This window comes from Streptomyces sp. NPDC038200, from assembly GCF_055600785.1.
This window is the reverse complement of sequence record NZ_JBVJYH010000031.1, coordinates 1-54,537: the sequence shown is the minus strand read 5'-3', so window position 1 is coordinate 54,537 and position 54,537 is coordinate 1. Positions and strand designations below refer to the sequence as shown.

57 protein-coding genes are annotated in these 54,537 nt (G+C 72.8%); 31 read left to right on the top strand and 26 right to left on the bottom strand.

The annotated features are described in order from the left end of the window. Positions 1–221: 221 nt before the first annotated feature. The 4 genes from ACZ7KF_RS38785 to ACZ7KF_RS38770 all read right to left on the bottom strand — a co-directional run bounded on the left by ACZ7KF_RS38785 (position 222) and on the right by ACZ7KF_RS38770 (position 2,980). Positions 222–779, bottom strand: a complete 558-nt coding sequence (locus ACZ7KF_RS38785; protein WP_471086438.1) for a hypothetical protein — start codon at positions 777–779, stop codon at positions 222–224. 122 nt (positions 780–901) lie between these two features. Further along, the gene (locus ACZ7KF_RS38780; protein WP_471086436.1) at positions 902–1,432 is read right to left on the bottom strand and encodes a universal stress protein; all 531 of its coding nucleotides are present in this window, start codon (positions 1,430–1,432) and stop codon (positions 902–904) included. A gap of 481 nt (positions 1,433–1,913) precedes the next feature. Then, the gene (locus ACZ7KF_RS38775; protein ID WP_059248121.1) at positions 1,914–2,120 is read right to left on the bottom strand and encodes a DUF5999 family protein; all 207 of its coding nucleotides are present in this window, start codon (positions 2,118–2,120) and stop codon (positions 1,914–1,916) included. A gap of 275 nt (positions 2,121–2,395) precedes the next feature. Further along, positions 2,396–2,980, bottom strand: coding sequence for a hypothetical protein (locus ACZ7KF_RS38770; RefSeq protein ID WP_471086434.1), 585 nt, complete (start codon positions 2,978–2,980; stop codon positions 2,396–2,398). 570 nt (positions 2,981–3,550) lie between these two features. Here ACZ7KF_RS38770 and ACZ7KF_RS38765 point away from each other — a divergent pair. Both ACZ7KF_RS38765 and ACZ7KF_RS38760 read left to right on the top strand, forming a co-directional pair. Beyond that, positions 3,551–5,068, top strand: a complete 1,518-nt coding sequence (locus ACZ7KF_RS38765; RefSeq protein ID WP_471086431.1) for a glutamate-cysteine ligase family protein — start codon at positions 3,551–3,553, stop codon at positions 5,066–5,068. A 228-nt stretch (positions 5,069–5,296) separates the two neighbouring features. After that, complete coding sequence (locus tag ACZ7KF_RS38760; RefSeq protein ID WP_471086484.1) at positions 5,297–6,037, top strand: CPBP family intramembrane glutamic endopeptidase; 741 nt, start codon at positions 5,297–5,299, stop codon at positions 6,035–6,037. 8 nt (positions 6,038–6,045) lie between these two features. Here ACZ7KF_RS38760 and ACZ7KF_RS38755 read toward each other — a convergent pair whose 3' ends face one another. Together ACZ7KF_RS38755 and ACZ7KF_RS38750 are read right to left on the bottom strand one after the other, a co-directional pair. Further along, the gene (locus tag ACZ7KF_RS38755; RefSeq protein WP_471086428.1) at positions 6,046–6,858 is read right to left on the bottom strand and encodes a PhzF family phenazine biosynthesis protein; all 813 of its coding nucleotides are present in this window, start codon (positions 6,856–6,858) and stop codon (positions 6,046–6,048) included. 45 nt (positions 6,859–6,903) lie between these two features. After that, entirely contained in the window at positions 6,904–7,338 is a 435-nt protein-coding gene (locus ACZ7KF_RS38750) for a hypothetical protein (RefSeq protein ID WP_471086425.1), read from the bottom strand. A gap of 91 nt (positions 7,339–7,429) precedes the next feature. On the opposite strand from ACZ7KF_RS38750, the gene ACZ7KF_RS38745 reads away from it, so the two are divergent. The 3 genes from ACZ7KF_RS38745 to ACZ7KF_RS38735 all read left to right on the top strand — a co-directional run bounded on the left by ACZ7KF_RS38745 (position 7,430) and on the right by ACZ7KF_RS38735 (position 9,181). Next, positions 7,430–7,795: a MerR family transcriptional regulator gene (locus tag ACZ7KF_RS38745; RefSeq protein WP_471086422.1), complete on the top strand. Its 366-nt coding sequence runs from the start codon at positions 7,430–7,432 to the stop codon at positions 7,793–7,795. A 150-nt stretch (positions 7,796–7,945) separates the two neighbouring features. Then, entirely contained in the window at positions 7,946–8,566 is a 621-nt protein-coding gene (locus ACZ7KF_RS38740; RefSeq protein ID WP_471086419.1) for a TetR/AcrR family transcriptional regulator, read from the top strand. Positions 8,567–8,623: 57 nt separating this feature from the next. Continuing rightward, entirely contained in the window at positions 8,624–9,181 is a 558-nt protein-coding gene (locus ACZ7KF_RS38735; RefSeq protein WP_471086416.1) for a GNAT family N-acetyltransferase, read from the top strand. A 96-nt stretch (positions 9,182–9,277) separates the two neighbouring features. On the opposite strand, the gene ACZ7KF_RS38730 is transcribed toward ACZ7KF_RS38735, so the two are convergent. After that, entirely contained in the window at positions 9,278–10,579 is a 1,302-nt protein-coding gene (locus ACZ7KF_RS38730; RefSeq protein WP_471086413.1) for a cytochrome P450, read from the bottom strand. A 620-nt stretch (positions 10,580–11,199) separates the two neighbouring features. On the opposite strand from ACZ7KF_RS38730, the gene ACZ7KF_RS38725 reads away from it, so the two are divergent. Next, positions 11,200–11,826, top strand: a complete 627-nt coding sequence (locus ACZ7KF_RS38725; RefSeq protein WP_471086410.1) for a PadR family transcriptional regulator — start codon at positions 11,200–11,202, stop codon at positions 11,824–11,826. Between the two features lie 75 nt (positions 11,827–11,901). Here ACZ7KF_RS38725 and ACZ7KF_RS38720 read toward each other — a convergent pair whose 3' ends face one another. Continuing rightward, complete coding sequence (locus tag ACZ7KF_RS38720; protein WP_471086407.1) at positions 11,902–12,330, bottom strand: type II toxin-antitoxin system Rv0910 family toxin; 429 nt, start codon at positions 12,328–12,330, stop codon at positions 11,902–11,904. Positions 12,331–12,812: 482 nt separating this feature from the next. Here ACZ7KF_RS38720 and ACZ7KF_RS38715 point away from each other — a divergent pair, with 482 nt between their 5' ends. After that, complete coding sequence (locus tag ACZ7KF_RS38715) at positions 12,813–13,511, top strand: Clp protease N-terminal domain-containing protein (protein ID WP_471086404.1); 699 nt, start codon at positions 12,813–12,815, stop codon at positions 13,509–13,511. Between the two features lie 96 nt (positions 13,512–13,607). Further along, entirely contained in the window at positions 13,608–14,612 is a 1,005-nt protein-coding gene (locus tag ACZ7KF_RS38710) for an EamA family transporter (RefSeq protein ID WP_471086402.1), read from the top strand. Positions 14,613–14,762: 150 nt separating this feature from the next. Here ACZ7KF_RS38710 and ACZ7KF_RS38705 read toward each other — a convergent pair whose 3' ends face one another. Next, on the bottom strand, positions 14,763–15,443 hold the full coding sequence (locus tag ACZ7KF_RS38705; RefSeq protein ID WP_471086399.1) for a pyridoxamine 5'-phosphate oxidase family protein: 681 nt from the start codon (positions 15,441–15,443) through the stop codon (positions 14,763–14,765). A 49-nt stretch (positions 15,444–15,492) separates the two neighbouring features. Between ACZ7KF_RS38705 and ACZ7KF_RS38700 the strand changes: the two genes are divergently transcribed. Continuing rightward, positions 15,493–16,824 (top strand): aminotransferase class I/II-fold pyridoxal phosphate-dependent enzyme, encoded by a 1,332-nt coding sequence (locus ACZ7KF_RS38700; protein WP_471086396.1) that lies wholly within the window; start codon positions 15,493–15,495, stop codon positions 16,822–16,824. A 59-nt stretch (positions 16,825–16,883) separates the two neighbouring features. On the opposite strand, the gene ACZ7KF_RS38695 is transcribed toward ACZ7KF_RS38700, so the two are convergent. Further along, positions 16,884–17,822, bottom strand: a complete 939-nt coding sequence (locus ACZ7KF_RS38695) for a DMT family transporter (protein ID WP_471086393.1) — start codon at positions 17,820–17,822, stop codon at positions 16,884–16,886. Between the two features lie 74 nt (positions 17,823–17,896). Between ACZ7KF_RS38695 and ACZ7KF_RS38690 the strand changes: the two genes are divergently transcribed. After that, complete coding sequence (locus ACZ7KF_RS38690) at positions 17,897–18,796, top strand: LysR family transcriptional regulator (protein WP_471086390.1); 900 nt, start codon at positions 17,897–17,899, stop codon at positions 18,794–18,796. A 26-nt stretch (positions 18,797–18,822) separates the two neighbouring features. On the opposite strand, the gene ACZ7KF_RS38685 is transcribed toward ACZ7KF_RS38690, so the two are convergent. Then, positions 18,823–19,293: a pyridoxamine 5'-phosphate oxidase family protein gene (locus tag ACZ7KF_RS38685; protein ID WP_225827930.1), complete on the bottom strand. Its 471-nt coding sequence runs from the start codon at positions 19,291–19,293 to the stop codon at positions 18,823–18,825. Positions 19,294–19,396: 103 nt separating this feature from the next. Here ACZ7KF_RS38685 and ACZ7KF_RS38680 point away from each other — a divergent pair, with 103 nt between their 5' ends. After that, complete coding sequence (locus ACZ7KF_RS38680; RefSeq protein ID WP_471086386.1) at positions 19,397–20,035, top strand: cysteine hydrolase family protein; 639 nt, start codon at positions 19,397–19,399, stop codon at positions 20,033–20,035. A 6-nt stretch (positions 20,036–20,041) separates the two neighbouring features. Here ACZ7KF_RS38680 and ACZ7KF_RS38675 read toward each other — a convergent pair whose 3' ends face one another. Continuing rightward, positions 20,042–20,515: a Rieske (2Fe-2S) protein gene (locus ACZ7KF_RS38675; protein WP_471086383.1), complete on the bottom strand. Its 474-nt coding sequence runs from the start codon at positions 20,513–20,515 to the stop codon at positions 20,042–20,044. Between the two features lie 174 nt (positions 20,516–20,689). Here ACZ7KF_RS38675 and ACZ7KF_RS38670 point away from each other — a divergent pair, with 174 nt between their 5' ends. From ACZ7KF_RS38670 to ACZ7KF_RS38640, 7 genes are all read left to right on the top strand, one after another. Next, positions 20,690–21,457, top strand: coding sequence for a HipA family kinase (locus ACZ7KF_RS38670; protein WP_471086380.1), 768 nt, complete (start codon positions 20,690–20,692; stop codon positions 21,455–21,457). A 32-nt stretch (positions 21,458–21,489) separates the two neighbouring features. Further along, positions 21,490–21,939, top strand: a complete 450-nt coding sequence (locus ACZ7KF_RS38665) for a DUF3037 domain-containing protein (protein ID WP_471086377.1) — start codon at positions 21,490–21,492, stop codon at positions 21,937–21,939. Positions 21,940–22,087: 148 nt separating this feature from the next. Beyond that, entirely contained in the window at positions 22,088–22,849 is a 762-nt protein-coding gene (gene fabG, locus ACZ7KF_RS38660) for a 3-oxoacyl-ACP reductase FabG (RefSeq protein ID WP_471086374.1), read from the top strand. 22 nt (positions 22,850–22,871) lie between these two features. Further along, positions 22,872–23,633, top strand: a complete 762-nt coding sequence (locus ACZ7KF_RS38655; RefSeq protein ID WP_471086371.1) for an SDR family oxidoreductase — start codon at positions 22,872–22,874, stop codon at positions 23,631–23,633. Positions 23,634–23,828: 195 nt separating this feature from the next. Further along, entirely contained in the window at positions 23,829–25,406 is a 1,578-nt protein-coding gene (locus ACZ7KF_RS38650) for an ABC transporter substrate-binding protein (protein ID WP_471086368.1), read from the top strand. A 98-nt stretch (positions 25,407–25,504) separates the two neighbouring features. Beyond that, a complete protein-coding gene (locus ACZ7KF_RS38645) occupies positions 25,505–26,188 on the top strand; it encodes a uracil-DNA glycosylase (protein WP_471086365.1) in 684 nt (227 codons plus the stop codon). A 211-nt stretch (positions 26,189–26,399) separates the two neighbouring features. Beyond that, on the top strand, positions 26,400–26,912 hold the full coding sequence (locus tag ACZ7KF_RS38640) for a hypothetical protein (protein ID WP_471086362.1): 513 nt from the start codon (positions 26,400–26,402) through the stop codon (positions 26,910–26,912). Between the two features lie 77 nt (positions 26,913–26,989). Here ACZ7KF_RS38640 and ACZ7KF_RS38635 read toward each other — a convergent pair whose 3' ends face one another. Together ACZ7KF_RS38635 and ACZ7KF_RS38630 are read right to left on the bottom strand one after the other, a co-directional pair. Continuing rightward, a complete protein-coding gene (locus tag ACZ7KF_RS38635) occupies positions 26,990–27,451 on the bottom strand; it encodes a hypothetical protein (RefSeq protein ID WP_471086359.1) in 462 nt (153 codons plus the stop codon). Positions 27,452–27,622: 171 nt separating this feature from the next. Then, entirely contained in the window at positions 27,623–28,231 is a 609-nt protein-coding gene (locus ACZ7KF_RS38630; protein ID WP_471086356.1) for a TetR/AcrR family transcriptional regulator, read from the bottom strand. Between the two features lie 74 nt (positions 28,232–28,305). Here ACZ7KF_RS38630 and ACZ7KF_RS38625 point away from each other — a divergent pair, with 74 nt between their 5' ends. Further along, positions 28,306–29,481 carry an FAD-dependent monooxygenase gene (locus tag ACZ7KF_RS38625; RefSeq protein WP_471086353.1) on the top strand — a complete coding sequence of 392 codons (1,176 nt, stop codon included), beginning with the start codon at positions 28,306–28,308 and terminating at the stop codon, positions 29,479–29,481. Positions 29,482–29,491: 10 nt separating this feature from the next. Then, positions 29,492–30,403 (top strand): Gfo/Idh/MocA family protein, encoded by a 912-nt coding sequence (locus tag ACZ7KF_RS38620; RefSeq protein WP_471086350.1) that lies wholly within the window; start codon positions 29,492–29,494, stop codon positions 30,401–30,403. Here the strand turns inward: ACZ7KF_RS38620 and lnt are convergent. Further along, positions 30,321–31,895 carry an apolipoprotein N-acyltransferase gene (gene lnt, locus ACZ7KF_RS38615; protein ID WP_471086347.1) on the bottom strand — a complete coding sequence of 525 codons (1,575 nt, stop codon included), beginning with the start codon at positions 31,893–31,895 and terminating at the stop codon, positions 30,321–30,323. The genes ACZ7KF_RS38620 and lnt overlap by 83 nt on opposite strands. Before the next feature lie 79 nt (positions 31,896–31,974). Then, on the bottom strand, positions 31,975–32,451 hold the full coding sequence (locus tag ACZ7KF_RS38610; RefSeq protein ID WP_471086344.1) for a nuclear transport factor 2 family protein: 477 nt from the start codon (positions 32,449–32,451) through the stop codon (positions 31,975–31,977). Positions 32,452–32,599: 148 nt separating this feature from the next. On the opposite strand from ACZ7KF_RS38610, the gene ACZ7KF_RS38605 reads away from it, so the two are divergent. After that, on the top strand, positions 32,600–33,217 hold the full coding sequence (locus ACZ7KF_RS38605) for a TetR/AcrR family transcriptional regulator (protein ID WP_471086342.1): 618 nt from the start codon (positions 32,600–32,602) through the stop codon (positions 33,215–33,217). Between the two features lie 10 nt (positions 33,218–33,227). Here ACZ7KF_RS38605 and ACZ7KF_RS38600 read toward each other — a convergent pair whose 3' ends face one another. The 6 genes from ACZ7KF_RS38600 to ACZ7KF_RS38575 all read right to left on the bottom strand — a co-directional run bounded on the left by ACZ7KF_RS38600 (position 33,228) and on the right by ACZ7KF_RS38575 (position 39,808). Further along, positions 33,228–34,604, bottom strand: coding sequence for an MFS transporter (locus ACZ7KF_RS38600; RefSeq protein ID WP_471086339.1), 1,377 nt, complete (start codon positions 34,602–34,604; stop codon positions 33,228–33,230). 178 nt (positions 34,605–34,782) lie between these two features. Then, complete coding sequence (locus ACZ7KF_RS38595) at positions 34,783–35,460, bottom strand: SGNH/GDSL hydrolase family protein (RefSeq protein WP_471086336.1); 678 nt, start codon at positions 35,458–35,460, stop codon at positions 34,783–34,785. A 356-nt stretch (positions 35,461–35,816) separates the two neighbouring features. After that, positions 35,817–37,733 (bottom strand): restriction endonuclease, encoded by a 1,917-nt coding sequence (locus tag ACZ7KF_RS38590; RefSeq protein WP_471086333.1) that lies wholly within the window; start codon positions 37,731–37,733, stop codon positions 35,817–35,819. Between the two features lie 211 nt (positions 37,734–37,944). Then, positions 37,945–38,124: a hypothetical protein gene (locus ACZ7KF_RS38585; protein WP_471086331.1), complete on the bottom strand. Its 180-nt coding sequence runs from the start codon at positions 38,122–38,124 to the stop codon at positions 37,945–37,947. 195 nt (positions 38,125–38,319) lie between these two features. Beyond that, a complete protein-coding gene (locus ACZ7KF_RS38580; protein WP_471086328.1) occupies positions 38,320–39,195 on the bottom strand; it encodes an undecaprenyl-diphosphate phosphatase in 876 nt (291 codons plus the stop codon). A 142-nt stretch (positions 39,196–39,337) separates the two neighbouring features. Beyond that, positions 39,338–39,808 carry a winged helix-turn-helix transcriptional regulator gene (locus ACZ7KF_RS38575; protein WP_471086325.1) on the bottom strand — a complete coding sequence of 157 codons (471 nt, stop codon included), beginning with the start codon at positions 39,806–39,808 and terminating at the stop codon, positions 39,338–39,340. Positions 39,809–39,924: 116 nt separating this feature from the next. On the opposite strand from ACZ7KF_RS38575, the gene ACZ7KF_RS38570 reads away from it, so the two are divergent. Beyond that, positions 39,925–41,094, top strand: a complete 1,170-nt coding sequence (locus ACZ7KF_RS38570; protein ID WP_471086322.1) for a thiolase family protein — start codon at positions 39,925–39,927, stop codon at positions 41,092–41,094. Between the two features lie 239 nt (positions 41,095–41,333). On the opposite strand, the gene ACZ7KF_RS38565 is transcribed toward ACZ7KF_RS38570, so the two are convergent. Continuing rightward, positions 41,334–42,125, bottom strand: a complete 792-nt coding sequence (locus ACZ7KF_RS38565) for a TVP38/TMEM64 family protein (protein ID WP_471086319.1) — start codon at positions 42,123–42,125, stop codon at positions 41,334–41,336. Between the two features lie 304 nt (positions 42,126–42,429). On the opposite strand from ACZ7KF_RS38565, the gene tuf reads away from it, so the two are divergent. Next, positions 42,430–43,599, top strand: a complete 1,170-nt coding sequence (gene tuf, locus ACZ7KF_RS38560; RefSeq protein WP_471086316.1) for an elongation factor Tu — start codon at positions 42,430–42,432, stop codon at positions 43,597–43,599. A 118-nt stretch (positions 43,600–43,717) separates the two neighbouring features. Beyond that, on the top strand, positions 43,718–44,563 hold the full coding sequence (locus tag ACZ7KF_RS38555; protein ID WP_471086313.1) for a spermidine synthase: 846 nt from the start codon (positions 43,718–43,720) through the stop codon (positions 44,561–44,563). Here ACZ7KF_RS38555 and ACZ7KF_RS38550 read toward each other — a convergent pair. Both ACZ7KF_RS38550 and ACZ7KF_RS38545 read right to left on the bottom strand, forming a co-directional pair. Then, a complete protein-coding gene (locus tag ACZ7KF_RS38550) occupies positions 44,525–45,823 on the bottom strand; it encodes an MFS transporter (RefSeq protein ID WP_471086310.1) in 1,299 nt (432 codons plus the stop codon). The genes ACZ7KF_RS38555 and ACZ7KF_RS38550 overlap by 39 nt on opposite strands. Positions 45,824–45,998: 175 nt before the next feature. Next, positions 45,999–47,057, bottom strand: coding sequence for a DUF8017 domain-containing protein (locus ACZ7KF_RS38545; RefSeq protein ID WP_471086307.1), 1,059 nt, complete (start codon positions 47,055–47,057; stop codon positions 45,999–46,001). Between the two features lie 62 nt (positions 47,058–47,119). On the opposite strand from ACZ7KF_RS38545, the gene ACZ7KF_RS38540 reads away from it, so the two are divergent. Continuing rightward, a complete protein-coding gene (locus tag ACZ7KF_RS38540; RefSeq protein ID WP_471086304.1) occupies positions 47,120–47,581 on the top strand; it encodes a DUF4442 domain-containing protein in 462 nt (153 codons plus the stop codon). Between the two features lie 69 nt (positions 47,582–47,650). On the opposite strand, the gene ACZ7KF_RS38535 is transcribed toward ACZ7KF_RS38540, so the two are convergent. Next, on the bottom strand, positions 47,651–47,830 hold the full coding sequence (locus ACZ7KF_RS38535; RefSeq protein WP_471086301.1) for a cold-shock protein: 180 nt from the start codon (positions 47,828–47,830) through the stop codon (positions 47,651–47,653). Between the two features lie 291 nt (positions 47,831–48,121). On the opposite strand from ACZ7KF_RS38535, the gene ACZ7KF_RS38530 reads away from it, so the two are divergent. The 6 genes from ACZ7KF_RS38530 (at position 48,122) to ACZ7KF_RS38505 (ending at position 54,425) form a co-directional block, all read left to right on the top strand. After that, the gene (locus ACZ7KF_RS38530; protein WP_471086298.1) at positions 48,122–49,114 is read left to right on the top strand and encodes a LuxR C-terminal-related transcriptional regulator; all 993 of its coding nucleotides are present in this window, start codon (positions 48,122–48,124) and stop codon (positions 49,112–49,114) included. Positions 49,115–49,313: 199 nt separating this feature from the next. Further along, positions 49,314–49,631, top strand: a complete 318-nt coding sequence (locus ACZ7KF_RS38525) for a hypothetical protein (RefSeq protein ID WP_471086296.1) — start codon at positions 49,314–49,316, stop codon at positions 49,629–49,631. 396 nt (positions 49,632–50,027) lie between these two features. Further along, positions 50,028–51,395 carry a type III PLP-dependent enzyme gene (locus ACZ7KF_RS38520; protein ID WP_471086293.1) on the top strand — a complete coding sequence of 456 codons (1,368 nt, stop codon included), beginning with the start codon at positions 50,028–50,030 and terminating at the stop codon, positions 51,393–51,395. Beyond that, on the top strand, positions 51,392–52,405 hold the full coding sequence (locus ACZ7KF_RS38515; RefSeq protein ID WP_471086290.1) for a 4'-phosphopantetheinyl transferase superfamily protein: 1,014 nt from the start codon (positions 51,392–51,394) through the stop codon (positions 52,403–52,405). Before ACZ7KF_RS38520 ends, ACZ7KF_RS38515 begins: the two co-directional genes overlap by 4 nt. Beyond that, entirely contained in the window at positions 52,405–53,934 is a 1,530-nt protein-coding gene (locus ACZ7KF_RS38510; protein WP_471086287.1) for a class I adenylate-forming enzyme family protein, read from the top strand. The genes ACZ7KF_RS38515 and ACZ7KF_RS38510 overlap by 1 nt, the downstream gene beginning before the upstream one ends. 227 nt (positions 53,935–54,161) lie before the next feature. Further along, the gene (locus ACZ7KF_RS38505; protein WP_471086284.1) at positions 54,162–54,425 is read left to right on the top strand and encodes a phosphopantetheine-binding protein; all 264 of its coding nucleotides are present in this window, start codon (positions 54,162–54,164) and stop codon (positions 54,423–54,425) included. Positions 54,426–54,537 lie beyond the last annotated feature (112 nt).

Below are 54,537 nucleotides of genomic sequence, written 5' to 3'. Positions count from 1 at the left end.
GGATGAGCGGGCAGGGGGCCGGGCACGCGGCCGATGGACTCCGGCCACCGAGCGTCATCGCCTACGACGCCGGAGCGCCTGCCCACGGGAGCACGGTGGCTCCTTCTCGCCTAGGCTCTCGGCGCCCGGACGCGTCGGGTCACCGCAGTCGGCGCCCGGTGACGGTCTTCGTGGCCTGCGGGGCATCCGCGCGCCGGGTCCCGGCGTCCGGACGCGCCCCGCTACTCCAGCCCCGATGCCCGGAACACGCCGCGTGCCGTCTCGCTGTCCAGCCGGCGGGCCAGGCGGTGCAGTGCGGTCGTGCCGGACAGCAGAGTGCCGGCGGCCTCCGAGCGGCGGGCGCCCTCGTCGAGCCGGTACCACAGGTCCGGGTTGCGGATCAGGACCTCCGGGTCGATCTCGATCCGGTTGCCGAGCGCGTCGCGCAGCACCAGGCGCTGGGACACACCGTCCACCGGGCGCACCGCGACGAGGAGATCGGTGCGGACCCGGCGGGTGCGCAGCAGGCGGCGGGTGGCCAGCCAGCCGGGGCCGGCCGACACGCGCGCCGGGAACAGGACCAGGAGCAGCAGCAGGGCCAGCAGGAGCCACAGCGCACCGTGCCACCAGGTCAGCGTGCCGGCCGCCCGGTCGGCGCCCAGAAGCAGCCCGAACAGTGCAGCGGCGCACCGGACCGAACTGCGTACGTCCCGCTTCCAGCTGCGGTCGCAGACCGCGGTCCCGGCGCGGGACGGGGACGAGCCGGCCGTCTGCGGGCGGGTGTCGTTGCGGTGCTCCATGAGAGAGACGGTAGACCGCCGAAAGCCTGCCGCGTCCCCTCCTTGACGGTGCCCTGACGGCGCGGGTCCGGTTCTTGACGGGACCGCAGCGCCCCCCGGGGCCGGGCGACCGGTCCGGCGCCTCACAACCCCCGGGTGTCCATGCGCAGATGCCACGTGTTGCGCCGGTGGACGGACAGCAGTTCGGACTGGAGCGGGGACGGGGGGACCGCCAGGACCGGGCAGACCGCGTGGCCCAGGCAGTGCCGGGAGACCCGGCCGGAGAAGGCCCGCTGCAGCCCGCGCCGCCCCGCGCCCACGACCAGGACGTCGTCCTCCCGGTCCGCGGTCGCCACCAGCGCCCGGCCCGGGGCGCCGCGGACGACGAGGGCGTGCATCGGCACGCCGGGGCCCTCCGTGCCGAAGATCTCGTCGAGCACCGAGGCCAGCCGCTGCTTGGCCAGCCGCTGCCACTCCTCGACCAGCAGGCCGGCGGCGGGGGAGCGCCGGGCGGCGGAGTCACCGCCGGGCGGTTCCCAGGCCAGCACGGGCCACAGCTCGGCTCCCACCCGGCGGGCCAGCGCGGTGGCCCGCCGCAGGGCCGTGACGCTGCCCAGGGATCCGCTCACTCCGACCACCACTCGCGCGACCGCCGAGCCGTCGTCACCGGACATGACTCCACCGTTCCGCACGGGCACCGGCGGGATGACACCCGCGGACGCGCCCGCCTGCAAGGTCCCTGCTCTCTTCCATCCCACCCCCGCTTCGCCGATTCGACCAGCCGGACGGCTCCGACGCTCCCGCCAAGACCCTGTCCCCTCGGAAACCCGGCGAGCCTGCCGAAACGTTCGATCGCCTCGGGGAGGCGAGCAGGCGGACCTACGGCGATCCCCTCATCCCCGGGCGGGGCTGTCCGCGCGCCTGGACGAGGCCCCTCACTACGACCTGGAGGTGAGCGGGGGTGCGGCGGGGGGCGTGGCGGCCGTGATCGCGCGGATCTCCCCGCTGCGGCAGGCCGTCCCCGAACGCCCCGTGCCCACCGGTCCGCAGCGCTGCGCCAGCGCCCGGTCACGGCTCGCAGCCGCTGCCCGGCACGCGTCGGGGCCGGTGCGCACCCCGTGTGTGCGGCCGGCCCCTCGCGTCACTGCGCCGTCCTCAGGCGGCGGTCATCACCTGGTCCGCACCGAGCGGGCGGTGCGGGGCGATGATGCGGCCGTCGGGCAGCAGCTCGCCCGTGTCCTCGAAAAGCAGGACGCCGTTGCACAGCAGGCTCCACCCCTGCTCCGGGTGATGCGCCACGAGGCGGGCGGATTCCCGGTCGGCGGATTCGGCTGGCGGGCACGGCGGCTGGTGCTGGCACATGGGCGGGATCTCTCGCTCTGTCGTGATCATGTCCGTCCCCCGTGATGGTGAGTCGGTCGGAAACCAGTGTTGTCCTCTGGGCGTCGTTCCGCAGGGATTTCACGGCACCGCTTCTCACCAGTTCATGACGCGTCACCCGCGCGGACGGTTCAGTCCAAGTGCACTGTCACTTCGGGTGGTTCGCACTGGCCGGATGGGACTAGTCCGGTCGGTGGGGTGCCCGACATGGCGGTACCCCGCTTCCCTTCCGGGCAGCGGGGTACGCGGACGTCGGGTCAGGCAGGTGAACCGAGCAACGGGAGAGGAGTCGCCCGATGGGTGAGTACCGGCAGCAACTCGGCGACCCGGAAGGGACGGTGCGTCGGAATGCCGGGCGGCGCCGGTGCCAGCGGTACGAGCAGGTCCGTGGCGGCCGGATGGCCCTCGGCGCCGTCGCCGGAGCAGTCACCGTGCAGCCACAGGGTGAGCATGTACAGCCCGGGCACGGACAACAGGCGTGCCTGGTAAGGCTGTTGCAACGCCTCGGCCTGTTCCAGGGCACGTTCGGTGGAGGCGACGTACGGGCCTTCGAAGAAGTGCGAGAAGGCCCAGCCGTCGGGGGTGAGCATGGTCTCGGCCGCGGCCACCGCGCGGTCGCCGCACCGGATCAGGAAGCGCCAGCCGGCCAGCCGGGTGGCGGACAGGCCTTCCGCGGTGATCCGGTCCAGCACGTGGACGGGCAGCGGGAGTTCCGGTGTCGCTGGTCCCTGCGCGGCACGCAGGGAGGGGGTCGGGGCCTCACGGACCGCGGTGGGGGAACCGAGGGCGGTGAGGACGGAGCGCAGTGCGGGCGCGGGGGCAGGGGGCACGTGAAGCGGCATGTGGGTCGCCTCTCATTCGACAGGCGCGGCGGCGCGAGGAGGGTGGGGCGGACGGCGCTGTCTGCTCACGGAAGGCCGGAGAGGTGGGGGCCCGGGTGGGTGGGAAAGAGGGTGCGGCTCGGCCTGCCGCCCGTCAACCGGGAGGACAGGAACTCAGCGGAAACCAGAACCGAGGGCGCCAACCTTCTGCCTTGTGGGCGAAGTTTATACGACGTGTGTTCGGCCGATGTTTCGGCTATCCGATTCCGGTCGAACGGACAAGGCTGAATTGGGCCGTCGATTTGCGGAACTCATCCCGTTTTCCGGGCCGGGGTCTCGCCGCTGACCTCGTCATACGCACCGGTAGCGGACGGCTGAATGTCGTCGGCGTTTTTCACGAGGCGTTCGGGGCACCCGAAGGTGCACGTTGCGGCATGCCCCGTGAATGTGCCGCCGGGAACATTCAGACAGAGTAGCGGGCGGCGGGCCGGTGCGGGACGTTATCGATCGCTTCGGCTGGGCATCATCCCACCTGACCCGGGAGCCCAGCGGCCGGATCGTCGGCCCGCCCATCCGAGGAGGGACACTTCGATGGGGGAGAAGGTCGTGGCGGGGCAGTTCGACCTGTCCGATCGCCAGCGCTACCGTGAAAAGCTGCAGAAGTGCCTGACGGGACTGGAGCGGCTGCTGCGTGAGAAGCGATTCGACCGTCCCAAGAATCTCATGGGAGTCGAGATCGAATTGAATCTCGCGGGGCCCGACGGTATGCCGAAAATGTTGAACGGGCAGGTACTGGAGCGCATCGCGAGCCGTGATTTCCAGACAGAACTCGCCATGTTCAATCTGGAAGTGAACATAGCCCCACACCGACTGGGGGGCCGGGTATTCGACCGGCTCGCCGAGGAACTGCGCACCTCGCTCGCCTACGCCGACCGCAAGGCCGGCGAGGTGGACGCGGGCATCGTGATGATCGGCATCCTGCCCACGCTGGACCGGGACGACCTGGTCTCGTCCAACCTCTCGGAGGTCGACCGCTACACGCTCCTGAACGACCAGATCGTCGCCGCCCGCGGCGAGGACTTCCGGCTCGACATCGACGGTGTGGAGCACCTCGTCTGTACGTCGAAGTCCATCGTGCCCGAGGCCGCGTGCACCTCCGTGCAGCTGCATCTGCAGGTCACCCCGGCGCGCTTCGCCGACGTGTGGAACGCGGCCCAGGTGGCCTGCGCCGCGCAGATCGCCGTGGGCGCGAACTCGCCGTTCCTCTTCGGGCACGAGCTGTGGCGCGAGTCCCGGCCCCCGCTGTTCCTGCAGTCCACCGACACCCGGCCGCCCGAGCTCCAGGCACAGGGCGTACGGCCGCGCACCTGGTTCGGCGAGCGCTGGATCTCCTCCGCGTACGACCTGTTCGAGGAGAACCTGCGCTACTTCCCGGCCCTGCTGCCGATCTGCGACGACGAGGAGCCGCTGGAGGTCGTCGAGGCCGGCGGGGTGCCGAAGCTCGCCGAACTCGTCCTGCACAACGGAACGATCTACCGGTGGAACCGGCCGGTGTACGGCATCGCGGACGGTGTCCCGCATCTGCGGGTGGAGAACCGGGTGCTGCCGGCCGGGCCGACCATCACGGACGTGATCGCCAACGCCGCCTTCTACTACGGCCTCGTCCGCGCCCTCGCCGAGGAGCCCCGGCCGGTGTGGACGCGGATGCCGTTCGCGGCGGCCGAGGCGAACTTCGACGCCGCGTGCCGGCTCGGCATCGACGCGCGCTTCGTCTGGCCCCGGCGAGGACGGTACGGCGGCACGGGCGAGGTCGACGCGGTCACGCTGATCCGCGACGAGTTGCTGCCGCTCGCCTCCGCCGGGCTGGACGCGTGGGGCGTGGAGGCCGCCGACCGGGATCTCTACCTGGGCGTGATCGAGGAGCGCTGCCGGCGCCGGGTGAACGGGGCGTCCTGGCAGGCGGCCACCTTCCACCGGGCGCTGGAACAGGGGCTCTCCCGCGAGGCGGCCCTGGCGGCGACGACACGCCGGTATGCCGAGTTGATGCACGTGGGCGAGCCGGTGCACACCTGGCCGGTGGGCCTGCCCGAGGCGGTGCCGCTGGGCTGAGCACCGACCTCGCGGCCGACGGCCGCGGAGCCGCGACACGCGGTGGGCGAGGGGGCCGGAGTCCAGAGGGCGGGAGGTGAGAGGACCGGGCGTCGGGCCCGCGGGTGCTTCTGCGATCCTTGCCAGGCGAAGGCGGGCCCGGGGCCCGTGAGACGGCTGGAGGCAGGGGTACAGGTGGAGGCAGACTCGGCGGCCGGTTCCTCGGCGGGGGAGCGCGACCCGCGGCGGATGCTGCGGGACGAGACACTGCTCGTGCTCGCGCTCTCGCTCGGGGCGAGCGGAGTGTCCGCGCTCATCAGCTTCATCGGCTCGGTCACCAAGCCGGGCGGCCTCAAGGACCAGGCGGCCACCCTCAACGCCTCGGCCGCACCGGGCCGCCCCTGGCTGGACCTGGCCTGGCAGCTCTTCGGCATCGCCACCGCGCTGGTCCCCGTGGCACTCGTCGCCCACCTGCTGCTGCGCGAGGGCACGAGCCTGCGCGCCCTCGGCTTCGACCGCACCCGCCCCGGGCCCGACCTGGCCCGGGGCGCCGGCATCGCGGCCGTGATCGGCAGCACCGGCATCGCCTTCTACCTGGCCGCCCGCGGCCTCGGCTTCAACCTCACCGTCGTACCGGAGGCACTGCCGGACGTGTGGTGGAAGTACCCGGTACTGATCCTCTCGGCCCTGCAGAACGCCATCCTCGAAGAGGTGATCGTCGTCGGCTATCTGCTGCGCCGGCTGGGCCAGTTGGGCTGGACCCCGGGGACCGCACTGGTGGCCAGCGCGGTCCTGCGCGGCTCGTACCACCTCTACCAGGGCATCGGCGGCTTCCTCGGCAACATGGTCATGGGCGTGGTGTTCGTCTGGCTGTACCGACGCTGGGGCCGGGTCGGCCCGCTGGTCGTCGCGCACTCCCTGCTCGACATCGGCGCGTTCGTCGGCTACGCCCTCCTCGCGGGCAAGGTGGGCTGGCTGCCGACCGCCTGACCGCGCCGTCAGGCGTGCAGTTCGCCCTCGACGACGGTCACCGCACGGCCGGTCAGCAGCGTGCGCTCGCCCCGCAGGAGCGTGCGGACCAGCCCGGTGCGACGGGACGCCTGCAGCCCGACGAGGTCGTCGCGGCCGAGGCGGGCGGACCAGTGCGGGGCGAGCGCGGTGTGGGCGCTGCCGGTGACCGGGTCCTCGTCGATGCCGACGTTCGGGAAGAAACAGCGGGAGACGTAGTCGTGGCCGCGCGCGGGTTCCTCGGCGCGGGCGGTGGCGATGATGCCGCGCGAGGAGTAGGCGCCCAGGGACTTGTGGTCGGGGGAGAGGCCGAGGACGGTCTTCTCGTCGGCCAGCTCCACCAGCAGGTCGCCGACGTTCGGCCCGGTGTCGAACGCGGCCACGGGCTCCGCGCCCAGCGCCTCGGCCACCCCCGCCGGGATCTCGACGGGAGTGAGCGGGGCGGTCGGGAAGTCGAGCGTGATCGAGCCGTCCGCGGCAGGCGTGGCGATCAGCACGCCGCTGCGCGTGGCGAACCGCACCGGACCTTCGTGGACGCCGGTGGTGTGCAGGACGTGGGCGGTGGCGAGGGTGGCGTGCCCGCACATCGCGACCTCGGCGACGGGCGTGAACCAGCGCAACGCCCAGTCCGCCTCACCGCCCCCGGGCAGCGGGTGCGCGAACGCCGTCTCGGCGTGGTTGACCTCCATGGCGACGTTCTGGAGCCAGTCGTCGTCCGGGAAGACGTCGTCCAGGAGCAGGACTCCGGCCGGGTTGCCGGCGAAGGGGCGGTCGGTGAAGGCGTCCACGATTCGAATGCGCATGGCGCCGACGCTAGCGGCTGCGCCGACCCCCGGACCAAGGCCAATTCACGAGTGCCGGACTGACTGCCGCCCGGCGGTGGCGCGCGCCCGCAGCCACGGGGCGAGCTGGGCGATGCCGAACGACACCTCCACGACGAGGAACGGCCACAGCACGGCCGGCCCGCCGTGCGCCAGCGCGTACGCCTGCCACAGGGAGAACAGCACGCGTGCGGTGCCGTCGAGGAGGCCGTGCGACGGCAGCGGCCGTACGACCCGCAGGACGGACCAGACGACCACGACCGAGCCCATCAGGTTGGCGTACAGGGTCTGCATCGGAGTGAGCGCGGGCATCGTGCCCAGGCCGGCCGCGTCCCCCGCGGCCGACAGCAGATGGTGCACCAGCCGGTACGTCCAGGGGGTGGCGAAGCCGGCCGTGACGATCAGGTCGTACCAGCCGCTGGTACGGACGAGGCGCAGGTAGGCGGGGGCAGCAGGGCTCATCGGGGCTCCTCGGGAGGGCTCGCTCGGGCGCCGCCCACGCTAAACAGCGGAGTACGCTCCAAGGTCAAGTCGACCGAGCGGTGGGGGAGTCATGCGCATCGGAGAACTGGCCGAGCGTGCCGGGGTGTCCAAGGACACGCTGCGCTTCTACGAGAAGACCGGCCTGATCGAGGGCGACCGGCTGCCCAACGGCTACCGCGACTTCCCGCCGGAGACGGTGGCCTGGCTCGACTACATCCGCACCGCGCGGACGCTCGGCTTCACCCTGGCCGAGATCGCCCGGCACGGCGCGGAACTGCGGGACGCCCCGGACAGCGCCGAGGCCCTCTCCGCCCTGTTCGAGGAGAAGATCCGGATCGTCGACGAGCGCATGGCCTCGCTGGCGGCACTCCGCAGGGATCTCACGGCCCGTGTCGGCACGGGCTGCCCGCTGCGGGCGGCCGAGCGCAGCGCCTGAGACCTCGCCCCCGCCCGCGGCCCCGCCCCGGCTCCCAGCGGCCGTACCCGTTCGCAGATCACGCCCCCGCCCGCGGCCCTTCGGCGCCGGGCGTCGGGGCCGTGCTCCCCGGACTACGATGGACCAGGCAGTCCATTCTGAGGAGGCGGTGTGGGCGGGAAGCTGACGGCGAAGGGCAGGGCGACACGCGCCCGGATCGTCGAGGGGGCCGCCGCGGTGCTGCGGGAGAAGGGGGTCGCCTCGACGACACTCGACGACATCATGGCGCGGACCAGCACCAGCAAGAGCCAGCTGTTCCACTACTTTCCGGCCGGCAAGGACGAACTTCTTCTGTCCGTGGCCGAGTTCGAGGCGGACCAGGTCATCGAGGACCAGCAGCCCTATCTGGGCCGGCTCGACTCCTGGGAGGCGTGGGAACGGTGGCGGGACGTGGTGGTCGAGCGCTATGAGCAGCAGGGCGACGAGTGCCCGCTCGGGTCGCTGTTCTTCCAGATCGGGCGGTCGACCCCCGGAGCGCGGGCGATCGTCGTCGAGCTGATGCGTCGCTGGCAGGAGAGCCTGGCGGCGGGCATCCGGGCACTCCAGGCGGCCGGCAGGCTGCCCGCGGACCTCGATGTCGACGCGCGCGCCGCGGCCCTGCTGGCCGCGATCCAAGGGGGCGTGTCGATCCTGCTGTCCACGGGCCGGTCGGCCCACCTGCGGGCCGCTCTCGACCAGGGCATCGCGGACCTGCGCCGCGAGGGACACGTCGGTGAGCGGCGCGCGGGGTGACACCGGCCTCGGCGTGCCTCCCGGCCTCGCGCGCCATGCCGCGTGATCAAATGGGGCATGGCATCGTCCTGGACCGGTAGACGGGTACGCCTACGGGCCATCGAGCCCGACGACTGGACAGCCTTCTCGCGCTTCGCCGACGAGGCCGGACGGCCGGGGAGCCGGCTGGATCTGCCGCGGTCCGCCGAGAGCCACCGGGCCTGGGCGAAGGAACAGGCCGTTGCCCGGTGCGACGACGACCGCTTCCGGCTGGCGGTCGAGACGACGGCCACGGCGGAGCTGGTCGGCACGGTCGGCTCACACCGCACCGGCACGCGTTCGGGCTGGTTCGAGTTCGAAGTCATGATCGGCGCCGACCACCGGCGCCAGGGCTACGCGACGGAAGCCGTGGTACTGCTGCTGCGCTTCATGTTCGCCGAGCGGCGCTACCACAAGTGCCTGGCGGCGGTCTTCGCCCACAACGAGGCATCGCTGGCGCTCACGCGCCGGCTCGGCTTCACCGAGGAGGGGCGCTTGCGGGAACACGTCTTCCTCGCCGGCCGGCACCACGACCTCGTCCTGCTGGGCATGCTCGCCGACGAGTTCGACCGGCGGCACACGATGAGCGGACCGTGAGCCGGTCGTCGAAGCGTGCGCGGAAGGGCACTCGAACCTGATCGGCGTTCGCCCCCTGGCGAGCGGAGGCGGCCGGTCGCCGAGGCCGGACCGCGCTCAGCTGCGCGGGGTGGCACGCAGGCGCAAGCCGGCGGTGGTCAGGCCTTCGAAGGTGGTGACCTGGTGGCTGGGTTCCCCTCCGGGCGGCTCGCTCACGTGGTGGCGGCGGGCGGTCTGCGCGGTCAGGAGCGTCAGCATCGCCATGGCCAGAGCGGCTCCCTCGCAGCCGTGCGGCCCGGTACCGAAGGAGAGGAAGACCCCGGGGTCCGCCGGCGAATCCGCGTCGTCCAGCCAGCGCTCGGGCCGGAACCGGTCCGGTTCACGGTGTTCGCGCGCGTCGCGGTGGGCGGTGTAGGGGCAGACGAGGACGGTGGACCCGGCGTCGATGGTGTAGCCGGCGAGCTGAGTCGGGCGCATGGCGCGCCGGGTCAGCAGCCAGCTCGGGGGGTGCAGGCGGAGCACCTCGTGCACCAGTGCCCGGGTGTAGCGCAGGCTGTCGAGGTGGGCGCTGGTCGTCGCGGCCGGGTCCGCGGGCAGAGCGGCGGCCTCGGCCGCGACGCGGTCCGCCGCCCGGGGGTGCCGGGCCAGGTCGAGCAGGATCCACCCGGCGGCCCGGGAAGGTGTCTCGAAGGTGGCGACGGTGATTCCGGGGAGCGTGTCGAGGACGGCCTCCTCCGGCAGCGGACCGTGGCGGGAGGAGGGCCGGAGCATCTGCCCCAGCACGTCGTCGCCGAGCCGGCCCGATGAACGGCGCCGGCGGACGACGGGCCGCAGCGCGTCGGTGAAGGCGATCTGCTGCCGGGTGCGGAACCGCCGTGCCGGTGTGGGGACCCAGCGCGGCCACGCCCAGCGCGTGGGGCGTACGAGCACCTCCCGGGCCAGGAAGAGCCGCGCGGCGAAGGGCAGCAGGGCGGGAGCGTCTTCGGAGAAGAGGTAGTGCACGCCGACCTCCGCCAGGGCGTGCCGGACCAGGGGCAGAATCTCGACGTCCTGGTCCGGGGGCCACTGATCGGCGAATCGAGCGGTCCTGGGTGCGATCTCACCGATCCGGGCCGCGACCGCCTGCGGGCGCAGTCCGCGCATGCGGGCGGCGTGGGCGTGCAGCCGTTCCTCGGGCGTCGGCGCTCCGCCGGACCGCTCCAGCGGGGGGAAGAGAGGCGAGGGCGCCTTGGGGAAGTCCTGCCCGCGCTGCAGCACCGCTTCACACGGCCCGGCCGTAGCGGCTACGAAGACCCCGGGCTCCAACTGCCAGACGTCCCCGCACTCGTCGGCACCACGGCGCGCCACCCCCAGTCGGTCGCGGCTCCAGACCGCGAAGCCGCTTCCGGGCAACCGCGGCGGCTCTTGCATTCGACCCATGAGATCGTCCGTGACTCTCGTGCCTGTCCGGTCCCGTCCAGGCCGATGTCGTCGGCAGCGTGGCTGGCAGCCGGTGGGCGGCGAAGGCGCCCGCCGGCCGTGCGGTCAGCTCCAGTCGTCGCCGGCGTATGCGTCCCATTCGTGGGACCCGTACGCGCCGTAGTGGCGGGTGAAGGACAGCTTGCCGAGCAGCTTGGCGATCATGATGCACTCCTCTCGCCTGTCTGAGCCCTCCCAGCCGAGGCTCCGGCAGGGAGGTTCCCGCCAGCATCAAATGCCGCACCTACCATGCTGCCACAGATGTCGCATATGTCATATTCCGGGCGTGAGTTACGCGCGTGGATGCGAAGTCCGCGTTCGAGGGCTCGGGCCCGCGGTCGGCTGATGTCGCCCCGGGGTTCGCCGGCCGTTCTCGCTCGGCGGCGGCCCAGGCGTTCACCCGCCTCGTCGCCCCGGGCTTCGTCGCCGGTCCGTCGAGGCCGGTCGGCCTCCGCCGGGGCAAGGGGGCCGCGTTTCACGGAAGGGGCTTGTCGTGGCGATCGCTTCCGATATATCGTTGAGACATCGCGAACGATACGCGATGCATACGTGACAGATCAGCGATGAATGGAGTGATCCTGATGCGTTCCCACGGATTCGAGCGTGGACATCGGCACGAGGGCCGCGACCGCCGCGGCATGGGCGGCTTCGAGGCGCGACGGGCCGCCTTCGGGCCCTTCGGTCCGGGCGGCCCGGGATTCGGCCCCGGCGGCCCCGGCTTCGGGCCCGGTCCCTGGGGGCCACGAGGGAGGGGCGGTCCCCGAGGGCGGGCGCGGCGCGGTGACGTGCGCGCCTCGATCCTGGCCCTGCTCAAGGACCGGCCCATGCACGGCTACGAGATGATCCAGGAGATCGCCGAACGCAGTGGCGGCGCCTGGAAGCCCAGCCCCGGCTCGGTCTACCCCACCCTCCAGCTGCTGGAGGACGAGGGGCTGATCGCCAGTGAGAGCGAGGGCGGCAAGAAGCTGTTCGCCCTGACCGAGAGCGGTCGCGCCGCCGCCGGCGAAGGACCGGAGGCCCCCTGGGAGGAGGCCTCGCGCGGAGTCGACTGGGAGGCCCTCGCTGAGATCAGGCAGGCCGGCTTCGGCCTGATGGAAGCCTTCGGCCAGGTCTGGAAGACCGGCACCAAGGAACAGCGCGAGAAGGCGCTGACGGTCATCAACGACGCCCGCAAGAAGCTGTACCTCATCCTCGCCGACGAGCACTGAGCGGCGCAGGGCCACCCGGGCGCCCCGTGCGGATCCGCGCGGGGCGCCTTCGCGTGTCCGCCTCGGGTCACCGGCTCAGGCCACCAGGCCGTCCAGCTTGCGCAGCGACTCGTTCAGGGCCGCGGTCGCCGAGTCCTTCAGCTTGCCCGCCATCAGCGACACCGCGGCACCGGTGAACTCGCCGTCGATCCGGACCGTCGTGGCGTCCCCGTCGGGGGTCAGTGTGTAGCGGGTGGCGACGGTCACCGCCATCGGGCCCTTGCCGCGGATGGCGAACACCCGGGCCGGTTCCAGCTCCTCGATGGTCCAGTCGACCTCGGCCGGGAAGCCCATCAGCTTCATGTTCTCCTGGAACGTCCCGCCCACGGCCAGGGTCTCGGGGCCGCCCCGGGGGAAGTCGGTGTGGGTGGCGTTCCACGCCCCGTACGACGGCCAGTCGGTGAGCTGGGCCCACACCTTCTCGGCCGGCGCCTGGATGCGTGCCTGCGCGCTGACTTCGGCCATGCGACCACCCCTTCGGATCGGGCGTAGCGGGCTACGGTGTCGCGGAACGTAGCCGCAGGGGCGCGAACATTCAATACTGATGAACCGTCAGCTCCGCCCCGGGTGCCCCGACCGGGCCCGTGCGGGAGGCGCGGCAGGCTCGCTCGCCGTGTCCCCGGCGCGCCGAACGGGCCCCAGGCGGGCTTGATCCTCGTCGTGGTCCGGGGCGGGCGGTGCGGGGCCACGAGGGCGCGGTCGTGTCCGGGGGAGTGGTGCGGTGGCCTGGTGCCGCGACCGTGTCCGGGGAGTGGCGCGGTGGCCCGGTGGCGCGATCGCGGCGGGGCGTGCGCCGCGAGGCGGCGGCGTGCGCCCTCTTGCGCGGGATCGGCCGGATCTCCTCCGTAAGGATGAAATCCAGTCCGGTGATGTCCACTCCGCGTGGGACGCGAAAATGGTTCCCCCCGTGGATGCGCCCCCCCGTTGAGGCTGATGAGGTAGGGGATGTGCAACCCCGTACTGCCCACCGGACCGCCCATGACGGAGTGGTTCCGCCCCCGGACGGCGCTGCCGGGCTCGGTGCCGAGCTGGCAGCGGTGGTCGCCGGTGCCCGCCGGAGGGCCGTCCGGGACGGGGACCGGCAGACCGACACCGCCCATCTGCTCCACGCCCTGCTGGAAGACGACCCCGAGGTGCGCGCCGCCGTCGGCGGGCCGGCGCGGCTCGCCCGGCTCCTCGGCTACCTCGTACAGCGCAGCATCGGCTACGGGCTGCGCTGGCAGGCCAGTGTGGAGGACTCCGGCGCGATCCCCCGCGTACCCGCACCGGCCGGCCCCGCCGGGCCGGCCGCAGCCGCCGGGCACCGATCCGCCGCCGGGACTGCCGGGACTGCCGGGACTCCCGAGACCGCCGCGGCTGCCGAGGCCGCCGCGACCGTCGCCGGGCCGGGCGGCGCGGCCCGGGACGGCGGGAGCTGGTCCCCCGCGGCGTCGGCCGCGCTCGCGGACGCCCAGGCGCGGGCCCGGCGGCGGGGCGCGCCCCGCGTCACCGGCACCGATCTGCTCGCCGCCCTCGCCGCGGACCCCCGGTCCCGGGCCGTCGAGGTCCTCGAACGCGCCGGTGTCCCGGCCCGCGAACTGACCGCGCGGATCGAGTCGGCGACCGGCGAGTACGCCACCGATCCCGAGTCGGCGACCGGCGAGTAAGCCACCGATCCCGAGGCGGCCTGCTGACGACCGGACCGTCCACCAGCTGAGACAGGTGTCAACAGGGGTGACGCTCCTGTCGGCTCCTGCCATCATGTGCCGGTGCATACGTCTGTGAGCAGTCAGGACAGCCCCGGCAAGGGAGCAGGGCTCGGTCTCGCACTCGCCTCGGCGCTGGCCTTCGGCGGGTCGGGAGTGGCCGCCAAGCCGCTGATCGAGGCGGGGCTCGACCCGCTCCACGTGGTGTGGCTGCGGGTGGCGGGCGCCGCCCTGGTGATGCTGCCGGTCGCGGTGCGCCACCGTGCCCTGCCGCGCCGCCGCCCCGCGCTGCTCGCCGGGTTCGGGCTGCTCGCCGTCGCCGGTGTCCAGGCCTGCTACTTCGCCGCGCTCTCCCGGATCCCGGTCGGTGTGGCCCTGCTCATCGAGTACCTGGCGCCCGCCCTCGTGCTGGGCTGGGTGCGGTTCGTGCAGCGGCGGCCCGTCACGCGCGCCGCCGCGCTCGGCGTGGTCCTCGCGGCGGGCGGGCTCGCCTGTGTGGTGGAGGTCTGGTCCGGGCTGAGCTTCGACGCGCTGGGCCTGGCCCTCGCCCTCGGCGCGGCCTGCTGTCAGGTCGGCTACTTCGTCCTGGCCGACCAGGGCAGCGACGCGGGCGAGGCGGCGCCGGACCCGCTCGGCGTCATCGCCTACGGGCTGCTCGTCGGCGCCGCTGTGCTGACGGTCGTGTCCCGCCCCTGGAGCATGGACTGGTCGGTGCTCGCGGGCTCGGCGTACCTGAACGGCACCGCCGTACCGGCCGTGGCCCTGCTCACCTGGATCGTGCTGGTCGCCACGGTCGTCGCCTACGTCACCGGCGTGCTGTCCGTGCGGCGGCTGTCGCCGCAGGTCGCCGGGGTCGTCGCCTGTCTGGAGGCGGTCATCGCCACCGTGCTGGCCTGGGTGCTGCTCGGCGAGCACCTGTCCGCTCCGCAGGTCGCCGGCGGCGCGGTCGTCCTGGTCGGCGCGTTCATCGCCCAGTCCTCCACCCCCGCCAAGGGCTCCGCGGAGCCGGTCGCCTCGGGCGGCGCGGAGCGGGAGCTGTCCGCCCGCGGCACCGCTGCGTAAGGTCCTGGTCGTGCCGTCGCACGCACGCGCCCTTCCGCCCCCGGCCGCCTGAGCCCGGCCTCCGGGACACTCGCCCCGGGCGCACCCGCCGGACCGGACGGCACGAGGGGCCGGGCGCCGGGTCGGAGCCGGTGGTGTGACCCGGGGCCGCTACCGCGCCACCAGGTAGTCCGGCAGTTCGATGCCGGGCGTCAGGTCGGTGTTGGCGACCGGCGTCTCGTAGCCCTTGCGGAGCGGGACGACCCCGGCCCAGTGCGGAAGGGACAGGTCCTCGGGCTCGTCGTTGGCACCGCCGGTGCGAACCTTGGCCGAGACCTCCTCCAGGTCCAGGCGGATGACCGCGGTGGCGGCCAGCTCCTTCTTGTTCGCGGGCCGGGAGTCGGCGGCCCGGCCCGGGACGACGTGGTCCACCAGGGCGTCCAGGGCCAGCCGCCGCTCCTCGGGGTCGGTGACCTCGTGCGCGACGCCGTGCACCACGACCGAGCGGTAGTTGATCGAGTGGTGGAACGCGGAGCGGGCGAGCACGAGGCCGTCGACGTGGGTGACCGTCAGGCACACCGGCAGGCCCGGGTCGGGCTCGCCGGCCATCCGCAGCGGGCGGGAACCGGTCGAGCCGTGCACGTAGAGCCGCTCGCCGACCCGGCCGTACAGCGTCGGCAGCACCACCGGGGCGCCGTCCCGGACGAAGCCGAGGTGGCAGACGTACCCCTCGTCCAGTATCGCGTGCACCAGCTCCTTGTCGTACGACGCCCGGTCCGCGGAGCGTGTGGGCACGGTCCGCTCGGTCGGCGTGTAGGCGGCGGTCTGGGTTTCCTCGGTCGTGCCCGGCATGACGGTCCCTCCATGGCGAAAACTTTTGCACTAGTGCATAATGCTCTTTGTGCTAGGAGAATATCGGATCGCAGGGCGAGGCGCAGCCGAGATCGCGGCCAGTGTCGAGCAGGCGGTCGGCGCCGGACAGCTGGAACCGGGGCAACTCCTGCCTCCCATGAGGGAGTTGGCCGAACAGCTGGGGGTGAACCCGAACACGGTCGCCGCGGCCTATCGCACCCTGCGCGAGCGGGGGGTGATCGAGACGGCCGGCCGCCGGGGCAGCCGGGTCCGTCCCAAGCCCGCCACCACCGGCCGGGAGCAACTGCGCGTCGAGGTCCCGCCCGGTGGCAGCGACCTCTCCTCGGGCAACCCCGATCCCGCCCTGCTGCCCCGCCTGGGCCCGGCCCTCGCCGCGGCGGCGGAGCGGGGCGACCGCCGGCCCGTCCGCTACGGGGACGACCCCGTCGACGCGGACCTCGCCCGCCTCGCCCGTGCCGAACTCGACGCCGACGGCGTCCCCGCGGGCCCGCTGACCGTCACCTCCGGCTCCCTGGACGCCATCGAGCGCGTCCTCGCCGCGCACCTCAAGCCGGGCGACACGGTCGCCGTGGAGGACCCCGGCTGGGGCAGCGCCCTCGACCTCGTCCCCGCACTGGGCCTGCAGCCGGCCCCGGTCGGTGTCGACGACGAGGGGCCGCGCACGGACGACCTGCGCCGCGCCCTGGAGTCCGGGGCGCGCGCCGTGATCGTCACCGACCGCGCCCAGAACCCGACCGGTGCCTCGATCACGGCCACGCGCGCGCGTGCCCTGCGCGCGGTGCTGCGGGACCACCCGGGGACCCTGCTCATCGAGGACGACCACGGCCACGGCATCGTCGATCTGCCGCTGCACCCCCTCGCGGGCGTCACCCGGCACTGGGCCTTCGTCCGCTCCGCGGCCAAGGCCTACGGGCCCGACCTGCGCCTCGCCGTCCTCGTCGGCGACCCCGTCACCGTCGACCGGGTCCGGGGCCGTCAGAGCCTGGGCCCCGGGTGGGTGAGCCTGCTCCTCCAGCGGGCCGTGGCGCACCTGTGGGCGTCCGGCGCGGTGGACCGGGCGGCGGTGGCGCGGGCGTACGGCGCCCGCCGGGACGCGCTGGTCGGCGCGCTGGCGGAACGCGGGGTCACCGCCCACGGGTGCAGCGGCATGAACGTCTGGGTGCCGGTCCCCGACGAGACCGGCGCGGTGGCCCGGCTGCTGCAAGGGGGGTGGGCGGTGGCTCCGGGCGCCCGCTTCCGCCTCGCCTCCCCGCAGGGCATCCGCATCACGGTCTCGGCGCTCGCGCCGCGGGACATCGGCGCTCTGGCCGACGCGGTGGCGGCGGCGGTACGCCCGGGACCCGCACGCGTCTACGGGTAGGAGGGCCGCGGCAGGGGGGCGGCGCGGTGCCGCCCCCCTGCCGTCCACGCCCCGCCGGGTCAGGCGCCCTTGGCCCGCACCTGGGTGAGCGCGGCGCCCGCCAGCACGATCACCGCCCCCACCGGCGTGGTCCACCGGAGCGACTCCCCGAGGATCGCCACCCCCGCGGCCGTGGCGATGACGGGGATGAAGTACGTGACCATCTGGGCGGTGGTGGGCCCGACCTCGGCGACCAGTCCGTACTGGATCAGCACCGCGAGCCCGGTCCCCAGCGCCCCCAGCGCGGCCACGGCCAGCAGCGGAACGACCGCGACGTGCTCCGGGACGCCGGTGAACAGCGGCGTCACCACGGCCAGTTGCACCGTCGCCAGCAGCAACTGCCCCCCGGTCATCGCCAGATGCGAGTTGCCCGTGCCGGCCAGCGTCCGGCGCACGTAGATCCAGCCCACCGGGTAGCTCAGCGAGGCCAGCAGCGCCATCGCCGTGCCCGTGGCGTCCAGGCCGTGGAAGCCCTGCCAGACCCCCAGCACGGTCAGCACGCCGAGGAAACCGAGTGCGAGGCCGGCGACCCGGACCCGGGTGGGCCGGTCCTCGGACAGCGCGACCAGGGACAGGACCATCCCCCACAGGGGAGACGTGGCGTTGCAGATGCCGGCGAGCGTGGACGGGATCGTCAGCTCGGAGTAGGCGAAGAGGGAGAACGGCAGGGCGTTCAGCAGGAACGCGGCGACCGCCATGTGCCCCCACAGCCGGGCCCCGCGCGGCAGCCGCTCCCGCTTCACGGCCATCGCCGCCACCAGTACCGCCGTACCGAACACCAGCCGTCCGAGGGTGACCTGGAAGGGTGCGTACCCCTCGGTCCCCACCTTGATCAAGAGAAAGCTGAAGCCCCAGATCAGTGACAGGGCGCCGAAGCGGAGCCGCCAGTCGAGGCGGGCGCGGGGGCGGACCGGGGCCGGGGCGGGGGACTGGGTGCGGGGCGTGGCGACCGTGCTCATGCCCTCAACGATGCAGGAGGCAACCTCGTAGGACAATCGAGATTTCCCGCCTGATATCTCTTAGAATCACTTACATGTTGAACCTGGAGCGCCTGCGCACCCTGGACGCCCTGGCCCGGCACGGTTCGGTCAGTGCCGCCGCCGACGCGCTGCACGTCACCACGTCCGCGGTCTCGCAGCAGCTGGGCAAGCTGGAACGGGAGGTCGGTCAGCAGCTCCTCGCCAAGAACGGGCGGGGGGTGCGGCTCACGGACGCCGGGCGGCTGCTGTCGGAGCACGCGGCGCGCATCCTGTCGCAGGTCGAGCTGGCCGAGTCCGACCTGGAGGCGCACCGGGGCCAGGTCGTCGGTGAGCTGCGGCTGTCGGCGTTCCCGACCGCCGCGCGCGGCCTCTTCCCCGCCGCGCTCGGCGCGCTGCGCGCCCAGCACCCCGGGCTGCGCGTGCGCTCCAGCGAACTGGAACCGGAGCAGGGCATCGCCGGGGTCGTCCGCGGCGATCTCGATCTGGCGGTCGTCCTCGACTGGTACAACAAGCCGATGCCCGTGCCCGACGGCCTGGTCAAGGCTCCTCTGCTGGACGATCCGGCCGACGTCGCCCTCCCCGTGGGGCATCCGCTCGCCGACCGGGACGAGGTGGACCTCGCCGAGTTCGCGGACGACGAGTGGATCACCTGGGGCGAGGGCGAGTTCTGTCACGAGTGGCTGATGTTCACGCTCCGCTCGAAGGGCATCGAGCCCATCGTCGGCCACCGCGCGGGCGAGACCCACACCCAACTCGGCCTGGTCGCCGCCGGTCTGGGCGTGTGCATAGCCCCGCTGCTGGGCCGTCACCCCGTGCCGCCGGGCATCGTCACGATCCCGCTCCGGCAGCGCGTGCGCAGGCACGTGTACGTGGTCTGGCGGGCGGACGCCGACCGCCGTCCCTCCATCCGCGCGGCGGTGGAGGCCCTGCGCACCGCCGCCCGGCTCGGCTGACTCGGGGGCCCGCCCCCCACCTCGTCCTACGCCCCGCCCAGCTTGCGGAAGTCCCAGGACACGATCTTCTCCGGGGTCAGCCGGGCCCAGGCGTGCCGGCCGTCGTGCGGCATCTCGTCCAGGCCGAAGTTCTTGCGCGCGAACAGGGTCTCGGCCGTGTCGAGTTCGGCGCACAGCTCGCCGCGGCGCGGCACCTCGCCCACGAACTCCACCCGGCCGGTCAGCTCGACCCCGCGCAACTGGTCGTACTCCTCGCCCGAGTCGATCACCACGGCCACCCGGGGATCGCGGCGCAGCTGCGCCCAGCGGCGGCTGCGCACCACCGAGTACAGCCACAGCGAGGTGCCGTCCCAGGCGAACCACAGCGCGCTCACGTGCGGGGTGCCGTCGGCCGAGACGGTCGCGACCCGGCAGGTGCGCTGGGTGGTGAGGAACGCGTCCAGCTCGCCGGGCGTCATCATGATCTTCCGGCCCCGGCGCTGCTCAGTGACGGTCATGCGGCCCCCTCTTCTCGACGTCGTGTCGGCGAACTATCGTGCTCTTGACTGATCCTCTGACATCACGTCAGAAAAGAAAACAGGTCGCGTTCAAGGGGGCGCCATGCCGGAGCAGCTCAGCGGACTCCTCGATCCCGTCAGCACCGTCCTGCTCACCGTGGAGTGCCAGCAGGGCGTCGTCGGCCCGGACAGCGCCCTGCCCGAACTCGCCCGCGAGGCACGCTCCTCCGGCGCCCTGCGCAACGTGGCCCGGCTGGTCGCCGCCGCCCACGAGACCGGCGTGCAGGTGATCCACGCGATCGCCGAACGCCGCCCGGACGGCCGGGGCGCGAGCCGCAACGCCCGCCTGTTCCGGGCCGCCGAGCGGCTGCCCGTGCGGCAGCTGAGCGGCAGCACGGCGGTCCGGATCGCGCCCCCGATCGAGGTCGCCGAGGAGGACCTCGTCGTACGGCGGCTGCACGGGCTGTCCCCGGTCCACGGCACCGAGGTCGACGCCCTGCTGCGCAACCTCGGCTGCCGGACGCTGATCGTCGCCGGGGTCTCGGCCAACGTGGCCGTTCCCAACGCGGTGTTCGACGCCGTGAACCTGGGGTACACCGCCGTCGTCCCGGCCGACGCCATCGCGGGGGTGCCCGCCGACTACACCCCGGCGATGATCCGCAACACCCTCGCGCTGGTCGCCGCGATCGCGACCACCGACGAGGTGCTCGGCTGCCTCCGGCGGGCGTACGCGCGACGCTGAGCCGGCTCAGGCCAGCTTGATCTCGTCGCCGGAGACGGTGATCTTCGCGGCGGCCAGCGCCTGCGTCGCGGGTCCCTTCTTCACGCTGCCGTCCTCCGCCGAGAACTGGCTCTGGTGACACGGGCAGACGATCACGCCGTTCGCCACGCTGCCCACCGCGCAGCCCTGGTGGGTGCACTTGGCCGAGAACGCCTTGTAGGTGCCCGCCGTCGGCTGGGTGACCACGACACCCTGGTCCTTGAAGACCTTGCCGCCGCCTTCGGGGATGTCCGAGGTCTTCGCGAGCGCGGAGCCGCCGCTGTCCTGGGCGGACCCGCCGGAGCCCGAGTCGCCGGACCCGGCTCCCGTGGTGACGGTCTTGCCGGAACCGTCGTCCGAACCGCAGGCGGTCAGCGCGGCGGCGAGCCCGGCCGCCCCGGCCGCCGCCACCACGGTACGGCGGGCCGGTCCCGCTGAGGGCTGGAGCGATGCGCTGGTCATGGGGGACTTCCCTTCCGCGGAGCCTGTCGTGATCCGCCATGGGGTACGGCCAAGGAACGGCGGCCGTTCAGACGGACGCCCGGATCCTTGCCGCCCGTGACGAGCGGGCCATGGGCCTCGGCTGTCGGCGGGCTGTGGGCCGGGCGCCGCGCCCTGCCCCAGTAACCTGGGGCGATGCTCAAGGAAGTCACCGCGACCCGCTACATCACGCCCCTGCGTGAGGGGGGCTCGCTGCCGGGGCTCGTCGAGGCCGACGACTTCGGGATCTACGTCATGAAGTTCACCGGAGCCGGACAGGGCCGCAAGACCCTGGTCGCCGAGGTGGTGTGCGGCGAACTCGCCCGGCGCCTCGGATTCCGCATGCCCCGGCTGGTCACCGTCCAGCTGGACCCGGTCCTCGGGCTCGGCGAGCCCGAGCAGCAGGTGCAGGACCTGCTCCGGGGCAGCGGCGGCACCAACCTCGGCATGGACTTCCTGTCCGGCGCGCTCGGCTACGACCCGCTCGCCTTCCCGGTGAACCCACAGGAGGCCGGCCGGATCGTCTGGCTCGACGCGCTGATCAACAACGTCGACCGCTCCTGGCGCAACCCCAACCTGTTGGTCCACCACGGCGAACTGTGGCTCATCGACCACGGCGCCACGATGATCTGGCACCACAACTGGCCCTCCGCCGAGGCTTCGGCGGCCCGTCCCTACGACGCCTCCGACCACGCCCTCGCCCGCTTCGCCCCGGACGTGCCCGCGGCCGCGGCCGAGCTGGCACCCCGGGTCACCGAGGACCTGCTCGCCGAGGTCACCGCCGAGATCCCGGACGCCTGGCTCGCCGACGAACCCGGCTTCGACACCCCGGACGACCTGCGCCGGGCCTACGCACGACCGCTCCTCGCGCGAGCGGCCGTCATCGCCGAGCGGATCACCGGCCTCGGCTCCGGAACCGAGTGAGGGCACATGAGCGAGCGATGCGAGGAGAGCAAGTGAGCGAGCGCCACATCCACATGGCCGGCCATGTGACCGAGCGCCACATCACCCGGGCGGGCCAGGGCGGCGACCGGGACGTGTTCGAGTACGCGCTGCTGCGGGTCGTGCCCCGGGTGGAGCGCGGCGAGTGCATCAACGCCGGCGTGGTCGTCTACTGCCGCGCCCGGTCGTACGTCGGCGCCCGCACCCATCTGGACGAGGCGCGGCTGCTCGCGCTGGACCCGGCCGCCGACGTCGCCGGGGTGCGCGCCGCGCTCCGGGCGATCGAGCGGCACTGCGCGGGCGGGGAGGAGGCCGGGCAGGCGGCGGGGGACGACGCCGGGCGCCGCTACCGCTGGCTGATCGCGCCCCGCTCCACCGTGGTCCGGCCCGGTCCTGCGCACACCGGTCTGACCGCCGACCCCGCCGCCGAGACGGAGCGATTGCTGGACCTCCTGGTGAGGTAATGGATCACACCGGCCGGATGTGCCGTTGACACCGGGTGCCAGGGCTTCTAGCGTCACGGGTGCTGAAGGTACTAAGCGGTCGCTCACCGCATGGGCGGGCCCTCTCCGAGGGTCCGACAGGTTCTCTCAAGGGCGAGGAGAAGCAGCAATGTCCACCACAGAACAGCGGGTCGCGGTAGTCACCGGCGCGGCGCGCGGCATCGGCGCCGCCACCGCCGTACGACTGGCCGCCGAAGGCCGCGCGGTCGCCGTGATCGATCTGGACGAGGCCGCCTGCAAGGACACCGTCGAGAAGATCACCGCGGCCGGCGGCAAGGCCATCGCGGTCGGCGCGGACGTCTCCGACGAGGCGCAGGTCGAGGCCGCCGTCGCGCGGGTCGCCGAGGAGCTGGGCGCCCCGACGATCCTGGTCAACAACGCCGGTGTGCTGCGTGACAACCTGCTGTTCAAGATGAGCGTCTCCGACTGGGACACGGTCTTGAACGTGCACCTGCGCGGCTCGTTCCTGATGACCAAGGCCGTCCAGAAGCACATGGTGGACGCGGGCTGGGGCCGGGTCGTCAACCTCTCCTCCTCCTCGGCGCTCGGGAACCGCGGCCAGGCCAACTACTCCGCCGCCAAGGCCGGCCTGCAGGGCTTCACCAAGACCCTCGCCATCGAACTGGGCAAGTTCGGCATCACCGCCAACGCCGTCGCCCCCGGCTTCATCGCCACCGAGATGACCAAGGCCACCGCCGACCGGGTCGGCATGGGCTTCGAGGACTTCAAGAAGGCCGCCGCCACGCAGATCCCGGTGCACCGGGTCGGCGAGCCGGAGGACATCGCCAACGCCATCGCGTTCTTCACCGGCGAGGCGGCCGGCTTCGTCTCCGGCCAGGTGCTGTACGTCGCCGGCGGACCGCTCGACTAAGGGATTCAGAGGTAGCACGGACATGACTGAACTCCCGGAACTCTCCGGCAAGGTCGCGATCGTCACCGGCGCGAGCCGCGGTATCGGCTACGGCGTCGTCGAGGCGCTGGTGGCACGCGGCGACCGCGTGTGCATCACGGGCCGCAACGAGGACGCCCTCAAGGAGGCCGTCGAGCAGCTCGGCGCCGAGCGGGTCATCGGCGTCGCCGGCAAGGCCCACGACCTGGACCACCAGACCGAGGTCGTCGAGCGCACCATGGAGGCCTTCGGCCGGGCCGACTTCCTGGTCAACAACGCGGGCACCAACCCCGTGTTCGGGCCGATCGCGGACCTGGACCTGGGCGTCGCCCGCAAGGTCTTCGAGACCAACGTGATCTCCGCCCTCGGCTTCGCCCAGAAGACCTGGCACGCCTGGCAGAAGGACAACGGCGGCGCGATCGTCAACATCGCCTCGGTCGCCGGCCTCGCGCCCTCGCCGTTCATCGGCGCGTACGGCGTCAGCAAGGCCGCGATGATCAACCTGACCCAGCAGCTGGCGCACGAGTTCGCGCCCGGGGTACGGGTCAACGCGATCGCCCCGGCCGTGATCAAGACCAAGTTCGCCCAGGCCCTGTACGAGGGCCGCGAGGAGGAGGCGGCGGCGGCCTATCCGCTCGGCCGGCTCGGCGTCCCCTCCGACATCGGCGGGGCGGCGGCCTTCCTCACCTCCGAGCAGTCCGACTGGATCACCGGTCAGACGCTCGTCGTGGACGGCGGAATCTTCCTCAACGCCGGCGTGGGCTGAGACCGGGCATCTTCTTCCGGGCGCCGATTTTCGGACGGATCGGCGCCCGGAAGGGCCTGACGGAACCGGTCAGCGGAATGACAACGTCGTCAGGGCTCAGTCGATCGAGAACGCCTGTTCCGAAGGAGGTTCCGGGGGCCGGACGCTGCGGTATGGTCTGCCGACCCTTGGTAGGGCAGATCGAGGAGCGTGCGCGTGTTCAACCGGAACCGATTCCTGCGGAGAGTCGCGGCGATCGCGTCCATATCGTTGGTCGCCGGATGCAGTCTGCTGTCCGACGGTGATCCCGACAGCCAGGGTCCGATCGTCGTGGGTACCACGAGCGTCCCCAGCACGCTCGACCCGGCCGGCGCCTGGGACGGCTCCTGGGAGCTGTACCGCAACATCTTCCAGACGCTCGTCGCCTACCCGAACGGCGCCACCACCCCGCAGCCCGACGCCGCCGAGAACTGCGCCTTCACCGACTCCTCGAGCCGCACGTACCGCTGCAAGCTGCGCGCGGACCTGAAGTTCGCCGACGGCGACGCGCTGACCGCCGAGGCCGTCCGGTACTCGATCAACCGCATCCGCACCATCAACGCGCCCAGCGGCCCCGCCGGACTGCTCGGCAGTCTGGACCGGATCGAGACGTCCGGCGAGCGCGAGATCGTCTTCCACCTCAACCAGTCCGACGCCACCTTCCCGTTCGTGCTGGCCACCCCCGCCATGTCGATCGTCGACCCGGACGACTACCCCGCCAACTCCCTGCGCAAGGACACCACGGTGTACGGCTCCGGGCCGTACGAGCTGAAGTCCTACGAGGACGACACGGAGGCCGTCCTCGTCCGCAACGACAACTACCAGGGCTTCGCCAAGCGGCAGAACGACGCGGTGACCATCCGCTACTTCCAGGACTCCGCCGGCATGGTCAAGGCGCTGCGGGACAAGCAGATCGACGTCACCTACCGCGGTCTCGCCGCCGACGACATCGTCTCCCTGCAACAGCACGACAACGAGGACCTGCAGCTGGTCGACGGCGCCGGCACCGACATCAGCTACCTGGTGTTCAACCCCAAGGACCCCTGGGCCAAGCAGCCCGCCGTGCGCAAGGCCGTCGCCCAGATCGTGGACCGGGGGGCGATCGCGCACAAGGTCTACAAGGACACCGTCGACCCGCTGTACTCGATGGTCCCCAAGGGCCTCACCGGCCATGCCACCGGGTTCTTCGACGACTACGGCGACCCGAGCGTGCCCAAGGCCCGGAAGATCCTCTCGGACGCCGGGATCACCCGGCCCGTCCCGCTCACCCTCTGGTACACCACCGACCGCTACGGCTCCGAGACGGCCCTGATGTTCCGAGAGCTGCAGCGGCAGCTGGACGACTCCGGACTGTTCAGCGTCACCCTCAAGAGCCGCCCCTGGAAGAGCTATGTGGTCGGCTACCAGAAGGGCGAGTACCCGGTGTTCGGGCGCGGCTGGTTCCCGGACTTCCCGGACGCCGACAACTTCATCGCCCCGTTCGTCGGCGAGCACAACGCCCTCGGCACGCCCTACCCGGCCAAGGCGATCACCGGCCGGCTGCTGCCCCACTCGCGCGCGGAGAGCGACCGCGCCCGGACGGTCAAGGACGTGGAGGCGGCCCAGCAGATCATGGTGAACGACGCCCGGCTGATCCCGCTGTGGCAGGGCCGGCAGTTCGTGGCGGCCAGCGATGACGTCTCCGGGGGCGAGCAGGCCCTGGACCCGTCGACGATCATGATGATGTGGACACTGCACCGCAAGACCAGCTGGTGAAACGCCCTCGGGGCACCGGTTGTCAGTGGTCGCCTGTAGGTTCTGAGGCCTGGAAGTGACCACACGCAGTAGCTGATCGACATCGTGAGGACGTTGACGTGACCGACATCGCCATGCTGCCCGAGTCCTGGCGCGGGGTTCTGGGCGACGAACTGCAGCAGCCCTACTTCAAGGAGCTGACCGAGTTCGTCGAGGAGGAGCGGGCGAAGGGTCCCGTCTATCCGCCGCGCGAAGAGGTCTTCGCCGCGCTGGACGCGACGCCGTACGAGCGGGTGAAGGTCCTCGTCCTGGGCCAGGACCCGTATCACGGCGAGGGCCAGGGCCACGGCCTGTGCTTCTCGGTCCGCCCCGGTGTGAAGACCCCGCCGTCGCTGCGGAACATCTACAAGGAGATGCAGGAGGAGCTGGGCCTGCCCGTCCCGGACAACGGCTACCTGATGCCGTGGGCCCGGCAGGGCGTGCTGCTGCTCAACGCGGTCCTCACCGTCCGGTCCGGTGAGGCCAACTCGCACAAGGGCAAGGGCTGGGAGAAGTTCACCGACGCCGTGATCCGCGCCGTGGCCTCCCGCCCCGACCCGGCGGTCTTCGTCCTGTGGGGCAACTACGCGCAGAAGAAGCTCCCGCTGATCGACGAGAGCCGGCACGTGGTCGTCAAGGGCGCGCACCCCTCGCCGCTGTCCGCCAAGAAGTTCTTCGGCTCCCGCCCGTTCACACAGATCAACGAGGCCATCGCCGCGCAGGGGCACGAGGCGATCGACTGGCAAATCCCGAATCTGGGCTGAGGGCGGCGGGCGCCTGCGGAGTGCCGCAGGCGCAACTCCCCGAAGACGCGGGGCCGTCTCCGTGTACGGCTCCGCCCCGTGGGCGCGACCGGCTCGCCACCGGCCCGCGGCCGACCGCCGGCGCCTCCCGCAACGGCGCCGCCTGCCCGGGAATCCCGTCGGCGCCGTCTAGCGTCGGAACCACACAACGGTCGACAGCCCGGAGGGCCTCGTGGCGGAGCGACAGGAGCAGGCGGCGCCGGACGCCGTGCTGACGCGGATCGGGCAGGTCGTGATGCTGCACCACGGCGGCGACCGCGAGGAGGCCCGCAGCCGTTTCCTGGATCTGTGGGCGGAGATCGGCGAGGACGGCGCCCCGCTGCACCGCTGCACCCTGGCCCACTACTTGGCCGACACCCAGGACGATCCGGCGGACGAACTCGCCTGGGACCTGAGGGCGTTGTCGGCGGCCGAGGAACTGGCCGACGGCCGCGCGGGCGGCGACCCGTCCAGTGTCCAGGGCTTCTTCCCCTCCCTGCACCTCAACCTGGCCGCCGACTACGCCAAGCTGGGCCGCGCCGAGGCCGCCCGCAGCCACCTGCGCCGGGCCCGCCGCGCGGCGGGCTCCCTGTCCGACGACGGCTACGGCGAGGGGGTCCGGTCCGCGATCAGCCGCCTGGCGCTGCGGCTGGGGGAGGACGGCGCCCCGGGCGGCGACAGCTGGGGCCCGCCCCGGCAGCGCTAGGAACCCCGGCGCGGCCGGTCGTGTCCGCGCGGTGGGGATCGGGTCCCGAGACCGCCGCGCGCCTGTCGGGACGCGGCTCAGTGCCCGTACGCCTGCTCGCAGAGGCTCGCCTCGGGGCCGTCCTCGCGCCAGCCCCCGTACGCGTTGCCCAGGGCGCACACGTCCGGAGCCCCCGGCAGGGGCGGCACCGGGGCGGGCGCGTCGGTGCCCGGGGACCGGGGGCGGGCCGGGCGGGGGGTCGGCGGCGCGGGCGGGGCCGGCGGCCGGTGGATGACCTCGGGCGCGGCCGGGGGCATGTGTCCGGCGGGCGGCCGGGAGCGTTCCGGATGCCGGGACGGTCCGGCCATCTCCAGTGCCTCGACGGCCGGCGCCTCCACCACCCGGGGCGGCGCGCTGCCGTCCGGCCGGGGCGCGGCCGGCTGCGAGGGCGCGGTGTCCGGCGGCCCCGGGGTCGCCGGGTGCCGCACCGTCACACAGCCGGAGAGGGCCGAGACGGCCACGGTGACCAGAAGCGCTGCGGTGGTCGTCGTTCGATACACCCGCGCAACTCTGCTGGTTCGGCGCCCGGCTTGGCAGCAGGGAGGCGAGTCCGGTGCCCCGCACGGGTGATTGCATGCCCCGTGCGAGGGATGTGCCGTACGGGGGCTGACGTCCGGTCGCCGGGGGCGTCGCCGGTCCGTCCGCCGTGGTCCGGGGACGGCCGAGGATCCTCAGCTCCCCAGCAGGCCCCGCAGCAGTTCCCGCAGCCCGGTGCGGATCTCCGCCAGGTCCGGTGTCCGGGTGCTGAAGGAACCGGCCGCGCAGGAGAACATCAGCCCGTCCGCCCAGGCGACCAGGGACAGCACATGGCGGTCCGGGGCGGGTGAGCCCACGGCGGTGAGCATCGCGGTCAGCTGTTCCTTGAACACGGCGCCGGTCCGGTCGTAGAACGCGCGCAGTTCGGGGCGGCGGGTGGCCTCCAGGGCCAGTTCGTAGCGGGCGATCAGCAGATCGCGGTCGCGGGTCAGCGAGCGGTGCACCGCCAGCGCCAGACCCTCGGCCAGTGCGTCGGGTCCGCCGCGCGGGTCCGGCAGCTCCGCCAGCGCCAGCACCCGTGCCTCCCGCTCCGCGTGCCGCCGCACCGCGAGTTCCAGCAGGGCCTGCCGGGTGCGCGCCACGTTCGACGTCGAGCCCGGCGGCAGCCCGGCCGCCTCGTCCACCGCCCGGTGCGTCAGCCCGCGCATGCCGCGCCCGGCGAGCAGCGCGAGGGCGGCATCGGCGACCCGTTCGGCGCGGGCGGTGCTCGGTGAGTGGGGGGAGCTGGGGGGTGCCACGGACATGCGCCGACCCTACCCGCCTCACTACGGCTGTAGTAAGGTCGGCTGCACTACAGGTGTAGTCAAGAGGGGGAGCCATGGCTCGGCCGACGCGTGTGATCGTCATCGGGGGCGGCATCGGAGGGCTGGCCGCGGCAGCGGCTCTGCACCAGCGGGGCCGGGCCGTGACCGTGCTGGAGCGCGCCCCCTCCCTGGACCCCGTCGGCGCGGCCATCTCGCTCGCCCCCAACGCCCTGCGCGCCCTGGACGTCCTCGGCATCGGCGACGAGATCCGCGACCTGGCCGCCTGGCAGGGGGACGGGGGCCTGCGCACGCCCCGCGGGCGCTGGCTGTCCCGCTCCGACGCCGAGGCCGCCGCCGCACGCTTCGGCGGCCCCCTGGTGCTGCTGCCCCGGGCCGTCCTCGTCGACCGGCTCGCCGCCCTCCTCCCGCCCGGTACCGTCCGCACCGCGGCGCCCGCGGCCCTCGCCGACCCCGGCGACCGACACCGGCCGGCCCGCGTGACCACCGGCGAGGACGAGCTGGAGGCCGACCTGGTGGTCGGCGCGGACGGCATCGGCTCGCGCGTCCGCGGCGTCCTGTTCCCCCGCCACCCCGGGCCGGCGTACGCCGGGTTCACCACGTGGCGGGTACTCGTCCCGGTGCCCGGCGCGGAGTTCGCCCCGCACGAGACCTGGGGCCGCGGCCACATCTGGGGCACCCACCCCCTCGGGGACGGCCGGGTCTACGCCTACGCGGCCGCCGTGGTCCCGGCCGGGGAGCACGCCCCCGACGACGAGAAGGCCGAACTGCTGCGCCGCTACGGCGACTGGCACGACCCCGTCCCCGCCGTGCTCGCCGCCGCCCGCCCCGAGGACGTGCTCCGGCACGACGTCCACCACCTCGCCCGCCCCCTGCCCGCCTACCACTCGGGCCGGACGGTCCTCCTCGGCGACGCCGCCCACGCGATGCCACCGACCCTCGGCCAGGGCGGCAACCAGGCCGTCGAGGACGCCGTCGTCCTCGCGCACCACGGCGCGGACCTGCCCGCCTACACCGCCGCCCGCCTCCCGCGGACGACCGCCGTCGCCCGCCGGGCCGTCCGCGTCGCCCGCCTCAACATGGCCCGCGGCCGTGCCCTGGTGGCCGTACGCGACACGGCCGTCGCGGCTCTGTCGGCGGCCGGGCCGGCGTTCTTCCTGCGCGGCTTCGACGGCATCGCCGACTGGCGGCCCCCGTATGCTTCCGGCAGGCAATACGCAGGCCAGCGGTAGAGGAGAGCACGTGAAGGTCGGCTGCATCGGACTCGGGGACATCGCGCAGAAGGCGTACCTGCCGGTGCTGGGCGCGCAGCCGGGGCTCGACCTCCATCTGCAGACCCGCACACCCGCCACCCTGGAGCGGGTCGGGGACACCCTGCGCGTGCCCCGGGAGCAGCGGCACACCACCCTCGACTCGCTGCTCGCCGCCGGCCTCGACGCGGCCTTCGTGCACGCGCCGACGGCCGTCCACCCCGAGATCGTCACCCGACTGCTGGAGGCCGGCGTCCCGACGTACGTGGACAAGCCGCTCGCCTATGAACTCGCCGACTCCGAGCGGCTGGTGGACCTCGCCGAGCAGCGCGGTGTGTCGTTGTCCGTGGGTTTCAACCGCCGGTACGCGCCCGGGTACGCGCAGTGCCTGGACCACCCCCGCGAGCTGATCCTCCTGCAGAAGAACCGGGTCGGGCTGCCGGAGGAGCCCCGCTCGATGATCCTGGACGACTTCATCCACGTCGTGGACACCCTGCGGTTCCTGGTGCCGGGGCCGGTCGACGACGTCAGCGTCCGCGCCCGCGCCGAGGACGGGCTGCTCCACCACGTCGTGCTCCAGCTCGCCGGGGACGGCTTCACCGCGCTCGGCGTCATGAACCGGCTCAGCGGCTCCAGCGAGGAGATCCTGGAGGTGTCCGGTCAGGACACCAAGCGCCAGGTGGTCAACCTCGCCGAGGTGATCGACCACAAGGGACAGCCGACCGTGCGCCGGCGCGGCGACTGGGTGCCGGTGGCCCGGCAGCGCGGCATCGAGCAGGCGGTCCTCGCCTTCCTCGACGCCGTACGGGCGGGGAAGGTGCTCAGCGCCCGTGACGCGCTGGCGACCCATGAGCTGTGCGAGCGCGTGGTACGAGCGGTGCAGGACCGCTCCGGCGCAGCCTGAACGCCCGTATCCCCTCGGTCACGCCCAGCGCGGCCAGCACCAGCAGCGCACCGTGCACCGGCCAGTCGCCGTAGCGGACGTACGGCGTGATGCCGTGCGCGAGCGGTACGTCGTACACGCGCGTGGTGCTCGCGCCGGTGCCGAGCCACGGACCGAGGCGCTGCCCGTCCGGGCCGTAGACCGCCGAGACGCCCGTGAGCGTGGCGTGCACCATCGGGCGGCCGGTCTCGGCGGCGCGCAGCGCGGCCAGCGAGGCGTGCTGCTCGGGGGCCCAGCTGTGCTGGAAGGACGAGGTGGAGGACTGGCCGAGGAGGATGTCCGCGCCGTCCTCGGCGAGGTGCCGGCTCATGTCGGGGAACGCGGTCTCGAAACAGACCAGCGGGCCGATCCGCAGTCCGTGCCCGACGTTCATCACGGTCTGCTCGGTGCCGCGGCGCCGGTCCTCGCCCGCGGCCCGGCCCACCGAGGTGGCCCAGCCGAGCAGGGAACGGGCCGGTATGTACTCGCCGAACGGGACCAGCCGCATCTTGTCGTACCGGTCGCCGGTCGGGCCGTCCGGGCCGACCAGTACCGAACTCTTGTAGATGCCGGGCCGGTCGGAGCGGCGGGCGTCCACGTTCACCAGGACGTCGGCACCCGTCACCCGGGACAGCGCGGCCAGCCGCCGGGTCAGGTCGGGGCGGTCGTCCAGGTCGAAGCCGACGCTGGACTCGCCCCACACCACCAGGTCGACGTCCTGCCCGGCGAGCCGCCGGGTCAGCTGTTCCTCCCGGTCGAACCGCTTGTCACCGCTGTCCTGTCCGGCCACGACCCCCGGCTGCACGACGGCGATCCGCGTGGCCGCGTCGACGTCCGGGCGGGGCGCCCACACCCAGGCCGCCGAGGTCGCGGCGGCCGTGGCGGCCAGCGAGGCCACGGCCGGCACGCGTGACGCGCGGACCGAGACCAGCACCGCCACCGCCGTGTTGACGGCCACCACCAGGAAGCTGAGCAGCCACACCCCGCCCACCGAGGCGAGCCGCAGCGCCGGGTCCACCTGCCACTGGCTGGCGCCCAGCATGCCCCAGGGCCCGCCGAGGCCCTGCCAGGACCGGACCAGTTCCACCGCCAGCCAGGCCGACGGCAGTACCAGCAGCGCGGCGCCGATCCGGCCCGGCGACGGCGTCCCGCCCAGCAGCCGGCGCACGAGCAGTCCCCAGGGTGCCCAGAGCAGCCCCAGCAGCGCGGCTATCAGGAAGATGAACACGTGCAGGCTCGGCAGCAGCCAGTGGTGCACGGCCACCAGGAAGCCGATGCCGCCGCACCAGCCGTCGTACGCCGCCCGCCGTCCCGTCGGCGCCGAGCGGGCCAACAGGATCCACGGCACCAGGGCGACGTACGCGAACCACCACAGCGACGGGGCCGGGAACGCGAGTACGGGCAGGGCGCCGGCGAGGGCGGCGGTGGCCGAGCGACGCCAGGGGGAGGTCAGCCAGTGGTTGATCGTCCTCATAAGGACCCTTCCTACCCAGCTGTGGTTCCAGTGTGCGTCGGGGACGCAACCGGTGCGTCCCGGAGCCTGCCCGCGCCCCTCACCCGGCGCCGGGTCCGCTCGTCGGCGGACGGCGCCACTTCTCCTGTACGACGACCTCGCGCAGCCGCCAGCCGTCGGCGGTCCGCAGCACACCGAAGTCGTACCGCCCGCCGCACACGAGGTCCGGTGCGGCGGAGCCGTCGGGGCCGGCGAAACGCAGGGGGTTGAGATAGTCGGCGCGCACCCGGGCGGTGTCCCCGGTGTCCTGCTCCAGGGTTCCGAATCGCACCTGCCGGTTGACGATCAGATGCTGCCGCACGGCGAACAGGGCCAGGTTCTCGGCGAGCCAGGCGGCGACCCGCTCCGCGTCGCCCTCGATGCCGCCCGCCGAACGGTAGTCGGCCCGGCCGTCCGCCGTGAACAGCCCCCGGTACGCCGCCCAGTCTCCGTCGTCCACCGTCACCGCGTACGCGGTGACCAGGTCCTCCACGGCCAGCCGGTCCCTCACCGTCGCGAACTCCGCACGCTGCGTCATCGGCACAGTGTTGGGCACGGCGGACGCGGAGCCAAGGGGTGTGCGGGGTGAATGTTCGGTGGCGCGGGACGCCTTCGGCGGCCCGGCCGCGCGCAACTCCCTTGCCGGCCACCGATCGAGCCCGACGGACTGGGGTACGATCGACCGTATGGGTAGTGCCGCGGCCGCCGTCACCGACAAACGCCTCCTGCGCGGTGCCCGGACCCGGAAGGCCATTCTGGAGCGGGCCGTCGACATCGCCTCGCTCGACGGTCTCGGAGGGATCAGCTTCGGCCGTCTGGCCACGGACACCGGGCACAGCAAGGCGGGCATCCAGACGCTCTTCAAGACGAAGGAGGCGCTGCAGCTGGCGGTCGTCGACTTCGCCCGCGAGATGTTCGTCGACCACGTCGTCCGGCCGGCCGGGTCCGCGCCGCGCGGCGTCGCGCGTCTGCGCGCGCTGCTCGACGAGTGGGTCGTCTACGCCTCCACCCCGCTGTTCGCGGGCGGATGCTTCCGGGCCGCGAACCTCGCGGAGTTCGACGGCAGGACCGGGCCCGTCCATGACGCGCTCTTCCGGGACCAGCGGGAGTGGCTCGAGGTGATCGCCGGCGAACTGCGGTACGCCGTCGACGCCGGTGAGATCGCGGACCTGGACGTCGAACTCGCCGTCTTCCAGATCGACGCGCTGCTGTGCGCCGCCAACACGGCTCTGCGGCTGGGGGACGACAGCGCGGTGAGCAAGGTCCGCCGCGTCGTCGAGGGGCTGCTGACCGCTCCGCGGTGACGCGGTCGGCTCACTCGTGCTCCTGCGGCCGTTTCGGCAGAAGGAAGACGACGACGCCCGCTGTGACGGCGATGACGAGCGTCCCGAAGGACGCCACCGCAAGGGCGTGGCCGGCGGCGGCGACCCTGCCGACCGACGCGGGACGGAACGAGCCGAAGAAGACGGCACCGATCACGGCGACGCCCAGCGCTCCGCCGCACTGCTGAGCCGTCGACAGGATCCCCGACGCGACACCGGCCGACTCCGGCTCGACGCGGCTCAGCACCGTGTTGAGCGCCGGTGTGATCACCAGTCCGCCACCGACGCTCTGCAGCACGAGCGTGGGGATCACGAGCAGGGGGGTGATCCGCGGTCCGGACACCAGCAGGAGACCGGTCGCCAGGTATCCGCTCGCCAGGACGATCGCCCCGGCCTCCAGGACACGGCGCCCGTATCTCGGGATGATCCGGCTCGCCACCATGCCGAACACGAAGAAGGCGGTGGCCGCCGGCGTGTGGACCAGGCCCGCGCCGAGCGCCGACATGCCGAGGCCCTGCTGCAACGCCACCGACAGCACCAGGTAGTAGGAGTAGATCAGCGCGTACAGGGCGAGGACGAGAACGAGGCCGAGGGAGAACGAGCGCTGCCGGAACAGCGACAGCGGCACCAGCGGATCCCCGCCCCGCCGTTCCCGTCCCCGCTCGATCGCGACGAACAGGGCGAACGCCACCGCACTGCCCGCGAAGCAGGCCCAGACCCACCCCGGCCAGCCTGCCTCCCGCCCCTGGATCAGCGGGAGCACCAGGAGGAAGAGGGCCGCGCTGAGCACCAGGACGCCGGGCGTGTCCAGCCTGCGGTCGGCGGCTGACCCCGTCCTCGGTACGTAGCGCACGGCGAGCAGGAACATGGCGATTCCGATCGGCACGTTCACCCAGAACACCAGGCGCCAGCCAGAGCCGAACAGGTCGGCCCCGATCAGCAGTCCGCCGACGACCTGTCCGCCGATGGTGGCCAGGCCCATGACGATGCCCAGCACTCCGTACACGCGGTGCCGCCTCGCCGCCGGCACCAGCACCGTGACGTACGCGAACACCTGAGGAACCATCAGGGCGGCTCCCAGGCCCTGGACGACACGCGCGGTGATGAGGCCGCCCGCGTTCGGGGACAGCGCGCAGGCGACCGACGACAGAGTGAACAGGGCCACCCCGAGGAGGAACATCCCCTTGCGGCCGTACAGGTCGGCCAGGCGGGTGGCCGTGATGATGAAGACCGCGTAACTCAGCTGGTAACCCGCCAGGACCCACTGCACATCGCTGTCGGAGGCGTGCAGGTCCGCCACGATCGAGGGGGCGGCGACCACGACGATGAACGAGTCGAGGACCGCCATGAACAGGGCGGCCAAAGCCACCGATAACGTCAGCCACGGAAGGGCGTCGGCTTGCCCGGCCACCACCGGCCGGCTGACGGATTGCTGACTGCTTGCCACGACAGAAGACCTCTTCGTTCGTCGGAATGCGGCATCGCGTGCGCGCGGGAAGTCCACCCGGGGGGTCCGGCCGGGCGGCGGTCGGGCTCGGGAGCGGGCGTCACGCCGAGGCGGCGCGCCCCAGGGAACCGGCCAACCGCTTGATCATCTCGGCCGCCATGACGGCCTGGCCCGAGGCCGAGAAGTGGATGCGGTCCTCGCTGAGCAGGTTGCCGCGGTCGTTGACCGGGTGCTCCCACATGTCCACCACTACGGCGTCGTACTCGGACGCCAGCCCCCGCACGATCTCGTTGACCGCGGCGATCCGCTCCGGCCAGTCGGGGAATACGGGGACGACGTACGCCCTGCCGAGCGTGAAGGTCGTCAGCAGGGCGCCGGTCCCCTTCGCCAGGTCGTACATCTGCCGAAGCGTTCGCTCCACCGCGCCGAAGTCCGGTCTGCGCCGCACGATGTCGTTGGCCCCGCACGGCAGATGGAGCAGGTCCGGGGCGAACTCGGCCATTCGGGCCGCCTGGTTCTCCAGCGTCCGGGCGGTCGTCGCCCCGGCCTCGGAGACGTTGAGGTACTCCAGTTCCGGCCGGACGGCCCGCAGGACACCGGCGACCCGGTCCGGCCAGCCCTGGTCCCGGTAGCCCGGGGCGGGGTCGCCGGTTCCCGCCGAGAGGCTGTCGCCGATGACGGCGTACCTGCGCCACGGGGCCCCGGTCAGCAATGCCACGGCATCCGCCTGCTCCAGGCAGAACGGGTCGGTCGCCTCGGTGAGAAGGGGTGGCTTCATGCAAGAGAACATACAGTCGACCGTATTCTTTTTTCAAGCGCCGACTCGGCGTCAGGGCGTGCGGGGGCGCGGGGGTTCAAGGGCGCGATGCCCCTGTGCGGGAGGCCGGTGGAGCGGCAGAGCCGCAGCGTGGATCACGGAGCGGTGACGAGGCGGACCGACGGGGCAGCCGCCGTGGAGCGACCGCGGCGTGAACCGGGGCTCTCCGTCTGCCGGCAGGCTCCGCGTGCTCGATCCCTCGACGTGCCCGTGGTGCCCGCACCCGGGCCCGGGCGCCCCGTCTTCGAGCCGTGCAGCGCTGTGTCCTTGTGGACGGGGGGGCCGGATCGCGGCATCCGGACCTGGGCGCGGACGGCCTACTCCACCTCGATGCCGTAGTCCCTGACGAGTTCCTCCAGACCGCCCGGGTAGCCCTTGCCGCCGAGGACGAATTCCCAGTCCCCGTTGGACCTGCGGCGGAAGGAGCCGAGTACCAGGGCGGTCTCGCGGGGCCGGCCGTCGGAGACGGCGAGTCTCCCCAGCTCGGTCATCCCGGGATCGAGAAGCCGGATGCAGGCGTCGGTGAAGCCGGACAGGTCGGCGTCCGCGTCGGCCTCCGGATCGACGGCGGCCACGAGAACCAACCGGTCGGCCTCCCTCGGCAACGCGTCGAAGGAGACGCGGAGCGCGGCCTTGTCGGGCGGGCCGGCGGGAAGGGCGCGCACGGTGCCGTCCGGCGTCTGCGGGTTGTTGTAGAAGACGAAGTGGTCGTCGCTGAGGACCCGGTCGCCGCGGCAGACGAGTGCGCACACGTCCAGGGCGACCCTTCCGGTCCACGACATGCCCAGGACGTTGTGGTCGTCGGGCAGCCGGGGATCCGGGACCGACGGCGCCGGCCGCGCTCCGCCGCGCCGGGCTCCGTCGCCCAGGCGTCCGCGAAGCCCGTGCCGGTGCAGCAGGTCGACGAGTTCGGTCCCCGAGATCAGTTCCAGCGGTTTGCCCTGGGCGAAGGTGTGCGAGCCGGGGCCGAACCCCGACGTCGTCACGAGCACGCCCTTGTTGGCGCCGGTGTCCTGCACGGTCCCGTACAAGTCGCGCACGGCGGTGGGCGGGACCGTGTTGCGGTAGCGCTTCACCTGCACGACGATCTTGCCGCCTCGGATGGGAGCCGGATCCAGCGCGTCGACGTCCACCCCGCCGTCGTTCGAGCGCTGGGTGGTGACCGCCTGCATGCCCATGGCCCGGAAGAGATCGGCGACGAGGTCCTCGAAGGCGATCGGATCCATCTCGTACAGGTCGGGTTCCTCGGCGCTGCCATGCGTGACGACACGGTTCCCGACCTCCTGCGGCCGGCGACTCGTCCGCACCGGCGTGAGCTGGTCGGGGCGCGCCGAAAGCTGCCCGCGCAGCGCGCCGGCCAGGCAGCTGGGGGCGTCCACCTGCGCCAGGTGCAGGTCGCGGAACGTCGAGCGTGGAGCCATCACGGTGGCCAGAAAGATGTGACCCGGCCGGCCCGTCGTGGGGTCGTGCCCGTCCACGAATCCGTTCAAGGCCACCGACTCGAGCGCGCCCGACTCGTCCGCGGCGAAGAGTTCGTGCAGAACGAGCAGCATGCACTGGGCGAGGACCTCACGGTACAGAGCCCGGCGCTGGCCCACCGGCCGGGGCGTCTCCTTGTCCTGGTCCAGGCTGGGCATGTACCGGACGGACTTGACCTCGGGGGCGACGTCGTAGGCGGGCAGCTCCCAGTCCAGCACCAGCTGTCCGGCCGCCGGGTCGTAGGCCGCCGCCACCTGGCGCGGGAAACCCTCCGGCCACGCCGTCGAGGCGTAGAGCGCGGCGGAGAAGTACTCGACCACGGCGTCGGGATCGCGGCGCCTCACTCCCTCGGTCAGCTCGACCACACCGGCGGCCCACCCGCTCTGCGGCTGGTGGTGACCGAAGTCCGGCACAGGGACGGGCGGCTCCGGTGTTCCCGGAGCGAACCCCTGGGCCCCTGCGGGGCGCGGCGGAACCCCCGCCGGGCGCATGAGAGAGGTGGCCCTGAAAGCCGGGGCCTGGCAGCCCGAGGCGAGGAGACCTTGCAGCGCCGCGACCCGCGCGTCCAGTTCCCGTGTGCGACGCAGTGCCTCGGCCTGCCGGTACTCGCGGTGGCTCTGGGCAGCCCGCCGCAGGTAGGCACGTGCTTGCTGCGCTTCCTGTCGCTGTCGTCCGGCCTCGGCCTCCAGCCGGCGCTGCTGCTGCCTCTGCATCTCGGCCCAGATGCCGGCCAAGCCGTTAGAGCGACGACCCATGTGGTGCAAGCCCTCCCCGAGGCGCTCTGGTTGTCCCCACAACCAGGTGTAACGGGACGACTTTAGTCAGTGATGCCGGTCTCGCATATCCGCTGGGCAAGAGCAACGGCGGTCGCGGTGCGGATCGGCGCCGGGCAGGGAGTGCGGTGCGGGGCAGGGGGAGCTGCGCGGGGCAGGGGGTGCTGGGCGGGCGGGTGTTCCGGTGGCGGGGTCAGGCCGCCTCGATGACCCGCCCGCGGATCGCCTCGGCCCACTCGATCACCAGCAGCTCGTACTCCGCGCGCTCCTGGGCCGACAGCGTGCCGCCCGCGCGCAGCCACAGCGCCCGGATCTTCTCGTTCACCTCGGCAGCAGACCGCACGGAACCAGGGGGCAGGGAATCGGGGGACATGCGGACAGCCTAGGGGCAAGAACTGACCGTGCGCTACCGCGTGGCTACGCAGAAGGTATGGGGTTGGTCACCGTCGGCGGGCCGCCGACCGTTCGTGGCCGCGAAACGCCCGCCGTCCAGGGGGCGTTGGCCAGGTCGGAGGCGGGCGGCCGCGGTGCGGAAGATGTCCGAAACAGGGGTGCCGGAGCCGGCCCGTCAGCCCGCCGACTCCGCCGCGTGCGGGCTCAGTACGCCCGCGCCGACCAGAGCGATGATCACCACACCGAGAGCGACGCGGTACCAGACGAACGGCATGAAGCTCTTGTTGGAGATCCACTTCATGAACCATGCGATGACCGCGTATCCCGAGGCGAACGCGATCACCGTCGCGAACAGGGTCGGGCCCCAGGCCACATGGCCCTCGCTCAGCGAGTCCTTCACCTCGAAGGCGCCGGAGGCGAGGACGGCCGGGATGGCCAGCAGGAAGGAGTAACGGGCCGCGGCCTCGCGCCGGTATCCCATGAACAGGCCGCCGCTGATGGTCGCTCCGGAGCGGGAGACGCCGGGGATGAGCGCGCAGGCCTGGCAGAGGCCGAAGATCAGGCCGTCCCTGATGCCGAGGTTCTCCAGCGACTTGCGCTGCTTGGGTGCCCGGTGCCGGCCGCCGGTCTCGTCGCGGGCCGCGAGCCGGTCGGCGATGCCGATGACCACGCCGACGACGACGAGCATGGTGGCGGTGACCCGCAGATCGCGGAACGGCCCCTCGATCTGGTCCTTCAGCGTCACACCCAGCAGGCCGATCGGGATGGAGCCGACGATCACCAGCCAGCCCATCTGCGCGTCGTGGTTGCGGCGCATCGTCTTGTCGAACAGCGAGCGGAACCAGGACGTGATGATCCGGCCGATGTCCTTGCGGAAGTAGATGAGGACCGCGGTCTCCGTGCCGATCTGCGTGATGGCCGTGAAGGCCGCCCCCGGGTCCTTCCAGCCCGAGAACGCGGCGGTCAGCCGCAGGTGGGCGCTGGAGGAGACGGGCAGGAACTCGGTCAGCCCCTGGACGAGTCCGAGGACGAGGGATTCAAACCAAGACATGAAGGTACGGCGTCCAAGCGCTGGAGAGAAATGGTGATCATGTGACGAGGGCAGCGTAGCGGGCCCCGGTGACAGCGGGGCAACAGGGGCCGGGCGGTTGGGCGGTCCTCGTCGCCCGTCCCGCGCGTGGCGACCGGTCGGTTCAGGCGGCCGTCGGACCCGCGACGGTCCAGCCCGGGACCTGCGGGTGGGCCGTCAGGTCCTCGTGGCGCACGGCGTCGCCGCAGGCCTGGCAGGTGACCACCGGTACGAGTGCGCTGCCGCAGGCGTGCTCGACGACCATCGGCAGGCCGGTGCCCTTGCGGAGATGGCGGTCGCCCCACTCCTTGAGGGTCATCAGCACCGGCTCCAGCTCCAGTCCCGCCTGGGTGGGTCGGTACTCGAAGCGCTGCGGGCGCTCGCTGTAGACGCGCTTGGTGAGGATGCCGGCCTCCACGAGGCGGCGCAGCCGCGCGGCCAGGATGTCGCGCGGGGCGCCGATGTTGCGCACGAGCTGGTCGAAGCGGCCGTTGCCCAGGCACACCTCCCGCAGGACGAGCAGGGAGTACTTCTCGCCGACCAGGGCGAGGGCGTCGGCGATGGAACAGGGGCGCGGGTCCTTCGTGGCGGCCATGCGGCCATTCTAGAGGAGGGTTTGATTTTCCAACCCAGCGAGTTATCGTGAGTTTGGATTTCCTACTCACCGGTAGCTCCCTACGGGTAGCCAGGGCGGCCAAGGAGGCCCGCACCATGCGAGACGCAGTCATCGTCGAAGCCGTACGCACCCCCGTCGGCAAGGGCAAGCCGAACGGGTCCCTCGCCCACGTCCACCCCGTGCAGCTCCTCGCGCACACCCTGCGCACCCTGGTCGAGCGCTCCGGCGTCGACCCGGCGCTCATCGACGACGTGATCGGCGGCACCGTCGACCAGGTCGGCGAGCAGGCCATGAACACCACCCGGTACGCCGTCCTCGCCGCCGGCCTGCCCGAGTCGGTCCCCGCGACCACCGTGGACCGCCAGTGCGGCTCCTCCCAGCAGGCCGTGCACTTCGCCGCGCAGGGCGTCATCTCCGGCGCGTACGACCTCGTCGTCGCCTGCGGCGTGGAGTCGATGAGCCGGGTGCCGATGTGGTCCAACGTGCCCGCCGGCAAGGACCCCTTCGGGCCCGGCGTCGCCGAGCGCTACCCGGAGGGCCTGGTCCCGCAGGGGATCAGCGCCGAACTCATCGCCGCCAAGTGGTCCCTCACGCGCGCGCGGATGGACGAGTTCGCGGTCTCCTCGCACCGCAAGGCCGCCGCCGCGTGGCAGGCCGGGCTCTTCGACGCCGAGGTCGCGCCGCTGGACGGCGTGGCCCGCGACGAGTGCGTCCGCCCGGACAGCACCCCGGAGATCCTCGCCGGCCTCAAGCCCGCCTACTACGACCCCGGCTTCGCCGAGCGCTTCCCGCAGATCGAGTGGAACGTCACGGCGGGCAACGCGAGCCCCGTCAACGACGGCGCCTCCGCCGTGCTGATCACCTCCGGCGAGACCGCGGCCCGGCTCGGCCTGCGCCCCCTGGCCCGGCTGCACAGCTTCGCCGTGACCGGCTCCGACCCGCTGCTGATGCTCACCGGCGTCATCCCGGCGACGGAGAAGGTGCTGCGCCGGGCGGGGCTGACGCTCGACGACATCGACCTGTTCGAGATCAACGAGGCCTTCTCCAGCGTGGTCCTGGCCTGGCAGCAGGAGACCGGCGCCGACCTCGCCAAGGTCAACGTGCACGGCGGGGCCATCGCCCTCGGCCACCCGCTCGGCGCGAGCGGGACCCGGCTGACCACCACCCTGGTCCACGCGATGCGCGCACGCGGCGCCCGCTACGCCCTGCAGACCATGTGCGAGGCGGGCGGACTGGCCAACGCGATGATCCTGGAAGGCGTCTGAGTCCGGGCACCGCCGGTCCGCGGACCGGTCACCGGGACGTACCCCGCCCGGCGGCCGCGATCAGCTCGTCGTCGCCGCGACGGCGGCCTCGCGCCCGGGCGGCCGGCTCGGTGCGCTCGGTGCGGCCGGCTCGGTGCGGCCGGCGACGTCACGGATGCCGAACGCGGGCCGGGGCGGCCGTGCGGGCCGGTCCGGTGAGAGCCGGTTCGAGGGCGGCTTGCGGGGGGAGGCGCGCCGGTTCACCGGCCGCGCAGCTGATGACGCTTGCGCCACGCCACCACCGTGCCCGCCAGCGCCGGCAGGGCGATACAGGCCATCGCGATCAGGAAGGCGGGGGAGGTCGGCGCCGAGGCGCGGGCGCCGGCGACCGCGTAGGCGGCCGTGTTCGGGATCGAGCCGACGGCGGTGGCCAGCAGGAAGGGCAGCCAGCGCATGCGGGAGACGGCGGCGCAGTAGTTCGCCGCCCAGAACGGCACCCCGGGGAAGAGCCGGGCCGCCAGCATCGACCGGAACCCGTGCCGGCTGAGCTGCCCGTCGGCCGCCTTGAGCCACCGGCCGCGCAGCAGCGGGCGCAGCGCGTCCTGCCCCAGCAGCCGGCCCAGCCCGAACGCCACCCCGGCCCCGAGCACCGTGCCCGCGAGCGCCGTCCCCAGCCCCAGCTGCGAGCCGAACAGCGCGCCCGCGGCCAGGTTCAGCAGGGGGCGCGGGACGAACGCCACGGTGCACAGGCCGTAGCCCGCCGCGAAGACGAGGGCCGCCGCTGCCCCGCCGAGCTGCGGTGGCCAGCCCTGCGTCAGCAGCCGCTGCGGCTCGCACAGCAGCACACCCGCCGCCCCGCCCGCGAGCAGCGCGAACAGCAACGACAACCGGGCGTAAGGGGACAGCAGCAGCCGTGTGCACCGGCCGGCGAACCCGGCGCGCGGCAACGGCGCGGCCGGCCCGGCCCCGGGCACGGGCGCGGTGACGGCGAGCTCCGTGGCGGCGACCCGGGGAGAGGCCGTGGCGGTGCCAGAGCGGTTGGCATCGAGCATCCGACGACAGTAACCGACACATGTGTGTGATCGGCGTATGTCCTGAACTCGCTTACCGCGAAAAACCATTCGACGCCGGACAAACCGTCGGCAATGATCGACGACATGTCCCGGTACGCCTTCCTCCTCGCAGCATCCGCCGTCGCGGATGCCCCGAAGGCTGCCGTCCCGCTCCTCGTGGCCGCTGTCGACGGCGCCCGAAGCTGACCCTCCCCGGATCGTCCGGCGGACCCCGCAGGGGGAGGGTCGGCCCGTCACCGGGGTCCCGTCCGTTCCGCCCGACCGGAAGCTTCGAGGTACAGCCATGTCCAAAACGGCCTACGTGCGCACCAAGCCGCACCTGAACATCGGCACCATGGGTCACGTCGACCACGGCAAGACCACCCTGACCGCCGCCATCACCAAGGTTCTCGCCGAGCGCGGCACCGGCACGTTCGTGCCCTTCGACCGCATCGACCGCGCCCCGGAGGAGGCCGCCCGCGGCATCACCATCAACATCGCGCACGTCGAGTACGAGACCGACACCCGGCACTACGCCCACGTCGACATGCCGGGCCACGCCGACTACGTCAAGAACATGGTCACCGGGGCCGCGCAGCTCGACGGGGCGATCCTCGTCGTCTCCGCGCTCGACGGGATCATGCCGCAGACCGCCGAACACGTACTGCTCGCCCGGCAGGTGGGCGTGGACCACATCGTCGTCGCGCTGAACAAGGCCGACGCCGGGGACGAGGAGCTGACCGACCTGGTCGAGCTGGAGGTCCGCGACCTGCTCACCGCGCAGGGGTATCCGGGCGACGCCGTACCCGTCGTACGCGTCTCCGGGCTGAAGGCCCTGGAGGGCGACCCGCGCTGGACGGCGTCGGTCGAGGCACTGCTCGACGCGGTGGACACGTACGTGCCGATGCCGGAGCGGTACGTGGACGCGCCGTTCCTGCTGCCGGTGGAGAACGTGCTCACCATCACCGGCCGGGGCACGGTCGTCACGGGCGCGGTGGAACGGGGGACGATCCGCCTGGGGGACCGGGTGTCGGTGCTCGGCGCGGATGCCGAGACCGCGGTCACCGGGCTGGAGACCTTCGGCAAGCCGATGGAGGAGGCGCAGGCCGGGGACAACGTGGCGCTGCTGCTGCGCGGGGTGCCCCGCGACGCCGTGCGGCGCGGGCACGTCGTGGCGGCGCCGGGCAGCGTGGTGCCCGCGCGACGGTTCTCGGCCCGGGTCTACCTGCTGTCGGGGCGCGAGGGCGGTCGTACGACACCGGTCGCCACCGGTTACCGGCCGCAGTTCTACATCCGTACGGCGGACGTGGTGGGAGACGTCGACCTCGGCGAGGCGGCCGTCGCCCGGCCCGGCGAGACGGTGCGGATGACGGTGGAGCTGGGCCGGGACGTCCCCCTGGAGCCGGGGCTCGGGTTCGCCATCCGTGAGGGCGGCCGGACCGTGGGAGCGGGCACCGTCACCGCCGTGGGGTGACGTCCGCGCGCGTGGGGTCGCCGCCCTCGCCCGCGGCGGCGGCGCCCCCGCGTCCGGCGGGCGCCGCTCTCGCCCGCAGCCGCTCTCGCCCACAGCCGCTCTCGCCCACAATGAAGGGGTGAACGCATCGATACCCGTGACCCGCACCACCGACCACGGCACCGCCAAGCTGATGCCCGATGTCGACCGGGAGCGGGCCTGGCTGCTCACGGTCGACGGGGCACCGCAGTCGTACGTGGATCTCGATGAACCGACGTACCTGGAGTTCGAGTACGCGCGGCGGCTCGGGCACGCACTGGACACGGTGGCGGAGGCCGGGCAGGCGCTGGACGTGGCGCACCTGGGCGGCGGTGCGCTGACACTGCCCCGGTACGTGGCGGCCACCCGGCCCGGCTCACGGCAGGACGTCGTCGAGGCCGACCGGAAACTGCTGGAGCTGGTCGCGGAGCATCTGCCACTGCCGGCGGGCTCGGGGGTCCGGCAGCACGCCGCCGACGCCCGGGCCTGGCTGGAGGCCGCGCCGGACGACTCCGCCGACGTGCTGATCGCGGACGTCTTCGGTGGTTCCCGGGTTCCGGCCCACCTCACCACCCGCGCCTACGCCCGCGAGGCCGAGAGGGTCCTACGGCCGGGCGGGGTCTACCTGGCCAACCTCGCCGACGCGGCGCCGTTCGCCTTCCTGCGGTCCCAACTGGCCAACTTCTCGGCCGTGTTCGAGGAGCTGGCCCTGATCGCCGAGCCGGGGGTGCTGCGCGGCCGGCGGTTCGGCAACGCGGTACTCGTCGCCTCGCACCGGCCGCTCGGCATCGCCGCGCTGGCCCGCCGCGTCGCGGCGGACGCCTTCCCGGCCCGGGTCGAACACGGCGCCGCCGTGCGGGACTTCATCGGATCCGCCCGGCCGGTCGAGGACGCCGACGCCGTACCGTCACCCGAGCCCCCCGACGGCGCTTTCGGCATCGGCTGACGCGGGCGGGGCGACGGCGACCCGGTGCGTGCGCCGGGTCAGCGTCCGCACGTCGGGGACCAGCAGCACCAGGGCGGTGACCAGCACCACCAGGCCGGCGCAGCCCCACAGGGCGGCGGCCCGCCCGAAGGCGGCCTCCGCGGGGCCGGCCAGGGCCGTGGCGAGCGGCATGAGCGAGACCGAGCCGAACCAGTCGTACGCCGAGACGCGCGAGAGCTTGTCCTCGGGGATCTCCTGGTGCAGCGCGGTCATCCAGGAGACGCCGAACACCTCCACCGTCGTACCGGCCGCGAACATCACCACGTACAGCACGCCCGCCGGCACCGGTACGGCCAGGGCGGCCGAGGGCAGGGCCAGCGGGAAGACGCACAGTGTGCCGGCGAGCAGCAGGCGGCGGGGCTTCCAGCGGGTCATCAGCAGGGCACCGGCCACCGTGCCCGCGCCGAACGCGGCCAGGGCCAGCCCCCAGGGACCGGCGCCGCCCAGGCTGTCCCGGGCGACCAGCGGGCCGTACACCGCGTCGGCCGCGCCGACCACGGCGTTGGCGATCGAGAACTGGACGACGATGCCCCACAGCCAGGGCCGGCCGATGAACTCCCGCCAGCCCTCGCGGAGGTCGGCCAGCATACCGCCGCCCGGTGCGCGCGGCGGGATGTGGCCGACGTCGAGGAAGGAACGCAGCGCTGCGGCGACGGCGAAGGCCGCCGCGTCGACGGCGAGCACCCAGCCGGGACCGACGGCCGCGACCAGGGCGCCGCCGAGCGCCGCGCCCCCGAGAGCCGCGCCCTGGGTGGCCATGCGGAAGACGGCGAACGCCCGGCCCGCCTGTTCGCCCTGCACGGAGGACATCAGCATGCCCTCGGCGGCCGGGCCGAAGAACGCCTGCCCGGTGCCGCCGAGCGCGGTGAGCAGCATCATCTGCCACAGCCGGGGTTCACCGGTCAGGACGAGCGCCGCGAACGCCGCCTGGGAGAGGCAGTTGAGGGTGTTGGCGGCGACCATCACCCGGTGCCGGGGCAGCCGGTCCGCGACCGCGCCGCCGATGAGCAGGAACACCACCAGCGGCAGCGTGCGCGAGGCGGCCACCAGTCCGACGTCCCCGCCGTCGCCGCCCGCCTCCAGGACGGCGAAGGCGGCGGCGATCAGCGAGCCGTTCGCGCCGAGGCCGGTGACGATGGCGGCCGCGGTCAGCAGGGAGTGGTTGCGTCCCGCCCAGGCGGGTCTGCGGGGGCGGGCGGGGGAGCCGGAGGTCTGGGTCACCGGCCGACTATCCCCGCCCGACTCCGGGTCTGCCAAGTGGGTTCGCGGACGGCAGCGGGGTGCCACGCCGCCGCTCCGGAGCCGCCGGCCCCGCGCCGGCCACGGGGCCCCGGCCCGGTGCACTCCGCGACCGGGTCGCCCGGATCCCGCGTCGGCCGTGCCACTCCGGCCCGGTCTACTCCACGACCGGGTCGCCGTGCAGCCGTACCGTGCCGAGGATCTTGTCGACGGTGGCGTCGGACAGTTCGTCCTTGACGCCCTTGGCGCCGTAGAGCGTCCACGAGACGAAGCTGCCCGCGGAGTTCTTGAAGGCGAACGTGGTGGCCTTGCCGTCGGTGTCGCACTTGTTCTTCTTCGGTGCGCCGACGACGTACGACGTCGCGACGCTGCCCTTCAGCCCCGACGCCGTGGTGAAGGACTTCGCCTTGCCGATCCGCAGGTACTTCTTGGAGGCGTCCTTCTGGTCGGTGTAGCCGCCGAACGCGAAGGTGGCCGAGTCGCCGCGGGCGATGCCGACGGTGTCCTTGGCGCCGTTCTCGCCCTTCGTGCCGCTGCCCGCGAGCGCGTGCGACTCCTTCGTGCCGCTGTCCTCGGAGGTGCAGTAGTCCGGTTTCAGGAAGGAGGGCGCGGAGAAGCCGATGTAGGCCGAGCCGTCGCCCTTCTCCTTGTCCTGGAAGAAGGCGAAGATGCCGGGCCGCTCCACCTCCCAGTCGGCCGGGACGTCGAAGGCGGTGCCGTACTTCGGATTGACCACGACCTTCCAGCCCGCGACCGTCGGCTTCTCCGTCTCGTTGGCGCGCGGGTTGTCGCTCGCGGACGACGTGGGCGAGTCGGACGACGCGGGGGAGCCGGACGAGGTGGCCGTCGGCGACGTGCTGGTGTGCCGTCCGTCCTTGCCGTTGTCGGCCTCGTCGTCCTTCGACCCGCCCAGCACCAGGTAGCCGGTCACGGCGGCGGTGACGACGACGGCCGTGGCCGCGATGATCGCGATCAGCTTCGTACGGCCGCCACCGCCCTGCGGGGGTTCGGGCGCCGCGGGCGGCTGTCCCCACTGCGCCTGCTGCCCGTACGGGCCGGGCTGCGTCTGCTGCCCGTACGGGCCGCCCTGCGGATACTGCTGGTACCCGGGCTGCTGGTACGGGTTCTGCTGCTGGTACCCGGGCTGCTGCGGGTACTGCTGCGGGTTGTGCTGCGGGTTCTGCGCGCCCCCTGGCGGCTGCTGATCTGGCCACATGGCCAGTAACCCTAGTGCGCTTCTCTGGCCAGCCCTGGCTACTCATGAGTAACATGCCGGTCATGAGCGCAGACCAGATGTCGATCGGCGAGATGCTCGCCGCCACCGTGCCCATGGCCCGGACGCTGAACCTCGAGTTCCTGGAGACCACGCCCGACAAGGCCGTGGTGTCCCTGCCGGACCAGAGCGCCTACCACAACCACGTGGGCGGCCCGCACGCCGGTGCGATGTTCACCCTCGGGGAGTCGGCCAGCGGCGCCATCGTGCTGGCCGCCTTCGGGGACCAGCTCTCGCGCGCCGTGCCGCTCGCCGTGCGGGCCGAGATCGCCTACAAGAAGCTGGCGATGGGCGCGGTCACCGCGACCGCGACGCTGGGCCGCCCGGCCGCCGAGGTCGTCGCCGAACTGGACGCGGGGCAGCGCCCCGAGTTCCCGGTGTCGGTCGAGATCCGGCGCGCGGACGGCGCCGTGACCGGCGAGATGAGCGTCCTGTGGACGCTCCGCCCCACCGACCAGGGGAAGTGACCCCCGAGCCCCGCCGCCGCGCCCCGCTCCCGACGACACCGGGGGCGGGGCGCGGCCGTGCGGGGCGGTTCATCGAACGGCGATGACATTGGTGGCCTTGGCACCCACCACCTCGAAGACGACCCGCTGCCCCTCGCGGGTGGTCTGCGCCTCCATGCCGGAGAAGGGGCGCCGTGCGCCGTCCTCGTCATCGGCGATGATGCCCATGCCGTCCGCCTTGTTGTAGACGGCGATCCTTCCGAGAGGCATCGTCTGTTCCTCCGTGGCTTGGTCGTGACGTCGCTGATCTCCCCCGGTGAGCAGAGCATCACGCAACGTGCTCGACGAAGGAAGGGTGCGTCGGTGCGTCGGCCACGGTTTGACCGGATGTCGGCGGGGTGCGGGGCGGCGGCCGATCGCCCGGCCCGCGCTCGTACGGCCAACTGCCCCCGAGCGGCCGCGGTTTGATCGTGTCACTTCTGGTAAGGGGCCCGAGTGGAACACCTGAGCAAGAAGTGACGAGACGAGGGGCTTGCGTGGTGTCTCAAGGGGCGCTGGTACATGCTTGATGTTCTGGGGCTTGATCCCGTGACCGACGCCGTGTACCGGGCGATGCTCGCCCATCCCGACGACGGTGTGAGCGAACTGTGCGGCCGGACGAGCCTCGCCGAGAGCGCCGTGCACGCCGCGCTCGACCGGCTCAGCGAGATGGCGCTCATCCGTCCGGCGAGCGGCGACACCCGGCGTCTGCACGCGGTCAGACCGCACCTGGCCATGCAGATCCTGCTGGCCAGGAAGCAGGCGGAAGTCGCGGCACAGCAGCAGCAACTGGAGGAGAGCCGGGCCGCCGCGGTCCGGCTGATCTCCGAGTTCGCGGGCGAGGACCCGGGGGCGGCCCGGGGCGACGTCGAGCATCTCAGAGGGCTGGACAACATCCGTGACCACCTGGCGGTGATGAACAGGACCGTCGAGTCCCAGCTCATGACGTTCGCGCCGGGAGGGCCGCAGACCCCCGACAACATGCGCAACTCCCGGCCGCTGACGCAGGAGTTGCTGGGGCGCGGCGTGCTCATACGGACCATCTATCTGGAAAGCATCCGCAACGACCCGGCCACGGTCGCGCACGCCGAGTGGCTCACGTCCGTCGGCGTCCAGGTGCGGGCCGTGCCGTCCCTGCCCAACCGGATGATCATCGCGGACTGCCGTGTCGCCATCATCGCCACGGACAGTGACGACACCGCCGACGGCGCGGTCGTGATCCGCACGCCGGGCGTACTGGCCACGCTCTGCTCCCTGTTCGAGACCACCTGGCAGGCGGCCGAGCCGTTCACCTCGGATGTGCGGCCTCATGCCGACGAAGCCCTCACCCGCCAGCAGCACGAGGTGCTGCGGCTGCTGGCCCAGGGCGCCACCGACGAGACGGTCGCCAAACGGCTCGGGGTGTCACCCCGTACGGCACGGCGCATCTCCACCACTCTCATGGCCCGTCTCGGTGCGCGCAGCCGTTTTCAGGCCGGCGTCCACGCCGTACAGCGGGGGCTCTTCGGCAACTGAGCGGAGAGCGCAACCGCCGCTTCCCGTGACCGGCCCGCCGCCGTCGTATCCGACGGCGGCGGGCCGGATTTCTTTCGCGGAACCCGACCGCGCACAAGTCCGCCGAGTGGGCCCAATTTCCTGGACTATTCTGCCCTTGGCATGAAACGTCCAGCGGTAACGGATCGTGAGACCATATCGAACGCGACAGGGTCGACGAATGCTTCTCGTTCATCTCACGCTCGATCCGCCCCCGTGCGGTGAGCTGCTGCCCGACGAAGTCGCCGCCCTGATCCGGGGCTGCGCCGGCCGCGAGGACGGGCTGGAGCATGTCGTCGTCCACGCGTCCGCCGTGCCGTGGCCGGTCATCGGCGTGTTCCTGTGCCACGCCGACCTCGGACTCGCCGAGGCGGCGGCGGAGCGGTTGTGGTGGCGCGCGGTGGCACGCAGGCCCCGGCTCGCGGCCTGGCGGCTGCGCCGGGCCGAGGCGCCGCTGCTGCGGCCCGAGGTCCTGTGGCCGGACGGCGGGCAGGTCTGACGCGGCCCGTGCGGCCTGAACCGGTCAGGGACGGTTGTGTCCACCGGTCACCACTTTCGCCAGATGGTGGTAACGGCCAACAATCTTTCTCGTCGGGAAAAGAAATCCGCGACCGAGGGGAAACTGACAATGCGTAGTCGCGTCCTTTCCGTCCTTTCCGTCGGTGTTTTCGCCGTAGCCGCCGGACTTGCTGTGGGAAGCGTTGCGGACCCCGGTCCGGCCGGTTCGCCCCGTGGGTCCGTCTCCGTGCCGTCCTCCGCTCCGGTGGACGGATCGGACGCCTTGGGGCCGGCCGGCGAACCCGGTTGGCAGTGACCGCGTGCGAAGCGCCGTGGTCGTCGTCCCCCCCCCGCACCGTGCCGAGCCGACTCCCGGCCCGGCGGAAAGGCCCGCCGTATGAACGCCGCGGAAGCCCGGATCCAGGGCATCACGATGACCGCCCTCGCCGAGGAGTTCGGCACCCCCCTGTTCGTCTACGACGCCGACGTGCTCGCGGACACCTACCGCCGGCTGCGGCAGCTGCTGCCCGAGACGGTCGACGTCTTCTACTCCCTCAAGGCCAACCCGAACATCAGCGTGTGCGCGTTCCTCGGCGCCCAGGGAGCCGGCGCGGAGGTCTCCTCGCACACCGAGCTCGTGACCGCGCTGCGGGCCGGGGTGGCTTCGCGGGACATCATCTTCCTCGGACCCGGCAAGGACGCCAGGGAGCTGGCGGCCTGCGTGGCCGCCGGGATCCACGCCGTGGTCTGCGAGTCCCTGGAAGAGCTACGGCAACTGGACGACCTGGTGGCCGAGAGCGGGGCGGCAGCGCCGTTCCCCGTGCTGCTGCGGGTCAATCCGTCGTTCGGCAGCAAGGGGTCGGGGCTCGCCATGGGCGGCAAGCCACGGCAGTTCGGCATCGACGAGGAAGAAGTGCGCAGGGCCAAGGAGACCCTGGCCGATCTGCGGCACGTGCGCGTCAAGGGCGTGCACGCGTACATGGGCACCCGGTTCCTGCACCACGCGGACGTCGTGCACAACACGGCCGGGATCCTCGCCATGGCCGAGGACCTGGCGGGGCATCTGGGCGTTCCGCTGGAGACCGTGGACTTCGGCGGCGGGCTGGGCATCGCGTACTTCGAGAACGAGCAGGACCTCGATCTCGACGCGCTCGGCGCGGGGATGCGCGAGGTGGTCGCCCCCTTCGCCGCCCGGCATCCGCACTGCCGCCTGATCATGGAACTCGGCCGCTTCCTCACCGCCGAGGCCGGCACCTATGTCGTCCGCGCCCGCTATGTGAAGGAGTCGAGAGGCGAGTGGTTCGTCGTCGCCGACGGCGGCACCAACCACCACATGGCGGCGGTCGGCATCGGCAGCTTCGTCAAGCGGAACTTCCCCGTCACCCATCTCGGGCGCCCGGCGGACGATCCCGAGCGTCCCTACTCGCTGACCGGGCCGCTGTGCACGCCGAACGACGTGGTCGCCAAGAAGGTGCCGCTGCCCGAGGTCCGCCCGGGTGACCTGCTGGGTGTGGCGCGTTCGGGCGCCTACGGCCCGACGGCCTCCCCGGGCCTCTTCCTCAGCCACGGCTTCCCCGCCGAGGTACTGGTCCACCGCGGCCGGGCCCGGCTGGTCCGGGAGCGGGACACGACCGAGGACCTGCTGGCCAGACAGCGCCTCGTCGACCTCGGGGACCTCGACGACGACCTCGGGGACCTCGACGACGACCTCGGGGACCTCGACGACGACCTCGGCGACCTCGACGGCGAGGAGGAGGCCCCGTGACCGGCACGGCGGACGCCACCGTCAGGCCCGTCGTGTCTCCTGCGGCGGACGCCGGCGTCGGGCCCGCCGTGCCCCGTGCGGCGGACACCGGCATCCGGATCGGCGTGGACGTCCTGGACCGCACGGAACTGCGCCGCCTCCTCACCCGGCCCTGGTTCATGCGCCTCAGCTACGCCCCCGAGGAGTTGAGGCTGGCCGACCGCATGGGCGCGGAGCGCCGGCTGGAGTTCCTCGCCGGACGCTTCGCGGCCAAGGAAGCCGTGGTGAAAGTGCTGGGCACCGGCCTGCTGCGGGGTGTCGCCCCCCGGGACATCTGTGTCGACCAGACCGACGACGGTGCTCCGGTGGTCGTCCTGCGGGGCCGCGCGGCCACCCTGGAGCCGGCCGCCATCGAGCTGTCCATCACCCACAAACAGGACGTGGTCGCCGCCGTGGCCCTCGGAGTGGTCACGCCGGCGGACCCGCCCCCCGCCCACACGCTCAGAGAGGACGATGCCCCCATGTCCCTGGCGGACACTGAGGACGAGGCCCGGACGACCGCCTTCCTCCGCGTGCGCATCGGCCAGGAGGACGCCCACTACGGCGGCGGCCTGGTGGACGGCGCGCACCTGCTGCGGCTCTTCGGCGACCTCGTCACCGAGATCACCGCCCGGACGGACCAGGACGAGGGACTGCTGTCCGAGTACTCCTCCGTCCGCTTCCTCGCACCGGTGCGGCCCGGTGACTACATCGAGGCACGCGCCCGCCTGGTGCGCGCCACCCGGCTGCGCCGTGTCGTGGAGCTGGAGGCGCACAAGGTCATCGAGGCCCGCCCGGCCGACGGGCCGAGCGCCGTGGAGATCCTCGGCACCCCGCGGCTGGTGTGCACGGCGACCGCGACGACGGTGATCCCCATGAAGAAGGCCACGGGGAGGCCGGCCGGCGGCCGGGGCCGGACCACGCCCCGGGCCGCCGTGCCCACCGGTACCGGACCCGGGCCGCTCCCGCCGACCACCGCGAAGGAGTCGTGATGACCTCGTCGCCCGTGCTGCTGCACGAACTGCTCGACCGCGCCGCCGAGCGCGCCCCGCGCTCCACCGCGCTGAGCACCACCGAAGCCTCGCTCACCTACGGGGAGTTCGCCCGCGCCAGCGTCCGCCTGGCCGGCCGGCTGCACGAGCAGGGCGTGCGCGCCGGTGACCGTGTCGTGGTGAGCGCCGCCGACGGACTGGGCACGGCCGTGCTCGTGTTCGCCGTCTCCCGGCTCGGCGCGGTCTTCAGCGTCCTGCACGAGGAGGTGCGCGGCGGTCCGCTGGAACACGTCCTGCGCGACTGCGAACCCGTGCTCCTCGTCTCCGACGACACCGGCGCGGGCCGTACCGCCCGCGCCCACGGAGTCGCCTTCCGGCAGCTGGCGGACCTGCTCCGGGACGCCCTCGACGGCGGGCAGCCCGCCCCGGCCGCACCCGGGAACCCGGGAACGCTGGCCGTGGACCCGGTCTGCCTCATCTACACCTCGGGCACGACCGCGCTGCCCAAGGCCGTGGTGAGCACCCACCAGCAGGTGCTGTTCGCGGCGTCCGCGATCCACGACTGCCTCGGCTACCGCGCCGACGACGTGGTGTTCTGCCCGCTGCCGCTCTCCTTCGACTACGGCCTCTACCAGGTCTACCTCGCCGCTCTGGGCGGATCCCGGCTGCATCTGGGCACGGCGGCCGAGGCCGGTCCGCCGCTGCTGCGCCACCTCGAACGGACCCGGGCCACCGTGCTGCCCGGAGTGCCCTCGATCGCGGACCGGCTGGCCTGGCTCGTCCGCCGCAGCCCCGGCTCCCTGGGGCACCTGAGGCTGCTCACCAACACCGGTGCGGCCCTGTCGGAGAGCACCCTGAGCGCTCTGCGGCAGGCCCTGCCCGGGCTGCGGGTCCAGGTCATGTACGGGCTCACCGAGTGCAAGCGCGCGGCGATCATGCCGCCGGACGGCGATCTGGAGCATCCCGGATCCTGCGGCTACCCGCTGCCCGGCACCTCGATCCACGTCGTCGACGACGACGGACGGCGGCTGCCGCCCGGCGAGATGGGGCAGATCGTCGTCCGCGGCCCGCACGTCATGGCCGGCTACTGGCGGCGCCCGGAACTCGACGCCGAGCGCTTCCCGCGTGCCGAGGGCCTCTTCCCGGAACTGCGCACCGGTGACTACGGCTGGGTGGACGACGAGGGCTTCCTGTACTTCTCCGGCCGTCGCGACGACCTGTACAAGGAGCGCGGTTTCCGGATCAGCGCGACCGAGGTCGAGGCGGCGGCGCACCACGTGGAGGGCGTGACCTCCGCGGCGGTCCTGCCGCCGGCCGGGCGGCGCGGCGCGGTGCTCGTCGTGGTCGGTGACGGTGTCTCCGCGGACGCCGTACGGGAGCGGATGCGCGAGCACATCGAGCCGTTCAAGATTCCCCGGCGCTGTCTGCGGGCCGATGCCCTGCCCACGAACGGCAACGGCAAGGTCGACCGGAAGAAGCTGGCCGCTTGGATCGAGTCGGCCGACAGCTCCACCCTCTCGGCGAAGTGACGAGCGGGAGCGCGGAGCGGTCCCCGCCGAGCGATCCCCGCCGAGCGATCCCCGCCGAGCGGGAAGCCCCGGGCGAGACCTGCCGAGCGAGAACTGCCGATGACGACAGCCGGGTGACGACTGCCGGGCCAGAACTGCCCGGTGACAACTGCCGACTGACAACTGCCGACTGACAACTGCCGAGTGACAACTGCCGAGCAAGAGGCATCGAGCAAGGAGGACCACTGATGGACCGTGAGGCGATCGTGCGCGCACTCGAAGCCGCGCTGACCGACGTGCTGGAGCGCCCGGTCACGGGACTGAGCGGCGAGGTCAGGCTCTTCGACGACCTGCACCTGGACTCCACCACCATGCTGGAGATGCTGATGGCCCTGGAGAACTCCATAGGGCTGACCGTCGATCCGGAGGAGCTGGACGCGGACGACTTCGAGTCGGTGGACACCTTCACCGACTTCGTCGAGTCGACGCTGCGCAACCAGGTGCCGGCGTGACCATCACCCAGCCGGACCTCAGCGTCTTCGAGACCCTGGAGTCCGAGGTGCGCAGCTACTGCCGTGGCTGGCCCACCGTGTTCGACCGCGCGCGGGGCAGCCGGATGTACGA

Coding starts and splice junctions, on each gene's coding strand:
- ACZ7KF_RS38785 (WP_471086438.1), bottom strand. CDS start 779: ATGGAGCACCGCAACGACACCCGCCCGCAGACGGCCGGCTCGTCCCCG.
- ACZ7KF_RS38780 (WP_471086436.1), bottom strand. CDS start 1,432: ATGTCCGGTGACGACGGCTCGGCGGTCGCGCGAGTGGTGGTCGGAGTG.
- ACZ7KF_RS38775 (WP_059248121.1), bottom strand. CDS start 2,120: ATGTGCCAGCACCAGCCGCCGTGCCCGCCAGCCGAATCCGCCGACCGG.
- ACZ7KF_RS38770 (WP_471086434.1), bottom strand. CDS start 2,980: ATGCCGCTTCACGTGCCCCCTGCCCCCGCGCCCGCACTGCGCTCCGTC.
- ACZ7KF_RS38765 (WP_471086431.1), top strand. CDS start 3,551: ATGGGGGAGAAGGTCGTGGCGGGGCAGTTCGACCTGTCCGATCGCCAG.
- ACZ7KF_RS38760 (WP_471086484.1), top strand. CDS start 5,297: ATGCTGCGGGACGAGACACTGCTCGTGCTCGCGCTCTCGCTCGGGGCG.
- ACZ7KF_RS38755 (WP_471086428.1), bottom strand. CDS start 6,858: ATGCGCATTCGAATCGTGGACGCCTTCACCGACCGCCCCTTCGCCGGC.
- ACZ7KF_RS38750 (WP_471086425.1), bottom strand. CDS start 7,338: ATGAGCCCTGCTGCCCCCGCCTACCTGCGCCTCGTCCGTACCAGCGGC.
- ACZ7KF_RS38745 (WP_471086422.1), top strand. CDS start 7,430: ATGCGCATCGGAGAACTGGCCGAGCGTGCCGGGGTGTCCAAGGACACG.
- ACZ7KF_RS38735 (WP_471086416.1), top strand. CDS start 8,624: ATGGCATCGTCCTGGACCGGTAGACGGGTACGCCTACGGGCCATCGAG.
- ACZ7KF_RS38730 (WP_471086413.1), bottom strand. CDS start 10,579: ATGGGTCGAATGCAAGAGCCGCCGCGGTTGCCCGGAAGCGGCTTCGCG.
- ACZ7KF_RS38725 (WP_471086410.1), top strand. CDS start 11,200: ATGCGTTCCCACGGATTCGAGCGTGGACATCGGCACGAGGGCCGCGAC.
- ACZ7KF_RS38720 (WP_471086407.1), bottom strand. CDS start 12,330: ATGGCCGAAGTCAGCGCGCAGGCACGCATCCAGGCGCCGGCCGAGAAG.
- ACZ7KF_RS38705 (WP_471086399.1), bottom strand. CDS start 15,443: ATGCCGGGCACGACCGAGGAAACCCAGACCGCCGCCTACACGCCGACC.
- ACZ7KF_RS38695 (WP_471086393.1), bottom strand. CDS start 17,822: ATGAGCACGGTCGCCACGCCCCGCACCCAGTCCCCCGCCCCGGCCCCG.
- ACZ7KF_RS38690 (WP_471086390.1), top strand. CDS start 17,897: ATGTTGAACCTGGAGCGCCTGCGCACCCTGGACGCCCTGGCCCGGCAC.
- ACZ7KF_RS38685 (WP_225827930.1), bottom strand. CDS start 19,293: ATGACCGTCACTGAGCAGCGCCGGGGCCGGAAGATCATGATGACGCCC.
- ACZ7KF_RS38680 (WP_471086386.1), top strand. CDS start 19,397: ATGCCGGAGCAGCTCAGCGGACTCCTCGATCCCGTCAGCACCGTCCTG.
- ACZ7KF_RS38675 (WP_471086383.1), bottom strand. CDS start 20,515: ATGACCAGCGCATCGCTCCAGCCCTCAGCGGGACCGGCCCGCCGTACC.
- ACZ7KF_RS38670 (WP_471086380.1), top strand. CDS start 20,690: ATGCTCAAGGAAGTCACCGCGACCCGCTACATCACGCCCCTGCGTGAG.
- fabG (WP_471086374.1), top strand. CDS start 22,088: ATGTCCACCACAGAACAGCGGGTCGCGGTAGTCACCGGCGCGGCGCGC.
- ACZ7KF_RS38655 (WP_471086371.1), top strand. CDS start 22,872: ATGACTGAACTCCCGGAACTCTCCGGCAAGGTCGCGATCGTCACCGGC.
- ACZ7KF_RS38630 (WP_471086356.1), bottom strand. CDS start 28,231: ATGTCCGTGGCACCCCCCAGCTCCCCCCACTCACCGAGCACCGCCCGC.
- ACZ7KF_RS38625 (WP_471086353.1), top strand. CDS start 28,306: ATGGCTCGGCCGACGCGTGTGATCGTCATCGGGGGCGGCATCGGAGGG.
- lnt (WP_471086347.1), bottom strand. CDS start 31,895: ATGAGGACGATCAACCACTGGCTGACCTCCCCCTGGCGTCGCTCGGCC.
- ACZ7KF_RS38610 (WP_471086344.1), bottom strand. CDS start 32,451: ATGACGCAGCGTGCGGAGTTCGCGACGGTGAGGGACCGGCTGGCCGTG.
- ACZ7KF_RS38605 (WP_471086342.1), top strand. CDS start 32,600: ATGGGTAGTGCCGCGGCCGCCGTCACCGACAAACGCCTCCTGCGCGGT.
- ACZ7KF_RS38595 (WP_471086336.1), bottom strand. CDS start 35,460: ATGAAGCCACCCCTTCTCACCGAGGCGACCGACCCGTTCTGCCTGGAG.
- ACZ7KF_RS38590 (WP_471086333.1), bottom strand. CDS start 37,733: ATGGGTCGTCGCTCTAACGGCTTGGCCGGCATCTGGGCCGAGATGCAG.
- ACZ7KF_RS38585 (WP_471086331.1), bottom strand. CDS start 38,124: ATGTCCCCCGATTCCCTGCCCCCTGGTTCCGTGCGGTCTGCTGCCGAG.
- ACZ7KF_RS38580 (WP_471086328.1), bottom strand. CDS start 39,195: ATGTCTTGGTTTGAATCCCTCGTCCTCGGACTCGTCCAGGGGCTGACC.
- ACZ7KF_RS38575 (WP_471086325.1), bottom strand. CDS start 39,808: ATGGCCGCCACGAAGGACCCGCGCCCCTGTTCCATCGCCGACGCCCTC.
- ACZ7KF_RS38570 (WP_471086322.1), top strand. CDS start 39,925: ATGCGAGACGCAGTCATCGTCGAAGCCGTACGCACCCCCGTCGGCAAG.
- ACZ7KF_RS38565 (WP_471086319.1), bottom strand. CDS start 42,125: ATGCTCGATGCCAACCGCTCTGGCACCGCCACGGCCTCTCCCCGGGTC.
- tuf (WP_471086316.1), top strand. CDS start 42,430: ATGTCCAAAACGGCCTACGTGCGCACCAAGCCGCACCTGAACATCGGC.
- ACZ7KF_RS38545 (WP_471086307.1), bottom strand. CDS start 47,057: ATGTGGCCAGATCAGCAGCCGCCAGGGGGCGCGCAGAACCCGCAGCAC.
- ACZ7KF_RS38540 (WP_471086304.1), top strand. CDS start 47,120: ATGAGCGCAGACCAGATGTCGATCGGCGAGATGCTCGCCGCCACCGTG.
- ACZ7KF_RS38535 (WP_471086301.1), bottom strand. CDS start 47,830: ATGCCTCTCGGAAGGATCGCCGTCTACAACAAGGCGGACGGCATGGGC.
- ACZ7KF_RS38530 (WP_471086298.1), top strand. CDS start 48,122: ATGCTTGATGTTCTGGGGCTTGATCCCGTGACCGACGCCGTGTACCGG.
- ACZ7KF_RS38525 (WP_471086296.1), top strand. CDS start 49,314: ATGCTTCTCGTTCATCTCACGCTCGATCCGCCCCCGTGCGGTGAGCTG.
- ACZ7KF_RS38520 (WP_471086293.1), top strand. CDS start 50,028: ATGAACGCCGCGGAAGCCCGGATCCAGGGCATCACGATGACCGCCCTC.
- ACZ7KF_RS38510 (WP_471086287.1), top strand. CDS start 52,405: ATGACCTCGTCGCCCGTGCTGCTGCACGAACTGCTCGACCGCGCCGCC.
- ACZ7KF_RS38505 (WP_471086284.1), top strand. CDS start 54,162: ATGGACCGTGAGGCGATCGTGCGCGCACTCGAAGCCGCGCTGACCGAC.